The following is a 57,021-nucleotide window of genomic DNA, read 5'->3' as shown; positions in this document are numbered from 1 at the left end:
GCGTCTACCAATTTCGCCACGGTCGCACATCAGAAACCGGATTGTAACCCGAGTCTCCAAAAAGGCCCGGCGCCCCCCGCCTCCCGCCCGGGGGCGACGGCCCCGCCGGCCCGCCAACCATTGTTTTCGCTTGGCGCGCACGTAGCGGCCCCGGCGGGGCGCCCGTTTACCGTTATTGATCATCCTCACCAAAACGTTGGGATAGATTGCCATTGCAATCCCGCAACGCATTCTTACCCGCAATGATAGAAACCCATACGCCAGAAGTCGCCGTCCTGCTCGGGGAGACCGGCCGCGATTACGAAATCGCGGACGAGCTGATGCGTGCCGGCTTCAGCGTCTACGTCTGCACCAGCTCGCAGGAAGTGCATGCGCTGCTGCGAGCGGGCAAGAACCCGGTGGTGCTTGCCGACGCGGCGCGGGCGGCGGCGTTCGACAGCTATTCGCTGACCCGGCTCGTCTACATCCCGCCCGATCCCGGCCAGGCCGCCGACAAGCCCCACGTGGAAGTCCGCGTGCTGGGCGCCGATCCGAGCGCCGAACTGCTGCCCATTCTGCGCGCCATGCGGCGCCATCTCGCCCTGGCCGCGCCGCGCCTGGCCGAACCGCCGCCCGAGACGCCCACGCCGGCGCTGTGGCTCCTGTCCACGCCCCCGCGCCGCCTGACGAGCCCCGAAGGCCGCAGCCTGCCGCTGACCCTGACCGAATGGCAGTTCATCAGCCATCTTTTCGGCGAGCGCAACCGTACCCTGACCTTCGCCCAATGGCAGGCCGTCTCGGCCAAGGACGGCGCCCGCCAGTTGCACAACGTCGCGGTCCTGGTCAGCCGGCTGCGCCGCAAGGCCCAGCGGCACGGCATCACCCTGCCCCTGGAGGCCGTCCGGGGCGTGGGCTACTCCTTCACGCAGCCCTGCGGGGACCTGGCGTCGGGAACCAGGCAGGCCGGCTAGCCGCTATGCGGCCGCTGCCCCCCCCGGAGGGCGCTTGTTGCCTTGGGGCGGCCCCACGGCAAAATGCCCGCCCCGAGGTTACAATCGCGGCCATGAATCCACGCCTCGGGCTGCTGCAGCCCTATCCCTTCGAAAAACTGCGCGCGCTGTATGCCGATGTCGTGCCGCCCGCCAGCCTGCGTCCCGTCAGCCTGTCCATCGGCGAGCCCAAGCACGCCACGCCGGCTTTCATCGAGGACGCCATCCGGCAGAACCTGTCCGGGCTGTCGGGCTACCCCCCCACCAAGGGCTCGCCCGCGCTGCGCGCCGCCATCGCCGGCTGGCTGGAACGGCGCTACGGGCTGCCCGCGATCGATCCCGACACGCAGGTGCTGCCCGTGCTGGGCTCGCGCGAGGCCTTGTTCGCCTTCGCGCAGGTGGTGATCGACGGCGCGCGGCAGCCCCGCGTGCTGTGTCCCAACCCGTTCTACCAGATCTACGAAGGCGCCGCGCTGCTGGCCGGCGCCCGTCCCACCTTCGTCAACGCCGACCCGGCGCGCAACTTCGGCTGCGACTGGGCCTCGGTCTCGCCCGCCGAATGGGGCGAGACCCGGCTGGTCTACGTCTGCTCGCCCGGCAATCCGGCGGGCAACGTCATGGACCTGGACGAATGGAAGTACCTGTTCGAGCAGGCCGACAAGTACGGCTTCATCATCGCCTCGGACGAGTGCTATTCCGAGATCTACCTGGACGAGGCCGAGCCGCCGCTGGGCGCGCTCGAGGCGGCCCACCGCCTGGGCCGCGGCGACTTCCACAATATCGTGGTGTTCTCCAGCCTGTCCAAGCGCTCGAACGTGCCCGGCATGCGCTCCGGCTTCGTGGCGGGCGACGCCAGGCTGCTGGCCAGGTTCCTGCTGTACCGCACCTACCACGGCAGCGCGATGAGCGACGTGGTCTCGGCGGCCAGCATCGCGGCCTGGAACGACGAGGAACACGTGCGCGAGAACCGGCGCATGTACCGCGAGAAATTCGACGCTGTCCTGCCCATCCTGCAGGAGGCGATGGATATCCAGCGCCCGCAGGCCTCGTTCTACCTCTGGCCGCGCACGCCCATCGACGACGCCGAGTTCACCCGCGGCCTGCTGGCGCAAGAAAACGTCACGGCCCTGCCGGGCAGCTACCTCGCGCGCGAGGTCCCCGCCGGCAACCCCGGGGCCAACCGCGTACGCCTGGCGCTGGTGGCGCCGCTGGACGAATGCGTGGAGGCGGCCCACCGCCTGGCCCGCTACGCCCGCTCGCTGCCGACCAGCCGCATCGCATGAACGAATAGAACACCCATACCGCATGTAAACACACCCCACCCAGGGCACAGCGGATCCGGTTCCGCCGGTCCGCCAGTGCCGCCCCCTCGGGGGACGCGCGCAAGCGCGTAGGGGGGGTCCTTCTATTGGATATCCGACCATGAGCCAAGACCTCAAGACCGTCATCGAACAAGCCTGGGAAGACCGCGCCTCGCTGTCGCCCTCTTCTGCCCCCGCCGCCGTCCGCGAAGCCGTCGAGCACGTCCTTGCCGGGCTGGACAAGGGCGAACTGCGCGTGGCCGAGAAGCAGAACGGCGACTGGACCGTCCACCAGTGGATCAAGAAGGCCGTGCTGCTGTCCTTCCGCCTGGAAGACAACGTCGTGATGGGCACCGGCCCGGGCAGCGCCCTGCAGTTCTACGACAAGGTACCCAGCAAGTTCGCCGGCTACAGCGCTGAGGACTTCAAGCAAGGCGGCTTCCGCGTCGTGCCGCCCGCCGCCGCCCGCCGCGGCTCGTTCATCGCCCGCAACGCCGTGCTGATGCCCTCTTACGTGAACATCGGCGCCTACGTCGACGAAGGCACCATGGTCGATACCTGGGCCACCGTGGGCTCGTGCGCGCAGATCGGCAAGAACGTGCACCTGTCGGGCGGCGTGGGCATCGGCGGCGTGCTCGAACCGCTGCAGGCCAACCCCACCATCATCGAAGACAACTGCTTCATCGGCGCCCGTTCGGAAGTCGTCGAAGGCGTGATCATCGAGGAAAACTCGGTCCTGTCCATGGGTGTGTTCATCGGCCAGAGCACCAAGATCTACAACCGCGAAACCGGTGAGATCACCTACGGCCGCGTGCCCTCGGGCTCGGTGGTCGTGCCCGGCAGCCTGCCCTCGGCCGACGGCAAGTACAGCCTGAACTGCGCCGTGATCGTCAAGCGCGTCGATGCGCAAACCCGCGCCAAGACCAGCATCAACGACCTGCTGCGCGCCTGACCCCGGACTTTCCAACGCACTCGCCATGACCACTTCCGTCCTGTCCCTGGTTGAAGAACTGATCCGCCGTCCCTCGGTCACGCCCGAGGACGAAGGCTGCCAGGCCTTGCTGGCCCAACGCCTGGCGGCGCTCGGCTTCGCCTGCGAAACCATCGCGGGCGGCGGGGTGGTCAACCTGTGGGCGCGGCGCGGCGCCGAAGGGCCGCTGGTGGTCTTCGCCGGCCACACCGACGTGGTGCCGCCCGGCCCGCGCGAGCAATGGCATACCGACCCGTTCGTGCCCACGCAGGTCGACGGGAACCTGTACGGCCGCGGCGCGGCCGACATGAAAAGCTCGATCGCCGCCTTCGTGGTCGCGGCCGAGGAATTCATCGCGCACAACCCCGACCATCCCGGCTCGATCGGCCTCCTGATCACCTCCGACGAGGAAGGGCCGGCCACCGACGGTACCGTCAAGGTCTGCGAGCAGCTCGTGGCCCGGGGCGAGCGCCTGGACTACTGCATCGTGGGCGAACCCACGTCGTCCGTGCAACTGGGCGACACCATCAAGAACGGCCGCCGCGGATCGCTGTCCGGGCGGCTCGTGGTCAAGGGCATCCAGGGCCACGTCGCCTATCCGGAAAAAGCGCGCAACCCCATCCACCAGTGCGCGGGCGCGCTGGCCGAGCTGGCCGCCACCGAATGGGACCGGGGCAACGAATACTTCCCGCCCACCACCTTCCAGATTTCCAACTTCCACAGCGGCACGGGCGCCACCAACGTCGTGCCGGGCGAAGCGGTCATCGACTTCAATTTCCGCTTTTCCACCGCCAGCACCGCCGACGACCTGAAAACCCGCGTGCTCGCCGTCCTCGATCGCCACCAGCTCGAATACACGGTGGACTGGACCCTGAGCGGCCTGCCTTTCCTGACGCCGCGCGGAACGCTGTGCAGCGCGCTGGGCGACGCCATCGCCGCCGAGCTCGGCATCGAGGCCGAGCTGTCCACCACCGGCGGCACCTCCGACGGCCGCTTCATCGCCCGGATCTGCCCGCAGGTCGTGGAGTTCGGCCCGGTCAACGCCACCATCCACAAGGTCAACGAACACATCGCCGTGGATAGCCTGGAGCCGCTGAAGAACGTCTACCGCCGGACGCTGGAAGCGCTGCTGAGGTGATGCTTCCTCCTAGGCGCTTACGCGCGCGCCCCCGCGGGCGGCGCCGGCGGACCGGCAAGGCCGGATCCCCCGCGCCCTGAATCAGGATACCGATATGCCCACTGCCGATTTCCATTCCCTGCGCACCGTCCGCGACCTGATCCGCTATGCCGTGAGCCGCTTCAATGCCGCCGGCATCGCGCTGGGCCACGGCACGCTCGACGTCTACGACGAAGCCGTCTACCTGGTCCTGCACACGCTGCATCTGCCCATCGACCGGCTCGAGCCCTTCGTCGATGCCGCCGTGCTCGATGGCGAGCGCGAGGCCGTGCTGGCCATCATCGACCGCCGCATCGACGAGCGCCTGCCCGCTCCCTACCTGACCAACGAAGCGTGGCTGCGCGGCCGCCGTTTCTACGTCGACGAGCGGGTCATCGTGCCGCGCTCCTACATCGCCGAGCTGCTGGACGACGGCCTCGCGCCCTGGATCGACGACCCCTACGCCGTGGAATGGGCGCTGGACATGTGCACCGGTTCCGGCTGCCTGGCGATCGCGGCGGCGGAGACGTTCCCGCACGCGCAGGTGGACGCGGTGGACATCTCGAAGGACGCGCTGGACGTGGCCCGCATCAACGTCGACGACTACGGCCTGCAGGATCGCATCGCGCTGCATCAGTCGAATCTGTTCGAGGCGCTGCCGCCCGCGCAGTACGACCTGATCCTGTGCAACCCGCCCTACGTCAACACCGATTCCATGAATGCGCTGCCGGCGGAGTACCGGCACGAGCCCAGTCTGGCGCTGGCCGGGGGCGCGGACGGGATGGATCTGATCCGTCCGCTGCTGGCCCAGGCGGCTGAATTCCTGCAGCCCGACGGGATCCTGGTGCTGGAGCTGGGCCACGAGAAAGCTTATTTCGAGCAGGCCTTTCCCCATATCGACCCCGTATGGCTGAGCACCTCCGGCGGCGACGACAAAGTGTTGCTGCTCAGGCAGGACCAATTAGTATGAAGGCCTCCCCCTACGCGCTGACGCGCGCCCCCTATGGTGGACCCCCAGCCGCTACGCGGCAGCCCCCCATGGGGGCTGGGACCCGCCTTGGGGCGGCCCGGCACCGGGTCCCCGGGGCGAAACCGGCGGACTGGCGGAGCCAGATCCGCGGTTTCCTGGGGTACAACCCGACGGCTGAAGAACGGCGATTTTGCCGAGCTGCACTGGAGAGCGTGCAAACAAGGCGGTTCCCACGGTGATACGAGCATCAGGCATTACGCTTCGGCGCGGCACCAAGGTGCTGCTGGACGGCGCCGACTTCGTGGTCCATCCCGGCGAGCGCGTCGGCATCGTTGGCCCCAACGGCGCGGGCAAGTCCACGCTGTTCGCGCTGTTGAACGGCCAACTGGAACCTGACGCGGGCAACCTGGACATTCCGGCCAGTTGGCGCATCGCGTCGATCGCGCAGGAAATCCACGACACCGGCCGCGAGGCGCTGGACTTCGTCATCGACGGCGACACGCGCCTGCGCCGCCTGCAGGCCGAGCGCGCCGCGGTCGACGTCGACCGCGAGGGCCTGCGCCTGGCCGAGTTGGAAGCGGAACTGGCCGACGCCGGCGCGTTCTCGGCGCAGTCGCGCGCCGAGCAACTGCTGGTCGGCCTGGGTTTCTCGCAAGAGGAATTCCGCCAGCCGGTGGCGAGCTTCTCGGGCGGCTGGCGCATGCGCCTGAACCTGGCGCGCGCGCTGATGGCGCCGTCCGATCTGCTGCTGCTGGACGAACCCACCAACCACCTGGACCTGGACGCCATGCTGTGGCTGGAGCGCTGGCTGGCGGCCTACCCCGGCACCGTACTGGTGATCTCGCACGACACCGAGTTCCTGGACGCGGTGGCCCGGACCATCCTGCATTTCGACCAGGGCAAGCTGGTGCGCTATAAGGGCGGCTACGAGGACTTCCTGACGCAGCGCGCCGAGCGCCTGCGGCAGAACCAGATCGCCTACGACAAGCAACAGCGCGAAGCTGCCCACCTGCAAAGCTTCATCGACCGCTTCAAGGCCAAGGCCAGCAAGGCCAAGCAGGCCCAGAGCCGGGTCAAGGCGCTGGCGCGGATGCAGGTATTGGCGCCCATGCGCGCGGCGGCGGGCATCGACATCAGCATCCCCTCGCCCGACCACATGCCCGATCCGCTGCTGTCGCTGGACGGCGTGCGCGCCGGCTATCCGGACGCGCCCATCCTGGACGGCGTCAAGCTGTCGGTGCGCGCCGGCGCGCGGGTGGGCATCCTGGGCGCCAACGGCGCGGGCAAGAGTACGCTGGTCAAGACCCTGGCGGGCGAAATCGAGCCGCTGGGCGGCGAGCGCAAGGAAGCCCGCGGGCTGGCCGTCGGCTACTTCGCCCAGCACCAGCTCGACATGCTGGATGCCGAGGCGACGCCGCTGCTGCACCTGGCCCGCCTCGCCCCCGAGGCGCGCGAACAGGACCTGCGCAACTACCTGGGCGGCTTCGGCTTCTCGGGCGACTTCGCGCTGGCCAAGGTGGGCCCCATGTCGGGCGGCGAGAAGGCCCGCCTGGCGCTGGCGCTGGTGGTCTGGAAAAAACCCAACCTGTTGCTGCTGGACGAACCCAGCAACCACCTGGACGTCGACACGCGCGAGGCACTGACCGAGGCGCTGGCCGAGTTCGAAGGCACCATGCTGCTGGTCTCGCACGACCGGCATCTGTTGCGGACCACCGTCGACAGCTTCTGGATCGTCGCCGACGGCGGCGTGCACGAATTCGACGGCGACCTGGAAGACTACCGCGACTGGCTGGCCAACCGCCAGGGCGGCAACGCGTCCGCCTCGTCCGCCACCGCTGCCTCCGCCGAAGGCGGCGTCGACCGCAAGACCCAGCGGCGGTTGGAAGCCGAGAGCCGGCAGCGCCTGTCCACCCTGCGCAAGCCGTTGGAGACCCGGCTCAGGAAGCTGGAAGAGGACATGCAGAAGCTGGAGGCGCGCAAGCGCGAACTGGACCAGCTCATCGCCGATCCCGGCTTGTACGAGGATGCCCGCCGGGACGAATGTCGCCGCGTGCTGGCCGAACACGGCGACCTGCAGAAGCGGCTGGGCGAGATCGAGGAGGCCTGGCTGGGCGTGCAGGAAGAACTCGACGCCATCCAGGCCTGAGGCGTCCGCGCGGACGCCTGAACGGAACGGCCCTAGACGTTCATCACGCTGACGGCGCGCGTGTTCAGGTACGCCTCGACCGCTTCCGGACCGCCTTCGGAGCCGAAGCCCGAATCCTTGATCCCGCCGAACGGCATCTCGGCCGTCGGAACGGCCGGCATGTTGACGAACAGCATGCCGACCTCGACCTTGCGGGCAATCAGGTCGGCGTTCTTCAGCGAGCTCGTGAAAGCGTAGCCGGCCAGGCCGTACGACAGCCGGTTGGCTTCGGCAATCGCCTCGTCCAGCGTGTTGAAGGAGCGGATGGCGGCAACAGGGCCGAAGGGTTCGTCGTTGAAGATGCGGGCATCGAGCGGCACGTCGGCCAGGACGGTCGGCTCCCAGAAATTGCCGACTTCGCCGATGCGCTTGCCGCCGGCCAGCACCTGGGCGCCCCTCTGGACCGCGTCGTCCAGGAAGCCGGACATGGCGACCAGGCGGCGGGGATTGGCCAAGGGACCCATCTGCGTGCCCTCAGCCAGGCCGTCGGCGACGCGCAGGCCCTTCGCCCACTTCGCCAGCTCGGCGGCAAATTCGGCGCGCACGCTTTCATGGACCAGGAAACGCGTCGGCGAGATGCAGACCTGGCCGGCATTGCGGAACTTGGCGCCGCCCGCGGACTTCACCGCCAGGGCGACGTCCGCGTCCTCGCAGACGATGACCGGCGCATGGCCGCCCAGCTCCATGGTCACGCGCTTCATGTGCTGGCCCGCCAGCCCGGCGAGCTGCTTGCCGACCGCGGTCGAACCCGTGAACGTGATCTTGCGGATGGCCGGATGCGGGATCAGGAAACCCGAGATCTCGGCCGGGTCGCCATACACCAGCCCCAGGACGCCAGGCGGCAGGCCGGCATCCTGGAAGGCGCGGATCAAGGCGGCCGGCGCGGCGGGGGTTTCCTCGGGCGCCTTGACCACCACCGAGCAGCCCGCGGCCAGTGCCGGCGCCAGCTTACGCACCACCTGGTTGATCGGGAAGTTCCACGGCGTGAACGCCGCCACCGGCCCGACCGGGTCCTTGAGCACCATCTGGCGCTGCGCCAGGCTGCCGCGCGAGGGCACGATGCGGCCGTACACCCGGAAGCCCTCCTCGGCGAACCACTCGATGATGTCGGCGGCAGCTAGCGTCTCGCCCTTGGCTTCGGCCAGCGGCTTGCCGTTCTCCTGGGTCATCAGCGGCGCGATCTCGCCCGCGCGCTCGCGCATCAGCCCGGCGGCCTTGCGCATGATCTCGCTGCGCTTGGCGGCGGTCATGCCGTTCCAGGTGGCGAAGCCGCGCTGCGCCGCCTCGACGGCCTGCTCCAGGTCGGCCCGGCTGGCGTGGGCCACGCGGCCGATTTCCCTGCCGGTCGCGGGGTTGACCACGGCAAGGGTCTTGCCATCGGCGGCATCCCTCCACTTGCCGTCGATGAAGAGCTGGGTATCCGTATACGTCGTAGCCTGTGCCATCTCGATGGGTTCCTTTTGCGTGTCGCGGCAATACCGCCGTCCTGCGCCGATGGACGCAGGCGTACCTTCAAAGCATAAAGCGCAATGTCCGACGCGCCATAAATATCTTTACATTAAGATTCTTAATGATAAGATAACTGCACGTTCCACCCTTCCACAGGACATGCATCGTGCAAGCCAGGATCACCCGCCTAGAAGGCACCCCTTACCAGCAGCAACGCGCCTTTTCGCCCGCCGTCGTCTCGGAAGGCGGCCGCACCATCTGGCTGGCGGGGCAGACCACCACCGAGGACGCGCAGGGCCGCGACATCTCCGGCCAGTTCGAAGCCCAGGTGCGGGCCTGCTTCTCGCTGATCCAGGGAACCCTGGCCCGCTGCGACGCGGACCTGCGCAACCTGGTCTGGATGACCGTGTTCATCGACGATCCCCGGCACGGCGACCGCTTCGTCGACATCCGCGCCGAGCTGCTCGGCAGCACCGGCTTTCCCGCCAGTACCCTGATCACGGTGTCGCATTTCGCCCGTCCGGGCATCGTGGTCGAAATCCAGGCCATTGCCGTGGTCTGATCCCCCTCCCGCCCCTGCGCCACCCAGGAGACTTCCATGCCACGCCGCGCCTTGCTCGCTTTCTGCATCAGCTCGCTTTGCCTCGCCGCTCACGCGGACACCTATCCCAGCAGGAACGTCACGCTGGTCGTCACCAGCGGCCCCGGCTCCTCGGCCGACATCCTGTCCCGCATCATCGGCGTGGATCTGTCCCGCCGCCTGGGACACACCGTCGTCGTCGACAACCGGCCGGGCGCGGGCGGCAACATCGCCGGCGAACTGGTCGCCAAGGCGCCCGCCGACGGCCATACGCTGCTGCTGGCCTCGATCAGCACGCACGGCATCAACCCCTGGCTGTATGCCCGCATGCCCTTCGATCCCGTCAAGGACTTCAAGCCCATCGGCACGGTGGCCTCCAATCCCAACGTGCTGGTGGTGGCGGCCAGGTCGCCCATACGCTCCATTCCCGATCTTCTCACCGCGGCCCGCAAGACACCGGACCTGGCGTACTCGTCCGGCGGCAGCGGCACCTCGCAGCACCTGGCGGGCGAAATGTTCGCGTCGCGGGCCGGCATCAAGCTGATGCACGTGCCCTACAAGAGCGCGCCACAAAGCATGAACGCGGTGCTGGCGGGCGACGTGGCCATGACCTTTCTGAGCGTTCCCGTCGCCGCCGGCCAGATCCAGGCCGGCCAATTGCGCGCGTTGGGCCTGACCTCGGCCCGGCGGCTGGCCAGCCTGCCTGACGTTCCCTCCATCGCCGAACAAGGCCTGCCGGGCTTCGACGTCTCGGCCTGGTTCGGTCTCGTGGCGCCGGCGGGCACGCCGCAGCCCGTGGTCGACCAGCTCAACCGCGCGTTGCAGGAAACCCTGCGCGAGCCGTCGGTGCGCGAGAAACTCGAGGGCCAGGGCATGGAAATCCTGGGCGGCACGCCCGAGGAGTTCGCGCGCCTGATACGCAGCGAGATCGACCGCTGGGGGCCGGTGGTACGCGCCTCCGGCGCCGCCGTCAACTGAGGCCGCCATGGCGATCGATACCCTGCGCGTGGCCGTGTTCGACGGCGGATGGAACCTGCCCCTGTGGGCCGGCATCGACCAGGGCTTCTTCGCAAGCCATGGGGTGCCCATCGAACTGCGTTATGTCGGCGGTTCGGCCGAACTGGTCGAGCGCCTGCTGCGCGACGAAGTCCAGGTCGCCATCGCCGGCATCGACAATCTCGTGGCCTACCAGGAGGGCCATGCCCGCATCCCCGGCACCCGCCCCGACCTGGTGGCCTTCCTGGGCGGCGACCGGGGCTTTCTGAGCCTGGTCGCCGGGCCCGGCATCCGAAGCTACGACGAGCTGCGCGGCCATACCTTGTCGGTGGACGCCCTTTCCACCGGATTCGCCTTCGTGCTGCGCGAACTGCTGGCCACGCACGGCATCTTGCCCGGCGAGGTCGAGATCGTGCCCGCCGGCGGCACCAGCCAGCGCCACGCGGCATTGCTGGCGGGCCGGCATGCGGCCACGCTGCTGCGCACCCCGTACGAATTGCTGGCGCAGGAAGCCGGCTGCCGTATCCTGCCGGGCGCGCACTGGCTGGACGACTACATGGGATCGGCCGCCTTCTGCCAACGCGCCTGGGCGGCCACGTCGGGCGAAACGCTCCGGGCATTCACGCGCGCCTACCGCGCCTCGCTGGACTGGCTGACCAGGCCGGACGCGGGCCCGCGCGCCGCCGCCCTGCTGCGCAGGCACGCGCCCGGCCTCGATCCGACCCTGAGCGAGCGCGCCCTGGACGTGTTGCTGGCCCCCGCCACCGGCCTCATCCGCGATCTGCGGCCCAGCATGACCGGCATCGCCACCGTGCTGGCGCTGCGCAACCGCCACGCTGGCCAGGCCGCGGCGCTAAGCGACCCCGCCCGCTATGTGGACCTGAGCTACCTGCCGCCGGCGTGAACCGGCCGCGCGGCTCGTGATAGAGTTCGACGCAATCGAAACGGCGTCGAGAATCAGTCCCTTGCCCCCTGCGTCCCCCCCTCCTCCGCGGCGCGACTCCGTCCAGCAACTGCTGGACGACTGGAAGCGCGAACGCCCCGATCTCGATCCCTGGCCACTGGGCATCATCGGCCGCCTGTCGCGCCTGTCCACGCACATGGTGCGGCATGCCGAGGAATGGCTGGCGCCCATGGGGCTGAGCTGGGAGACCTTCAGCCTGATCGTCACCCTGCGCCGCTGCGGCCCGGAATACGCGCTCAAGCCTTCGGACCTGATCAAGGTGTCGCTGCTGACCTCGGGCGCCGTCACCAACCGCATCGACCGCGTACAGGAGCGCGGCCTGGTGGTGCGCGAACCGGACCCCAACGATCGCCGCGGCGTGATCGTGCGGCTCACGCCCGAAGGCAAGGCGCTGGCCGACGAGGCCATCGCCCGCCACTTCGAGGCGATGGCGGAACTGCTGCGGCCCCTGGGCCGCCAGGAGGCGGACAAGCTGGCCGCCATGCTGAGCACGCTGCTGTTCGCCATCGAGGCGGGCGACTAGGGCCTCAAGCCCGCACCTCCGCCGCCTGGGCGGCCAGCAGCAGTTGCGCCGCCACCGAGACCGCGATGATGCCCGGCAGCTTGCCCTCGACCGCCGGCAGCCCGACCGGACACACCAGCGATTCGATGCTTGCCTCGGCCATGCCCCGCGCGCGCAGGCGCCGCTCGAAGGTCACGCGCTTGGTGGCCGAGCCGATCAGCCCGCAATAAGCGGCATCGCCGCGCGCGAGCACCGCGCGCACGATGTCGAAGTCCAGCGCGTGGCTGTGGGTCATGACCAGGTGCATGGCGCCGGGCGCGGCATCGGCGACCTCGGCCGCGAGGTCGTCGGCATGCACGGTTTCGACCTGTCCTGGCAGCGGCAGGGGAAAGACGTTCTCGCGGGTATCCAGCCACCGGATCCGGAACGGCAGCGGCAGCATCACGTGCACCAGCGCCCGCGCCACGTGTCCGGCTCCATATAGCCAGAGCTGGTGCGGCCGTGCCTCCAGCCCTTGCAGCAGCGGCAGGACATCGCCAGCGTCCGCCAGCACCGAGAAGCGCAGGTCGACGCTGCCGCCGCAGCATTGGCCCAGCGAGGGACCGAGCGCGAAGCGGCGCGTGCGCGCGGCCACGGAGCCCTCCTCGGCCTGCCGCAGCAGCGACCGCGCATGCGCGATGGCCTCGTATTCCAGGTGGCCGCCGCCTATGGTGCCGGCGAAGTCTTCGGCGCCGACCAGCAGCGCCGCGTCGGTACCGCGCGGAACGCTGCCGCGCGCCTCCAGCACGCGGACCAGGCACACCGACCGGCCGCGCGCAGCGCGGGCGAAGTCGGCCAGCCCCTGGGGCAGCAGCGCGGCGGGAGTCATTGCTCCACGGCCCGCAGCACGGCCTCGGGCGTGGCGGGCGCCGACAGGGGCACGAGCGGACCACGCCCCTGTTCCCGCCGGGCCGCCGCCACCGCGTCGCGTATGGCGAAGAAGGCGGCGAAGCCCAGCATGAAAGGCGGCTCGCCCACGGCCTTGGAGCCGTAGACATTGTCCTCGCGGTTGGGCTCGGGCCAGAGTTCGACATGGAAGTCGGCGGGCACGTCGCCCGAAGTCGGGATCTTGTAGGTGGAGGGCGCATGCGTGGCCAGCGCGCCGTCCGGCTTCCAGACCAGTTCCTCCGAAGTCAGCCAGCCCACGCCCTGCACGAACCCGCCTTCGATCTGGCCGAGGTCGATCGCCGGGTTGATGGAGCGGCCCACGTCGTGCAGGATATCCACGCGCAGCACGCGCGTCTCGCCGGTCAGGGTGTCGACCGCGACCTCGGTGGCCGCCGCGCCGTAGGCGAAGTAGTAGAACGGACGGCCGCGCATGGTCTTGTGATCGTAGTGGATCTTGGGCGTAGCGTAGTAGCCGTCCGACCACAGCGACACGCGGGCGGCGTAGGCCGCCTTGGCCACGGCCGCGAAATCCAGCTCGGCGCCCGGCACGAGCACCTTGCCGCCGCGTATCGATACCTGGCCCACGTCCAGGCCGCGCGTGCCGGCCACATGGGCGCGCAGGCGGTCGCGCACTTCGCGCGCGGCGAACTCGGCCGCCCTGCCGTTCAGGTCGGTGCCGCTGGAGGCGGCGGTGGCCGAGGCATTGGGCACCCGGCCAGTGTCGGTGGCGGTGATCCGCACCCACGCCAGCGGCACGCCCAGGGTATCGGCCACGACCTGGCACACCTTGGTATGCAGCCCCTGCCCCATCTCGGTCCCGCCGTGGTTCACCGTGACGGAGCCGTCGGTATAGACGTTCACCAGCGCGCCGGCCTGGTTGAACATCGTGGCCGTGAACGAGATGCCGAATTTCACGGGCGTCAGGGCCAGGCCGCGCTTGATCACCGGGCTGGCGGCATTCCAGCGCGCGATGGCCTCGCGCCGCCTGGCGTAGCCGCAATCGGCCGCCAGCCGCTCGATCAGTTCGGGCAGGATGTTGTCGGTGACCCGCATGCCGTAGGGCGTGCGGTCACGCGGCGCATCGCCGTACAGGTTGATCCGGCGCACGGCCAGCGGGTCCAGGCCGAGATGGCGCGCGATGTCGTCCAGGGCGGCCTCGATCATGCCCACGCCCTGCGGGCCGCCGAAGCCGCGGAACGCCGTATGGGACTGGGTATGGGTCTTGCAGCGATAGCTGTGGATGGCGGCGGCCGGCAGGTAGTAGGCGTTGTCGGCATGGAAGATGGCCCGGTCGGCGATCGGCCCCGACAGGTCGGCCGAGAAGCCGCAGGCCGCCGCCTGCGTCAGGTCGATGGCCAGGACGCGCCCCTGGCCGTCGAAGCCCACCGTCCAGCGTCCGAGGAAGGGATGGCGCTTGCCGGTGATCAGGAAGTCATCGTCGCGGTCGAGCCGCATCTTGCACGGCGCGCCGGCGATGCGCGCCGCCACCGCCGCCCACACCGCGATGTGGCCGGCCTGGGTTTCCTTGCCGCCGAATCCGCCTCCCATGCGGCGGCATTCGACCTGCACCGAATGGGCCGGCACGCCCAGTGCGTCGGCCACCCAGTGCTGTACCTCGCCCGGATGCTGGGTCGACGACAGCACCTTCATCGTGCCGTCCTCGCCCGGCATGGCCAGCGCGATCTGCCCTTCCAGGTAGAACTGCTCCTGTCCGCCCACCGCGAACTCGCCGTGCAGCCGGTGCGGCGCGGCGGCCATCGCAGCCTCGACGTCGCCCTCGACCAGGTGCACGGGAGGCAGCACCCAGGACTCGGCTTCCAGCGCCTGGGCTATCGTCAGGATGGCCGGCAGCGGCTCGACCTCCATCCGTACCGCTCGCGCGGCCACGCGCGCCGCCTTGGCGCCCGTGGCGATGACCAGCGCCACCGGCTGGCCCAGGTATTCGATCAGGTCCGCGGGCAGGATGGGTTCGTCGTGTCCCGCGCCCACCACGTTGGCCGCGGGCAGGTCGGCGGCAGTCACGACGCGGCGCACGCCGGGCATCGCCAGGGCGGCCGAGGCGTCTACGTTCATCAGCCGCCCGTGCGCGACCTTGGACAGCACGGGGGCGACGAACAGGGTGCCGCGCGGCTCGGGCACGTCATCCACGTACAGCGCGCGGCCGCTGACGTGCAGGTGCGCCGCCTCGTGCGGCGCGGCGACGCCGCAGGCCTGCGGCTCGGCCTCGATGTTCAGGATGCCGGGATGATCGGGTGCGTTCATGGTTGTATCGCCGCAAGTTCGCCCAGGCGCGTGGCCGGCGCCTGCCGCGCCAGTTGCAGGCAGGACCGCAGCAGCAGGTTGGCGGCGGCCTGGCGCCGGTAGGCCGCGCTGGCGCGCAGGTCGTCCAGGGGATCGAATTCATCGTGCATGGCCTGCCAGGCCGCCCGCATGCCGGCGCTGTCCCGCAGGGTCGCGGCGGGCACGTCCACCCGCAGGCCCAGCAGCGCCTGCTCGGTCCGCACGGCACGGCTGGATACCGCGGCCATGCCGCCCACGCCCACGCCGGCGGCGACGATGCGGCCCCGTTCCACGCGCAGCGCCGTGGCCACGGCCACGGCGCTGATGTCCTGCTCCACCCGCTTGGACAGCTTCCATGCATGGACCGAGACGTCGGCGCCGAGCAGGGGCACGCGCACGGCACGGATGAACTCCCCCGGACGCAGGTCGTTCTTCTGGTAGCCGTGATAGAAATCGGTCAGCGGCAGGATCCGCTCCTGGCCCTGCCGGTGCAGCACGACCGAGCCGCCCAGCGCGATCAGCAGCGGCGCGGTGTCGCCGATGGGCGAGCCGTTCGCGACGTTGCCGACCAGCGTGGCGCTGTTGCGTACCGGCACCGACGCGAAGCGGTCGAAGTAATCGATACAGGCGGCAAAGTGCGGCGCCAGCGCCCGCCAGGCGTCCTCGACGGTGACGGCCGCGCCGATCTCCAGGCACGGGAGCTCGCGCCCCCAGCGCGACGATGCCAGCGCATCCCGGCCGATGCGATCGATCGCGGCCAGCCCGGACACGCCGCCTATCCACAACACGTCGCCCAAGGCGCGATGATGCTTGGTGACCCACAGACCGACGTCGGTCGCGCCGGCCACGATGCGGCTGTCCGGATGGGTCGCGCGCAGCGCCGCCAGTTGCGCCAGCGTGCGCGGCGCCAGGAAGCGCCCGCGCGCATGGCCGTCGAACCCTCCGGCTGCTTCCCCCGGCGTCCAGGCCTGCGGTCCGGGCGCCACCCGGACCAGCCGCTCGCGCATCGCGTCGGCCGTCTCGCCCTGCCAGTCCGGCCCGCACATCGCCTGTGCCGCATCCAGGATGGGCCGGTACCCCGTGCACCGGCACAGGTTGCCCGACAGGGCCCGCACCGCGTCCTCGCGGCCGACTGCCGCATCGTCCGCCAAGCGCCGGCCCTCGTACATCGCATACAGCGACATCACGATGCCCGGGGTGCAGAAGCCGCATTGCGAACCATGGTGCGTCACCATGGCCGTCTGCACGGGATGCAGCGCATCCGGTTCGCCGATGTCGCCGGCGGTCGCCAGCAGCTTGCCGTCCAGCGCCGCCACCGGCTGGATGCAGGCGTTGATGGCGCGCACGCGAGGGTTGCCGGCGCCGTCCAGATCGGTCACCGCCACGGTGCAGGCGCCGCAGTCGCCCTCGGCGCAGCCTTCCTTGGCGGCATGGCAGCCCGCCTCCTCCCTCAGCCACTCCAGCACCGTGAAGGCGGGAGGCAGGCCTTCCAGTTCGACCAGCTTGCGGCCATGCCAGAAACGCACGGGGCGCACCCGCAGCTCGGGCGGCGTATCGGGGGAGGAAGGATCGGAAGCCATGTCGCTCTGCCAGGAGTACGCCCGCCGCGCCCGTCATGGGACGCCGGGACCATATCCGAAACATACGCGCCCTGGCCGGGGTTGTCATCTTCGGTGGAAGATGAGCATTATTCATTATTGTGAATGAACTCCCGGAGCCGCCATGCCCGCCTCCCCGCCCGCCGCAGCCTCCGGCGGCACCGGCCTGTCCCGCCTCAGCCTGACCGACATCCAGGCCTTCGTCACGCTGCTGGATACGCTGCACGTCTCGCGCGCCGCGATACGGCTGGGCATGGGCCAGCCCCAGCTGTCGGGCCGCCTGGCCCGGCTGCGCCGCCTGACCGGCGACCTGCTGTTCGTGCGCGGACCGGGCGGCGTCGTGCCCACCGCCACCGCCCTGTCGCTGGAAGCGCCCGCGCGGGAAATGCTGGCGCAGGCCGAGCACTTCCTGGCGCCGCCCGACGAGTTCGACCCGCGCAAGGCGCACGGCACCCTGCACCTGGCCGCGCCGGACTATCTCGATCCCATGCTGTTGCCGCGGCTGGCGGGCCGGCTGCGCGCGGCCGCGCCCGCCCTGGCGCTGAGCGTGCATCCGCTGACGGACGACCTGGACTACGCGCAGAAACTGGGCGACGGCCGCCTGGACCTGGTGATCGCCAACTGGCCCGACCCGCCGGCGCAGTTGCACCGGTTGCCGCTGATGGAGGACGAACTGGTGGTGATGATGGGCAGCCACCATCCCCTGGCGCGCCGCAGCCTGACCGCGCAGGCCTACCTGCAGGCGCGCCACGCGGCGCCGACCGCGATGCGGCCAGGCCTGCGCAGCACGGTCGACGCCATGCTCGCGCGGCAGGGGCACGCGCGCCACATCGCGCTCGAGTGCCCCGTGTTCAGCCTGATTCCCTATGTGCTGACGCAGACCGACCTGCTGCTGACCACCGGCAGGCGCTTCACCGACTTCTTCGCCAGCTCGCTGCCGGTCACGGTGATGCCGCTGCCCATCCCGTTGCCGTCATTGCAGTACTACCTGCTGTGGCACCCGCGCGCCCGTCGCGACGGGCCCGTGCGCTGGCTGCGCGAGCAGATCGCCGCCAGCGTGCGCGCCCCGGCCGTCAGCTCCCCCGATACGTACTCCAGCTCCAGGGGCTGACCAGCAGCGGCACGTGGTAGTGCTGGCCGGGCTGGGCGATGCCGAAGTCGAGCGCGACGCGGTCGACGAAGCGGGGTTCGGGCAACGCCAGGCCTCGCGCGGCGAAATAATCGCCGGCCTCGAACACCAGGCGATAGGCGGCGGCGACGAGCTCGTCGCCTTCGAGCAGGGCGCCGTCGACGCGCCCGTCGGCATTGGTGGACAGTTGCCGGAGCAGGACCGCCTGGCCGTCATCCATGCGGAAGAGTTCTATCCTCATGCCCGCGGCCGGGCAGCCATGGGCGGTATCGAGAACGTGGGTGGTCAGCTTTCCCATGGGGATCCTTTGGTGGAACGCGATGGCGCGGCAAGCGCCATCCGGCGCGCCGACAAAAGTGTATATAGTTTCGCTAGCGGCCACATCCCCGCGCACGGCCCCGCCGCCCGGCATGGGAGAATGTCCATGCGTGTCCGTTCCGTTTCCACTCCTGATTCGTTGCCCGCGCCATGACAGCATACCCCCGCGACATGATCGGCTACGGCCGCCATCTTCCCGACGCACGCTGGCCCCATCGCGCCCGCGTCGCCGTGCAGTTCGTCCTGAACTACGAGGAAGGCGCCGAGAACCACGTCCTGCACGGCGACCCCGCCTCCGAGCAGTTCCTGTCCGAGATCGTGGGTGCGGCCGCCTACCCGGCCCGGCACATGAGCATGGACTCCATCTACGAATACGGCTCGCGCGCGGGGGTCTGGCGCATCCTGAACGAGTTCGAGCGGCGGCGCCTGCCGCTCACGGTATTCGGCTGCGCCATGGCGCTCGAGCGCAACCTGGAGGCCACGGCGGCGTTCCTGGAACATGGCCACGAAATCGCCTGCCACGGCTGGCGCTGGATCCACTACCAGAACGTGGACGAAGCCACCGAGCGCGAGCACATGCACCGCGGCACGGAGATCCTGCGCAGGCTGACCGACGGCGCCTGGCCCCTGGGGTGGTACACGGGGCGCGACAGTCCCAACACGCGCCGCCTGCTGGTCGAGCAAGGCGACTACCTGTACGACAGCGACTACTACGGCGACGACCTGCCCTTCTGGACCGAAGTCGAAACCTCGTCCGGCGCGCGCAAGCCCCACCTGATCGTCCCCTACACGCTGGACGCCAACGACATGCGCTTCGCGACGCCGCAGGGGTTCAACACCGCCGGCCATTTCTTCGACTACCTGCGCGATACCTTCGACGTGCTGTACACGGAAGGCGCCGACAAGCCGCGCATGATGTCGGTGGGCATGCATTGCCGGCTGCTGGGCCGGCCCGGCCGCTTCACCGCCCTGCAGCGCTTCCTGGATCACGTCGAGAAGCACCAGGACGTCTGGGTGTGCCGCCGCGTCGACATCGCCCGCCACTGGAAGCAAGAACATCCGTACACGCCGGCTGCCGGCTCCGCCTCCTGATCCCGCCATGACCTCCTCGCTCACGCTCGACGTCCTGAATACTGCCGACCCCGTCCGCTTCGTCCAGTTCCTGGACGGGCTGTACGAGCACAGCCCCTGGGTGCTGGAGCGGGCCGCCGCGCGGCGGCCGTTCGCCTCGGCCGCCGCGCTCAAGTACGCGCTGGCGCAGACCGTGCGGCAGGCCAGCCGGGACGAACAGCTGGCGCTGATCCGTGCCCATCCCGAGCTGGCCGGCCGCGCCGCCGTGGCGGGCCAGCTGACCGAGGATTCGGCCGGCGAACAGGCGCGCGCCGGACTCACCCAGTGTTCGCCCGAGGAGTTCGAACTGCTGCAGCAATTGAACGCGGCCTACAACAGCCGCTTCGGATTCCCGTTCATCATCGCCGTGCGGGGGCCCACCGGCGCCGGCCTGAGCCGCTACGACATCATCGCCGCCCTGGAGCGCCGGCTGCGCCACGCGCCCGACCAGGAGTTCGCCGAAGCCCTGCGGCAAATCGACCGGATCGCCGAGATCCGTCTGGCGGACCGGCTCTCGCTCGCCCGGCCCTATGGCGATGCCGTCATGGACTGGGCCGAGACGCTGGCCAGCTACTCCGATTCCCCCGACCATCTGACCTGCACCTACCTGTCCGCCGCCCACCGCGCGGTGGCGGCCCGCCTCCAGAGCTGGATGCTAGAAGCCGGGTTCGACTCCGTCTACCAGGACGCGGCCGGCAACGTCGTGGGCCGCTACCGTGCCGCTCCCACCGTGGCCGAGCCGCAGCTGGTGGCCACCGGCAGCCATTACGACACGGTCCGCAACGGCGGAAAATACGACGGCCGCCTGGGAGTCCTGCTGCCCATCGCCGTCGTGGCCGACCTGAAACGGCGCAACCGCCGCCTGCCCTTCGACCTGGACGTGGTGGCCTTCGCCGAGGAGGAAGGCGTGCGCTACGGCAGCACCTTCCTGGGTTCGTCGGCCTACATCGGCCGCTTCGACCCCAGCGTGCTGGATGCGCTGGACGCCTCCGACATCAGCATGCGCGAGGCCATGCAGCTCGCGGGCCTCGATCCGGAACAACTGGGCAAGGCGGCGGCCGAGGCGGCGCGCCTGCGGCACTACTTCGAGATCCACATCGAACAGGGGCCGGTGCTGCTGGAACGCAACCTGCCGGTGGGCGTGGTCACCTCCATCGCCGGCAGCGTGCGGCGGCTCATGACCCTGGGCGGCGTCGCCAGCCACGCCGGCACCACACCCATGGACATGCGCCGCGACGCCGCCTGCGCCGCGGCCGAGATCGTGCTGGCGGTGGAACGGCGCTGCGCGCAGGTGCCGTCGCTGGTCGGCACGGTGGGGATATTGAACGTGCCCCACGGCTCGATAAACGTCATTCCCGGCGCCTGCACCCTGTCGCTGGACCTGCGCGCCGCCGACAACGCCGTGCGCGACGCGGCGCTGGCCGACATCGAGCGGGAGATATCGGCCATCTGCTCGCGGCGCGGCATCACGGTCACGACCGAGGAACTGATGCGCGCCGCCGCCGCGCCCTGCGCCCGGGAGCAGATGGCCATGTGGTCGCGCGCCATCGCCGAACGCGGCCTGCCCGCCTTCGAACTGCCGTCGGGCGCCGGCCACGATGCGATGAAGCTGGCCGAGGCCACGTCCATCACCATGCTGTTCACCCGCTGCGGCAACGGCGGCATCAGCCACAACCCGCTGGAGACCATGACGGCCGACGATGCCCAGCTGGCCGGCGAACTGATGCTGGACTTTCTGGAACAGATGGCGGCGGCCCTCAGCCGCTGACCAGGCGCGCCAACACCGGCGCACCGTCGACGAACACCATCAGCTCGCCCGGTTCGAAGCGGCGCCAGACTTCGTTCGTGGTCAGGGGCTCGGTCACGATGACCGCGACCCGGTCGTCAGGCGTGGCCACCTGGGCGAAATCCACGCTGACCTCGTCGTCCGACAGGCTGGCGGTGGCGAAGGGGTGCTGGCGCACCAGGTAGTGCAGGCGCGTGGAGCAATGGACGTACAGCGCCTCGCCGTCCGACAGCATGAAATTGAAGGTGCCGTGCTGGGCGACCCCGGCGCTCAGCTCGCCCAGCGCATCGGACAGGGCCTCGACGCCCGGGTGGCAGGCGAAGCGCGCCCGCAGGGATTGCAGCATCCAGCAGAAGGCCCGCTCGCTGTCCGTGTCGCCCACCGGCCGGTAGGGGCCGTCCAGCGTGGGAAGATAGTTCACCAGGTCGCCGTTGTGCGCGAACACCCAGTAGCGCCCCCACAGTTCGCGTACGAACGGATGGCAGTTCTCCAGCGCGACGCGCCCCACCGTCGCCTTGCGGATGTGCGCGATCACGTTCCGCGACTTGATCGGATAGTGCCGGATCAGGTCCGCCACCGGAGACAGCAGGGCCGGTTCGTGGTCCACGAAGTGGCGCACTCCCGCTCCCTCGAAGAAGGCGATGCCCCAGCCGTCGACGTGCTCGCCGGTGCGGCCGGCCCGTGTGGCGAAGCCGGTGAAGCTGAACACGATGTCGGTCGGCGTGTTGCCGTTCATGCCTAGCAATTGGCACATGGGGAACCTTCGCGGTGCAGGAAAGCAGGCATGGATCCTGCTTTTGATACGGGTGGAAACCGATGCGCCCCAATCTGGGGAAACGCCGCACCAATGCGGGTTTACCTCGCATTGTTGAGGCGCAAAACCGGGATGTATTCTCCCCACAAAACCCAGGACGGCACAACCGTCCCCCACTCACCTGAGGAAACCCCCAGCATGAAGACGACACTTCGCACTCCGGGTCGCCGTGCCGTGCTCGCCGGCCTGGCGCTGTCCCTGGCCACGGCATGGGCCGCTCCCGCCGCCCACGCCCAGGATACCAAGATACGCTTCCAGCTCGACTGGCGGTTCGAGGGGCCGAGTGCGATTTTCCTGGTCGCGGCCAAGAAGGGGTATTTCAAGCAGGAGAAGCTGGACGTGACCATCGACGCCGGCAGCGGCTCGGGCGCGGCGGTGAACCGGGTGGCCTCGGGTTCGTACGAAATGGGTTTCGCCGACCTGGCAGCGCTGATGGAATTCCAGGGTAACAATCCCGGCGCTCCCAACCAGCCCACCGGCGTCATGATGATCTACAACAACACGCCGGCGGCGGTGTTCTCGCTCAAGAAAAGCGGCATCAAGACACCCAAGGACCTCGAAGGCAGGAAGCTCGGCTCTCCCTCGTTCGACGGCGGCCGCCGCTCCTTCCCCATCTTCGCCCAGGCCAACAAGATCGACGACGCCAAGGTCACCTGGGTCAGCATGGACCCCGCCCTGCGCGAGACCATGCTGGCGCGCGGCGACGTCGACGCCATCACCGGCTTCTACTTCACCTCGCTGCTGAACCTGAACGCGCGCGGCGTCAAGGACCAGGACATCGCCATCATGTCCTATCCCGAATACGGCGTGAAGCTGTACGGCAACGCCATCATCGCCGACCGCAACTTCGCCAGGAACCACCCCGAGGCCGTCAAGGGCTTCCTGCGCGCGGTGGCCAAGGCCACGCGCGACGTGCTGGCCGACCCCGCCGCCTCGATCGCCACCGTCAAGGAACGCGACGGCATCATCGATGCACCGCTGGAGCTCAAGCGCCTGCGGCTGGCGATCCAGACCGCCATCGACACGCCCGACGCGCGCGCCGACGGATTCGGCGATATCGACCCCGCCCGCATGGCGCTGATGGCCGCCCAGGTCACCCGCACCTACGGCACCAAGACCTCGGTCAATCCCGAGGCGGCGTTCGACCGTTCGTTCCTGCCGGAGAAATCGTTGACGGCTTCCGTGCTTCGCGGCAAGTGACATGGCGGCCTTCGTCGATTTCCAGCGGGTCTCGCTGGCCTACACCGCCGCGCTGGAGCGGGCGGGCGAATACGCGGTCGAGGACATCAGCCTCTCGATGGACAAGGGCGAGTTCGTCGCCATCGTCGGCCCTTCGGGTTGCGGCAAGTCCACCTTCATGAAGCTGACGACCGGCCTGAAATCGCCCACCCGCGGCACCGTGACCGTGGGCGGCGCCAAGGTCACCGGGCCCCTCAAGATCGTGGGCATGGCGTTCCAGGCCCCCAACCTGCTGCCCTGGCGCACCACGCTCGACAACATCCTGCTGCCGCTGGAGATCGTCGAGCCCTATCGTTCCAGCTTCCGGGCCCGCCGCGCCGAATACACCGAACGCGCGCGGGCGCTGCTGGCGACCGTCGGGCTGGACGGCTACGAGCACAAGTTTCCCTGGGAGCTGTCAGGCGGCATGCAGCAGCGCGCGTCGCTGTGCCGGGCGCTCATCCACGAACCCGAGATGCTCATGCTGGACGAGCCCTTCGGCGCGCTGGACGCGTTCACGCGCGAGGAGTTGTGGTGCGTGCTGCGCGATCTCTGGAGCGCCCGCCGCTTCAACGTGGTGCTGGTCACCCACGACCTGCGCGAAGCCGTGTTCCTGGCCGACACGGTGTACGTGATGAGCAAGCGCCCCGGCCGCATCCTGTCCCGCCGGGACATCGAGCTGCCGCGCCCCCGGGAACTCGAGACCACCTATTCCGACGACTTCAACGCCCTGGTGCTCGAACTGCGCACCCAGATCGGACATTGAGCCTCCACCCGCCGACTCGCCCGATGAACAACAAATTCGCCGAACGTCTTGCCCCGATCGCCTTGCTGGTCGCCGTCATCATCCTCTGGGAAATCATCTGCCGGGTCTTCGAGGTCTCGGAATTCATCTTTCCCAGCCCCTCCCAGATCCTGCAGGCCACCATCGACTACGCGCCCGTGATCGCGATGCATGCCTGGCGCACCTTCTGGGTCACGATGGCGGGCTTCGGCATCTCCATCGCGGTGGGCGTGGTCCTGGGCTTCGTCATCGGCAGCTCGCGGCTCGCCTACACGGCCGTCTATCCCCTGATGACGGCCTTCAACGCGTTGCCCAAGGCGGCGTTCGTGCCCGTGCTGGTGGTGTGGTTCGGCATCGGTATCGGCCCCGCCGTGCTGACGGCCTTCCTGATCTCGTTCTTTCCCATCATGGTCAACATCGCCACCGGGCTCGCCACGCTCGAACCCGAACTCGAGGACGTGCTGCGGGTGCTGGGCGCCAAGCGCATGGACGTGCTGCTCAAGGTCGGACTTCCCCGGTCGCTGCCGTATTTCTATGCGTCGCTGAAGGTCGCGATCACGCTGGCCTTCGTCGGCTCGACGGTGTCCGAGATGGCCGCCTCGAACGAGGGGATCGGCTACCTGCTGGTATCGGCCGGCTCGGCCATGAAAATGCCGCTGGCCTTCTCCGGCCTGATGGTGATAGGCGTGATGGCCATGGCCATGTACGAGCTGTTCGCGCTGGTGGAAAAACGCACCACGGCCTGGGCCCACCGGGGCAACCAGGGCACTTGAGGCCATGCCGGCGGCCCCGTCTCCGAATTGAGACGTGCTGTAAGTATCGCTACATAATCCGGCCGATGCGGAGGGCGCGCGCACGGACGTGCATACTATGAGGGTTCGCTCCCTTCGACCTCGAACCAGGTGCACCTCCCGAGTCCCGCGTCCGGCAAGGACATTCCGGCCGCGCGCGCGAGCGGGTCCACCCGCCCGCCGCACGCCATCCAGCCCCACGGCTTCCTGCTCGTGCTCGACCGTGCCCGCGGCACGATCCTGCAGGCCAGCGCATCCGTACGGCAACACCTGAACGCACCGCCCGCCGAGCTGCTGGGCCAGAGGCTGGCCTACCTGGTGCACCCCGCCGACGGCCGCTTCCACGAACGGCTGCGCGCGGCGACCCAGGCCGAGCGCATTCCCCACCATCTGGGCACCGTGGCCTTCGTCGCCGTGGGCGGCCGCTTCGACCTAATGGTCCACCGGCACGGCGAGTCCATCGTGGCCGCGTTCGAACCCGCGGCGCCGCAGGTCCGGCCGTCCGACCTGGGGGGGTTCGTCGACCAGGCGCAGCGCTGCCAGACCGCCGACGAGCTATGCGAGCTGGCGGTCGAACGGATCCGCAGGATGACCGGCTTCGGGCGCGTGGTTTCCCTGGAACTCGACCCCGACGGCCACGGCCGTGTCAATGCCGAACGCCGCGGCCGCGGCTATGCCTCGCTGCTGGGCCGGCATTTTCCGGCCGTGGGGCAGCCGCCCCTGGCTCGCCCCGACGCCCGGGCTCAGGGCCTGAACTACATTCCCGACACCGATAGCGAGCCTTCGCTCCTGGAGCCGGCCCGCCACCCCCGCACGGGCGCGTGCACGGACCTGAGCCTGGCGAGCCTGCGCGCGGCACCACCCACACTGCTGCATTGCCTGGAAGACGTAGGAGCCCGCGCGGCGATGTCGCTGCCGCTGATGTCGCAGGGCCGGCTCTGGGGCATGATCGCGTGCCACCATGCCCAGCCCCGGACCATGCCGCAGGCCGTACGCTCCCAATGCGACCTGCTCGCGCAGGTCGTCGCGCTGCAGATCGAGGCTCGCCAGGCCCAGGCCGAGGCGGACCGGCGGCACGAATTGCAGCGCCTGACGGGCATGCTGCTGGCCGCGATGTCGCGGCACGACAGCGTGCCCGCCGGGCTGGCCAGCGTACCGGAGGCCCTGCTCGAGTTCGCGGACGCCACCGGCGCGGCCATCGTGCATGGCAACGAATGCCAGACCTTCGGCCAGGCTCCCAGCCGCCGGGTCGTGCAGGCCCTGTCGGCCCGGCTTGCGCGCACGGGCGGCACGGGGCTCTTCCATACAGCCAGCCTGCCCGGCGAGGCCCCCGAGTTCGCTTCGCTGCGGGACGTGGCCTGCGGCGTGCTGGCGCTGCCGATCTCGGAACTGCATGCCAACTACGTGCTCTGGTTCCGGCCGGAATGGACGCGCGGCCGCGCCCGTCCCTGGCAGGCGTGCGAGCTGGAAAGCGCGGCGGAACTGCGCACCGCCATCACCGGCATCGTGCTGCGCAAGGCCGAGGAGCTGGCAGGCCTGGCCGACGAACTCGGCCGCATCAACCAGGAACTCGAGGCCTTCTCGTACAGCGTGTCGCACGACCTGCGCGCGCCGTTGCGCCATATCGCGGGCTACGCCGACCTGCTGCGCGAATACGAGGGGCCTCGCCTGTCTGACCGGGGCGCGCGCTACCTCGACAACATCGGCGATTCGGCCCGCTTCGCCGGCAGGCTGGTCGACGCGCTGCTGACCTTCTCGCAGATGGGCCGCTCGGCCCTGCGGCCCTCGCAAATCGATCTGTCGCAGGCGCTCGAGCAGATACGCCGGGAACTCGCCCCCGACCTGGACGGCCGACAGGTGGACTGGATCATGGGCGAGCTGCCGTCCGTCCACGCAGACGCCGCCTACATGCACCTGGCGCTGCGCAATCTGTTGTCCAACGCCATCAAGTACACGCGCGGCCGCGATCCCGCGGTCATCGAGATCGGCGCCTGGCCTCGGCATGGGGGCCACGTCATCTACGTGCGCGACAATGGTGTGGGTTTCGACATGAAATATGTCGGCAAACTATTCGGCGTATTCCAGCGGCTGCATCGCATGGAAGAATTCGAGGGCACCGGCATAGGCCTGGCCAACGTCCGCCGCATCGTCGAACGCCACGGCGGCCGCGTGTGGGCCGAAGGCACTCCCGGCCAGGGGGCGACCTTCTACGTGTTCCTGCCCGGCGCCCAACCCCCTGCCGCAACCGCGGCCGACATGAAGGAGTGAGATCCCCGTCATGCTCAAGCCCATTCTGTTGGTCGAAGACAGTCCCCAGGACCTCGAATTGACCCTGATCGCGCTCGAGAGAAGCCAGCTCGCCAACGACGTGGTGGTGGCGCGCGATGGCGAGGAGGCGGCCGATTACCTGTGCCGCCGCGGGCACCATCAGGACAGGCCGGTCGGCAACCCCGCGGTCATCCTGCTGGATCTGAAGCTGCCCAAGATGGATGGACTGGAACTGCTCCAGTTCATACGCGGGGATCGCGGGCTACAGAACGTTCCCGTGGTCATGCTGACCTCGTCCAGCGAGGAAAGCGACCTCGTTCGCGCCTATGACCTGGGCGTCAACGCCTACGTGGTCAAACCGGTGAATTTTCCGGATTTCGTGCGCGCGATCGGGGAACTGGGCGTATTCTGGGCAGTGTTGAACGAGCCCCCTCCAGGCTCTCTGCGACGCACCGCCGCCCGCAGCAACCGCGATTCCCGGAGCCAGCCAACGTGAACCCGTCTCCCATGCGCGTCCTGCTTGCCGAGGACGATCCTCACGACGCGGAACTGACACTGGAACGCCTGTCGAGCTCGGGGCTCGATGTGGAGAGCGTCATCGTCAACAACGAAGCCGACTTCACCCGGGCCCTGGACGCCGGCAACTTCGATCTCGTGCTGTCCGACTTCCACATGCCGGGCTTTCCCGGCAGCGAGGCGCTGCGGATCGCGCGCAGCCACCCCACGGCCCTGCCCTTTATCTTCGTCTCGGGTGTCCTGGGAGAGGAACACGCGGTCGACATGCTCAAAGAAGGCGCGACCGACTACGTGCTCAAGCAACGCCTGGAGCGCCTGCCCATCGTCGTGAGGCGGGCGCTGGATGAAGCCCGGGAGCGGCGGTCCCGGCACGATGCCGAGCGCCGGCTGCGCGAGAGCGAAACCTATTTCGGCCAGTTGATAGATGCGCTGCGGGACTACTCGGTGGCCACGCTGTCGCTGGAAGGTACGATAGAGAGCTGGAACCGCGCGTCGGAATGGCTGTTCGGCTATCCGGCCGAAGAGGTGATCGGGCGCCCGGGCGACATGTTCAATCTCCCGCCCGAGCCAGGCCAGCCCGAGCCCGTGCCGCTACGCCAGCAGCTCGCCGACATCGGCACCGGCAACAGCCTGGCCGAGGAACGATGGCTGATGCGCAAGAACGGCGCCACGTTCTATGCCTCGGTCGTGACGACCGCCATTTTCGGCAATGGCGGCGCCGTGCGCGGCTTCTCGCGCATCGTGCGCGACATGACCGACAGCCGGGTCGCGGCCGATCTGCTGCAGGTGGCCAAGGAACAGGCCGAGGCCGCCAACCGCGCCAAGGACCGCTTCCTGGCCGTGCTGTCGCACGAGCTGCGCACGCCGCTGGGCCCGATCTACGCGGCGGCGCAGGCGCTGGACCTGCGCCAGGACCTGTCCCCCGAATGCCGCCGCAGCGTCGAACTCATCAAGCGCAACGTCGAGGTCGAGGCACGCCTGATCGACGACCTGCTCGACATCTCCAAGATCGTCAACGACAAGCTCAGCCTGCGCCTCGAACCCACCGACCTGGTCGGCATCCTGAACGGGATCGCCGAGATCTTCCGCGAGGAAGCGGCCGCGCGGCACATCGAGCTGCACTACACGCCGCTGCCCTATCCGGTCATCGTGCAGGCCGACCCGGCCCGCTTGCAGCAGATCGTCTGGAACCTGCTGAAGAACGCCATCAAGTTCACGCCGCGCGGCGGCGAAATACGCGTGACCGTGTATCAGCCGATACCCGGCAAGATCGCCGTCGACGTCTCGGACACCGGCATCGGGATTCCCCCGCAGGCGCTCAAGCGCATCTTCGACGCCTTCGACCAGGGCGAGGAAGATGCCGCCCAGTCGCGCGGCGGCCTGGGGCTGGGGCTGGCCATCGCCAGTTCCCTGGCGCAGCGCCATGGCGGCACCCTGAGCGTGCGCAGCGACGGCCAGGGCAAGGGCACGACCTTCACGCTGACGCTGGACGATCCGGCCAGCGGGGCTCCGGACGCCCCGGTCGAGCAAGCGCAGCCAGTCTCCGCGCCGCTGGTCCGCCCCGCCAGCATCCTGCTGGTGGAGGACAACGTCGATACCGCCGAAGCCATGCAGTTCCTGCTGAGCGAATACGGCTACGAGGTCGAGGTCGCGGAAAACGTGGCGGCAGCCTGCCGCTGCGTCGACGCCAAGCGCTACGACGTCCTGGTCAGCGACATGGGACTGCCCGACGGCGATGGCATCGACGTGCTGCGGCACTATGCCCCCCAGCCCGACCAGATCGCGGTCGCGCTCACGGGCTACGGCATGGAGTCCGACGTGCGCCGCTGCCTGGATGCCGGGTTCGCCTTTCACCTGACCAAGCCGCTGGATATCGATCAGTTGATCCGCGTCCTGCAACGCGAACCTCAGGGTTGATGCGCCGGCCCCTCCGGTTTTTAAGAATAGGCTAAAATCGGGCGCAAATTATTTACTAATTTGCATAAATCGCCCGGCCTCCCATGGACCGCTTCAAGCAGATCGAATCCTTCGTCTCGGCCGTCGTGCGCGGAAGCCTGTCGGCCGCGGCACGCAGCGAAGGAGTCGCTCCCGCCGTCATCGGCAGGCGCATCGACGCGCTGGAAGCCAGGCTGGGCGTCAAGCTGCTGATCCGTACCACGCGCAAGATCTCGCTCAGCGCCGAGGGCACGGAATTCTTCGAGGAATGCCAGCAGATCCTGCAGTCGCTCGAGAACGCCGAAAACAGCGTGGCGGCGGGCGGCGAACATCCCAAGGGGCACTTCCGCGTCACGGCCCCGGGCGGATTCGGCCGGCGCCACGTGGCGCCCCTGCTGCCCCGGCTGCTGGACGCCTATCCCGGCATCACGGTGACGCTGGACCTGAGCGACCGGCTGGTGGACCTGGTCAACGAAGGCTATGACTGCGCCATCCGGATCGGCGATCTGGCCGACTCCAGCATGGTCAGCGTGCGCCTGGCCGACAACCGCCGGATGGTGGTCGCCTCGCCCGCCTACCTGCGCCGGCACGGCACGCCCGAACACCCCGCCGACCTGGCGCGCCACAACTGCCTGTCCTTCGGCACCGGCGTCAACCAGGCACGCGGCTGGCTCTTCACCATCGATGGCAAGACGACGCCGCAGCGCATATCGGGTACGCTGGAATGCACCGACGGCGCCGTGCTCCATGCCTGGACTCTGGACGGGCGGGGACTGGCATGGCGATCGCTGTGGGAAATCGAGGACGACCTGAAGGAAGGCCGCCTGGTGACGGTGCTGGACCAGTTCGCCGCGCCCCCCAACGCCATCTATGCCGTGTATCCTCAGCGCAAGCACCTGCCGCTGCGCGTCCGGGTATTCATCGACATGCTGCGGCAGAGCTACGCCAAGCGCCTGCCTTAGGGCAGACGCCGCCCAGGCCGCTGCGGCCGGCCCAGAACAAAGACCAGCCATGACCAAACGCATTCCGCTTACCCTCGACTCCATACGCTGCTCGACCTGCGGGCTGGGGCAGTTCTGCCTGCCCGTCGGCATGGCCGCCGAGGATGCCGGGCGAATGGACGAACTGGTGCAGCAGCGCGTGCGGCTCGCCCGGGGCGAATCCCTCTTTCGCTTCGAGGACGGCCTGGACGCCGTCTATGGCATCCGCTTCGGCACCCTGAAGACCTATCTGGAACTGGCGGACGGCCGCCAGCAGATCACCGGCTTTCACCTGCCCGGCGAAATCGTCGGGCTGGACGGACTGGGCCGCAACAGCCATGCTTCGACCGCCATCGCGCTGGAAGACAGCGAGGTCTGCGTGATCCCGGTGCGCGACCTGTCCTCGCTGGCCAACCACCTGCCCTCGCTGCAACGCCAGCTCATGCGGCTGATGAGTCGCGAGATCGAACAAGACCAGCAGATGCTGCTGTCCCTGGGTACCATGCGCGCCGAGGAACGGCTGGCCGTCTTCCTGGTCAGCCTGTCGGAGCGCCTGGCCGCGCGCGGCTATTCCTCGTCCGCGTTCGTGCTGCGTATGAGCCGCGAGGAAATCGGCAACTTCCTGGGACTGACCCTCGAGACCGTCAGCCGTCTGTTCTCGCGTTTCGCCAAGTCCGGCGTGCTGCGCATCCAGCAGAAGCAGGTCGAGATCGTGGACATGGCGGCGCTGCGGCGCCTGGCCGGCCCCCATTGCTAGCAGGATACCGATGACCACCTCTCCCCAGGCGGGCGCCAACGCCCCCATGTTCGCCCAGGCCCGCGCGCTGGACCCGCAACGGCATGCCCACCTGCGGCTCGACCGCCAGGCCGGCTACGCCTTCTCGCGCGGCCAGACCGCCGTGCCGCTGGTGGCGACGGAGTTCGCGATGGCGGCGCGGGACCTGCCCATCGTGTTCGCCGGCGAAGAACAGATGCCCATGGCGGTACTGGGCCTGCGCAGCGCGCAGAACCTCCTGGTGGATGCCGCCGGGCGGTGGCGGCCCAACCGCTACATTCCCGCCCATTTGCGGCGCTATCCGTTCATCCTGCAGGAAGACCCGGCCAGCCAGCGCTACGCGCTGTGCGTGGACGAGGATGCCGCCCACCTGCGCAGTGCCGCCGACGACGCCCAGCCCCTGTTCGAGGATGGCCAACCCTCTCCTGTCGTCGGGGAAATGCTGCAATTCCTGGGGGAACTCCAGGCCGGGCTCGCGATGACCCGCGACTACGTCGCGGCCCTGCGGGCCGAGAACCTGCTGATCCCGCGCCAGGTGGCCGTGGACCTGCAAGGCGGCGAGCGCGTCACGCTGGACGGCTTCCTGGTGGTGGACGAGACCCGCTTCGACCAGTTGCCCGACGCCACGGTCACCGCGTGGATGCGCAAGGGCTGGCTGGCCATGACCTACTTCCATCTGCAATCGCGGCTGAACTGGGGCCACCTGGTCGCGCTGGCGCAATAGCCGCGCGGCCGTTCATGCCGCCTCGGGACACGCCGGCGGCGTCGGGCCGGCCCCCACCTTGCGCAGGCTGGCGCCTATGTGCAGGTCGGCGATCTGCCGGCGCAGCCAGGTATTGGCGCTGTCGTGGTGGTAGCGCGCATGCCAGAACTGGCGGATGTGGGTATGCGGGGTCTGGAAGGGCAGCCGCGACCAGGTCGCTCCGGCGGCATCGTCGGTAATGGCCTGGGCGATGACCTCGGGCACCGTGACGATCAGGTCCGTCTGCGCCAGGATCTTGGGCAGCACCAGGTAGTTGGGCACGCGCAGCGCCACTTCGCGCCGGTGCCCCTGCTTGCCCAGCTCCTTCTCTATCTGCAGGTCGGTCTTGTTGGCCGTGACCACCAGGTGCCGCGCCGCGAGGTACTCGTCCAGCGTGATCGCCTCGCCCGCCTTGAGGAAACCGCTGCCCATCACGCAGACGTGCTGGTCGACGAACAGGCCCTGCTGGTAGAAACCGCTTTGCAGCTCCTGCAGGTTGCCGACGGCGAGATCGGCGTCGCCGCTTTCCAGGGCCGCCCGGTAGTGTTCCCTGCTCAGGCTGCTGACCTCCAGGCTGATGCCCGGCGCGGACGACTTGAAGCGCGCCACGAGCTGCGGCAACACCAGGAACTGGGAAAAATCGGACATCAGGAGCGTGAAGCTGCGCTGGCTGGAGCCCGGATCGAATCCGCTGGCCTGCTCGAAGCCATTGCGCACCAGTTCCAACGCCCGCAGCACGCTGCCCGCCAGCTCGGACGCGTACGAAGTGGGCTCCATGCCGCCCTGCGTGCGAACGAACAGCGGGTCGTTGCATTGGTTGCGCAAGCGCAGCAGGGCATTGCTCATGGACGGCTGGGACAGTCCGACGCGTTCCCCCGCGCGAGTCACGTTGCGCTCGAGATAGAGCGCCTCGAATACCAGCAGGAGATTCAGGTCGAGCTTGTTGATGTCCATGGCAGCATGACTATATCCGCCGGGTCCCGAATAGACAATGCACGGCCAGGCGGCCCTACTGGCCGAACTCCAGCGCCACCTTGGAGCGCTTGGCGATGGCGTCCCAGCGCGCCAGTTCGGACTGGTTCACCCGCGCGAATTCCACCGAATCCAGCGGCCGCGGCTCGAACGCGGCCGCTTCCAGCCTGGCCGTCATGTCGGGTTGGCGCAGCCCTTCGGCGATGTCCCGCCCCAATTGCTCGACGATGGCCGCCGGCATCTTCGCCGGGCCATAGATGCCCAGCCAGCTGGTGACGACGAAGTCCTGCACGCCCGCCTCGGCCATGGTGGGCACGTCGGGCAACTGCTTGATGCGATACGAACTGGTCACCGCCAGCGCGCGCAGCTTGCCGCTCTTGAGCAGGGGCATCACCGGCGGCAGGTTGGAGAAGCAGAAATCGAGATTGCCGTTCACCGTATCGACCAGCGCTTCGTTGCTGCCCTTGTAGGGGACGTGCATGAGGTCGATTCCCGCGGTCGAGGCGAACAGTTCGCTGGTCAGGTGCACCGAGGTGCCCAGTCCGTTCGAACCGTAGCTGAGCGGCTTGGACGAACGCTTGGCATACGCGATCAGCTCGCGCACCGAGGTGGCGGGATGTTGCTGCGGCACGACCAGGATGTTGACGAATTCCGCGACCTGGGCAATGGGCACGAAGGACCGCACCACGTCCAGGGGCAGGTTGCGCACCGTGACGGGCGGAATCACGTTGCCGCCCAGGCCGCCGGTGATGAGCGTGTAGCCGTCGGGTGGCAGGCCGGCGACGTACTGCTGGCCGATGATGCCGCTGGCCCCGGCGCGGTTCTCGATGACCACGGGCTGGCCGTACTTGCGGGTCAGCACCTCGCCCACCAGGCGGGCGGCGACGTCGGTCACGCCCCCCGGCGGATACTGCACCACGATGCGCACGGGACGGGAAGGATATTTGTCCTGGGCGTGCAGCGCCCGCGCCCACGGCAGGGCCACCACGCCGCCCGCCGCCTTCAATGCTGTTCGACGATCCATAGTGCCTCGATACGATACGAAGAGAACGACGCGGCGCGGGATGGATTTTCCGCCGCTATTTATACTACAAATAAATACTACTTATTGACGCCCCGGACAGGAATTCATGCAAACCCTAGGACGGCTAGCGGATGAACTGCCGCACGTAGTCCTCGCCCAGTCCGACTTCCCGATAGTGGCGCCTGCACATCTCGATCTTGCTGAACACATCCTCGTAGCCGATTTGCATGCCGCGCTCGTCCAGGTAGACCATGGCGCCGCTGACGTTGAAGAAGGTGATCATTTCGTCGTCCTTGCCATCCGCGTCCACCGTCAAGGTATGGATCTCGCCCGGCGGCTCGAACACGAAGCGGCCGGCCGAGGCCACCCAATCGTGTTCCAGGTAGCGCCAGGATCCCTTGATGACGTAGCCGAACACCGGCGCGGGATGGATGTGCCGGCTCAGGACGCCCGAGCGCCGCACCCGCAGCAGGTTGCACCAGCCGCCCCCCAGGGTGTTGAAGAACAGCGGACGGAACCAGACGTTGGGCGCCTGCGGCACCCATACGCGCTCGTCGTCGGGGATGGCGTCGATCGCGATCTCGGGCAGGATGCCGGGCAACTGGGCCAGGGGTTGGGCAAACACGGTTCCGGTCATGCGGGGTCTCCTTGCCGGCCGCCGCCGGCATCGTCGGGGCGCGCCGGCGCGCGCAGGAAGTCGAAGTCGCAGCCGTGCTCGGCCTGCATCACGTGCCGCTGGTACAGCCATCGGTAGCCGCGCTGCGCGGCCGGCCGCGCGGACGTCCATGCGGCGCGGCGGCGTTCCAGCTCGGCCTCGTCCACCAGCAGGTCGATCGCGCGGCGCGCAACCGACAGGCGGATCAGGTCGCCGTTCCTGACCAGGGCCAGCGGACCGCCTGCCGCGGCTTCCGGCGAAACGTGCAGCACCACCGTGCCGTACGCGGTACCGCTCATCCGCGCGTCCGAGATGCGCACCATGTCGCGCACGCCCTGTCGCGCCAGCTTGGCCGGGATGGGGATGTAGCCCGCTTCGGGCATGGCCGCCGCCAGCGGTCCGGCGTTGCGCAGCACCAGCACGTCGTCGGGCCGCACGTCCAGGTCCTCGGCATCGAGCCGCTCGGCCATGTCTTCCAGCGTATCGAACACCACCGCCCTGCCGGTGTGCTCGAACAGCGCCTCGTCCGCCGCGGCGCGCTTGATCAGCGCGCCATTGGGCGCGAGCGAGCCGGACAGGGCCAGCAGCCCGCCCTCGGGCTTGAGCGGTTCGGCGCGCGGCCGGATCACCGCGCGGTCCACCCAGGCGTCGCCCTGCTCGTCCAGCAGTTCGCCTACCGTGCGGCCGGTCACGGTCAGGCAGTCCAGGTGCAGCAGGTCGCGCAACTCGCGCAGGATGGCCTGCACGCCGCCGGCCGCGTACAGGTCTTCCATGTAGTGCGAGCCCGTGGGCTTGAGGTCGACCAGTACCGGCGTCTCTTCCGACAACCGGTTCAGCCGCGCGGCGTCCACCGGCAGCCCGAGCCTCCCGGCGATCGCCGTCAGGTGCAGGACCGCATTGGTCGAACCGCTGATCGCCAGCAGCACGCGCAGCGCGTTGTCCACCGACTTGCCGGTCACGATGGCATCGGGCCTCAGGCCTTCCCGCGCCAGGCGGACCGCCTGCGCGCCCGTGGCCTCGGCGGCCCGCAAGCGGTCGGCGTGGACCGCCGGGATCGCCGCCGTATGCGGCAGCATCATGCCCAGCGCCTCGGCCACGCAGGCCATGGTGCTGGCCGTACCCATGACCGCGCAAGTCCCTGCCGTGGTCGCCAGATTGCCTTCGATCGCGCCGATCTCGTGCGCGTCGATGGCACCCGCGCGATAGCGGCCCCAGTGGCGCCGGCAGTCGGTACAGGCGCCCAGGCGCTCGCCCCGGTGGCGCCCGGTCATCATGGGCCCCCCCACCAGTTGGATGGCGGGACATCCGGCCGACAGCGCCCCCATCAGCTGCGCGGGTACCGTCTTGTCGCAGCCCCCCACCAGCACCACCGCATCCATGGGCTGGGCGCGGATCATCTCCTCGACGTCCATCGACATCAGGTTGCGGAACATCATGCTGGTCGGATGCAGGAACGGCTCGCCCAGCGAGATGCTGGGGAATTCCATGGGCAGCCCGCCCGCCGCCAGCACGCCCCGCCTGACCGCCTGGACCAGCTCGGGAAAATGCCGGTGGCAGTTGTTGAAATCGCCGCCCGGATGCGCGATGCCGATGACGGGCCGTGCCAGCGCCTCGCGCGTGTGCCCCATGGACAGGGCGAACGAGCGACGCAGGAAGCGCGCGAATTCGGTGTCGCCGTAGTGGGTCAGGCCCCGGTCCAGGCCCCTGGGCGGATCGTCATGCATGGGCCGCTCCCATGCCATCGCGCACGGCCGGGTTCACCATGGCGCGCGGCTGTCGTCCCGCCAGGGCATCGAGCAGGTTGGCCACCGCCAGTTCCATCATCGCGCGCCGCGTCTCCACCGTGGCGCTGCCCGCATGCGCCTGCAGCACCACATTGGGCATCGCGCACAGCGGACTGGCCGGGTCCAGCGGTTCGCGCTCCATCACGTCCAGTCCCGCGCCCGCGATGCGGCCTTCCTGCAGCGCGCGGATCAGCGCGGCCTCGTCCACCACCGGTCCACGCGACGTATTGACCAGATAGGCCGAACGCTTCATCGCCGCGAATTCGCGCATGCCTACCGAGCCGCGCGTCTCGGCGGACAGGGGGACATGCACGCTCAGGAAATCGGCCTCGGCCAGCAGTTCATCGCGCGAACGGTAGGCCGCCAGCCCCAGTTCCTCGGATGGCGTGTCGCGGTTGCGATTGTGATAGACCACCCGCATGTCGAAGGCCTGCGCGCGCCGCGCCACCATGCGGCCGATGCGCCCCATGCCCAGCAGCCCCAACGTCTTGCCCGCCAGGTCAGCGGTCAGCGGCGCGGGTCCCTTCAGCCAATCGCCCCGGCGCACGTAGGCATCCCCCTGCACCATATCCCGCGCCAGGCAGATCACGAACCCCATGGTGAGATCGGCTACCGCGCGATCGAGCACGCCTGGCGTATTGCAGACCAGCACGCCGCCGCGCGTGGCGCGTGGCACGTCGATGTTGTCGTAGCCCACGGCGAAGTTGGACACCACCGATACGGCCGGCAACGCGTCCAGCGCATCGGCGTCCATCGGGGTGCGTACCGTGCACAGCACACCGCGCGCCGCCTCGCGGTCGGCGGCGGACACGGCCTGGTCCAGGCGCTGGCCGATGGGGACGTCGACGATCCGGCAGGCCGCCTCGATGGCCGAACGCAGGTCGGGCGGCACGGGTGCGCTGACGATGACAGTAGGTAGGGATTGCGGCATGGCACTTCTCCGGATCAGACGGACGAACGAATGCCGTGCTCGCGCGCGCACGCGCGGACACGAGTGAAAATGGAACGGCAGGGATGGAACGAGCGGGCGTAGCCGGCCCGGGTCAACGCGCGGGCTTTTCCTGGATGGCGCTGCGCAGGCGCGTTTCGGTGTTCTCGACGTGGACCCGCGCGCATTGCCGCGCCGCTTCCGGATCGCCCTTCTCGATGGCGGCCAGCAACCGGGCATGCTCTTTCTGCGCCAGGGCGCCGCGCCCCGATACCTTGGCCGACCGGCTGCGCGAGACCTCCAGGTTCTTGCGCAGCAGGACCGCCAGGAAATCGAAGAACATGATGTAGTTGCGATTGCGGGTCGCACGCGCCACCGCCCGGTGAAAACGCAGGTCCGCGTCCACCCCGCGCGCGATCTCGCCGCTGTCGATGGCCTTGCCCATCTCCGACAGCGCGGCACGCATCTCGGCCAGGTCCTCGGACGTGCGGCGCTCGGCGGCCAGCGCCGCCGCTTCGATCTCGAACCCCCGGCGCAACTCGACGATGCCCAGGGTCTGCTCGACGTCCTCCTCGCTGGCCGCATGCATGCGCAGCACCGACAGGGGCGTATTCGCGATCACCGCCAGGCCACGGCCTTGCTTGCTGCTGACGATGCCTTCGGCCTTCAGGCGCGAGACGGCCTCTCGCAGCACGGTGCGGGATACGCCCAGCCGGTCGGCGATCACCTGCTCGGGCGGCAGGACTTCGCCAAGCTGGTATTGCCCGCCGGTGATCTCGTCCATCAGCATCCGTGTGATGCGCTCGGTCAGGTTGGGTTCGGCGCGCGCGGGCTCTGGCGTGTCTTTGAGCAGGGCCATGGGAGTCTCCTTTGTACGATAATAGCATTAGACTCCCTCCTCCCATTCGAAGCAGAACCCCTGGCGGCGCAATGCCGGGCCAACGCCGCCATAGGCATCGGCGGCGTAGCGGCTGGATACCGCATCCGACCAGCTCTGCGCGCCTTCGCGCCCCAGGCCGCGCGAATAGGCGTCCATATCTGCGTCCAAGGCATCGATGGCCCCCGCCACCCGGTCGCGGTCATAGGCTTCCGCATGCCAGCTCGCTTCCAGCGCCATGCGGGGCTTGCGGACCTCGGACGCCGTGTTCAGGTATCCCAGGCACACCCCGGCCAGCGGCGCGACCAGGCGCGGCAGGCGCAGCAGTTCGATGACTTCGAGCATGCCGCGGCGCACGCCGCCGATCGGGCAGACCCCCAGCCCGGCGGCGCGCGCGGCCGCCATCATCGTGCCCATCAGGATGCCCGTGTCCAGCGCGCCGATCAGCACGCTGTTGACGTTGTCCAGGACGGCCTGGCGGCGGCCATGGCGGCCGGCCGCCAGCTCGGTCTTGTAGAAATCCATCAGCAGCACGACGAACACCGGCGCGCGCGCTATCCAGGCCTGGTTGCCGCTGCAGCGCGCCAGCGCTGCCTTGGTCCGCGGGTCCCGCACCGCGACCCAGGACACGTTCTGCGCATTGTTCCAGGTGGGTGCCCGGCGGGTGGCCTCGAACACGGCGGCCAACGTGTCGTCGCCCACCGGGCGGTCGGAAAAATCGCGCTCGCTCCGGTGCGCGCAAAGATGTTCCAGCACGGGATTCATGGTGTTCTCCATGGATATGATTATAGTATAATCATATTTAATCTCGCCACCGATGTTTTTCTTCAGGAGCCGTTCCGCCATGCCGCATGCCGATTTCATCCACATTCCCGTGCCCCAGGGCAAGTCCCCCATCAGCCGCGCGGTTGGCGTTCCGCCCGGCGCCATCACCTACTACCTCAGCGGGCAGATGCCCACCGTGGTGGATCCCGCCGCTCCCGCCGACAGCCGCCAGGCCTATGGCGATACGCGCACGCAGACGCGCACCACGCTCGAACGGCTCGACGGCATCCTGCGCGACCTGGGCATGTCCATGCGCAACGTGGTCCACGTCCGCGCCTGCCTGGTCGCCGATCCCGACAAGGGCAACCGGATGGACTTCGAGGGTTTCAACGCCGGCTATGCCGACTTCTTCGCCAGCCAGCCGGACGGGCATCCGGCGCGCATGGTGTACCAGGTGGCTGGACTGGTGAATCCCGGATGGCTGCTGGAAATCGAGGCCATGGTCGCCCGCTGAGCGCGTGGCCGGCCGGTAGGCCGGCCATCGCGGGCCGCTCAGGCCAGGGTGTAGGCCGTCTTCACGGTGGTGTAGAACTCGGCCGCATAGGTCCCCTGCTCGCGCGGTCCATAGCTCGATCCCTTGCGGCCGCCGAACGGCGCATGCGGATCCACCCCGGCCGTCGGGCAGTTCACCATCACCATGCCGGCCTGGGCATGCCGCTTGAAGTGCGTGGCATGCTTGAGCGAGGTCGTGCAGATCCCTGCCGACAGGCCGAACTCGGTATCGTTGGCCAGGGCCAGCGCCTCGTCATAGTCCGCCACGGGAATCACCGCCGCGACCGGTCCGAAGATTTCCTCGCGGCAGATGCGCATGTCGTTGGAACAATCGGTGAACAGCGCCGGCTCCAGGTAGTAGCCCTCCCTGGCGCGCGCCACCCGCCGGCCGCCCTGGGCCAGCGTGGCGCCTTCGTCGCGGCCGATGCGCAGGTATTCCTCGTCCTGCTGCAACTGGCGCGCATCCACCACCGGCCCGATGTCGGTGCCGGGCGCCAGCGCGTCGTCCACGCGCAGCGCGGCCATGCGCTCCTTCATCGCCCGCACGAAGCGCTCGTGAATGCCGCGCTGGACGATCAGCCGGCTCGACGCGGTGCAGCGCTGTCCGGTCGAGAAAAAAGACCCCTGGACGGCGCACTCGACGGCCTGGCCCAGATCGGCATCGTCCAGCACGACCAGCGGATTCTTGCCGCCCATTTCCATCTGCACCTTGGCCAGCCGCCGCGTGGCGGCCTGCGCCACCTGCCTGCCGGTCGCCACCGACCCGGTGAAGCTCAGCGCGTCGATGCGCGCGTCGTCCAGCATGGCCTGTCCGACCACGGCGCCGCGTCCCATGACGAGATTGAAGACCCCCTCGGGCAGGCCGGCGCGGCTGATGATCTCCGCCAGCGCCCACGCGCTGCCGGGCACCAGGTCAGCCGGCTTGAAGACCACCGTGTTGCCGTACGCCAGTGCCGGGGCGATCTTCCAGGCGGGGATGGCCAGCGGAAAATTCCATGGCGTGATCAGCCCCACGACGCCCACGGGTTCGCGCGTGACCTCCACGTCCACGCCGGTCCTGGCCTGGGGCAGCCGGTCGCCCCGCACCCGCAGCGCCTCGCCGGCGAAGAAGCGGAAGATGGCGGCCGCGCGCACCGTCTCGCCCACGGCCTCGGGCAGGGTCTTGCCCTCCTCGCGGGCCAGCAGCCGCCCCAGTTCGTCCTTGCGCCGCAGGAGCTCGATGCCGATCGCATCCAGGCATTCGGCGCGCTGCGTGGCGCTGGCCAGGCCCCATCGGTGGGCCGCGTCGCGCGCCGCGGCGATCGCCAGGTCCACCTGCGCCGGGGTGGCGTGCGCGTATTCGCCGACCAGGTCGGCCACGTCGGAAGGATTGATGTCGCGCGTGGCGCCCTCGCCTTCCAGCCATTGTCCCGCTATGTAGTTCGCATGCATGTCTTCGATTCTTCCGTGGCTGGCGCCGCTCAGGGCAGCATGACCTCGATCAGTCGCGGTCCGCGTTCGGCCATGGCGCGCCGGAACGAGCGCCGCAATTCGCTTACCGTCGTGGCGCGTTCGGCATGGACGCCGAAACCCGCGGCCATGCCCAGCCAGTCCAGGTCGGGGCGCGAGAGCTGCAGCAGGTCCCTCACCGGCGGCGAAGCGAGTTCATAGCCGTTGCGGCGCATCTCGTCGATCAGGATGTTGTAGCGGCGGTTGGACGCGATGAGGATGGTCACGTCGGCGTTCTCGCGCGCCATCGACCACAGGGCCTGTACCGTGTAAAGCGCGCTGCCGTCCGATTGCAGGCCCACGACCTTGCGGTCCGGCGCGGCGATGGCGGCGCCGAACGCGGCCGGTATGCCCTGGCCGATCGCGCCGCCGGTCAGCACGATGCTGGCATGGCGCGCGGTCCGCGCGGCAATGGCGTTGAAGGGGAAGGCCAGGGTCTTGCCCTCGGCCGAGATGATGGCCTGTTCCGGCAGCCAGGCGGCCACCACCCGCGCGGCGCTTTCGGGCGTCAGGTCCTCGCCCAGGTCCTGGTCGCTCACGCGCTCGGCCGGCGCCAGGCCGCGCCGGGCCAGCTTCAGGTCGTCGGCCAGGGCCGCCAGCGTGGCGGAGCCGCCCCGCCCTTCCTGGCACAGCTCGACCATGCGCGCCGGATCGCCCAGGTAGCTGGGATAGCCCTCCACGCCGAAGAAGGCCACCGGCCGCCTGGCGCCGACCAGCGCCACGAGCTCGAAGCCCAGCAGATAGGCGTGGGCCTGCTCGGCAGCGGGATTGAAGCGGCGGATGGCCGGCAGGCCGCCGCCGTGTTCGCTGCGCGCGGGAAAAGTCTCGCCCACGACCTCGACGTTGGCCAGGCCCTGGAACCGCAATGCTTCCATCAGCGCCGGCTCGTGCAGGGCGTCGCCGCCCAGCAGCAACAGGGTCTTCCTGCCCGCGGCGACATGTGCCGCCACCTGTTCGACCAGGCTGGCTTCCAGCACCGCCGGAGAGTCCGGCACGCGGGCGGCGAACACGGGCTCGTCCATCGCCGCCGCCTGCAGGTCCATGGGCAGGATCAGGGTATGGATGCCTCCTTGCGGCGCCATCGCATTGGCCAGGGACTGGCGTACCGACATCACCAGCGACGCGGGCGAATCGGCCCGGTAGACGCCGGCCGATACCGGCCGCGCCAGCGACTCGATATCGCTGGCCAGCGGCGGATCGGCCTCGACGTGCCAAGACATGTGCTCGCCGATCACGTTGTAGACCGACGAGCCGGCTCGCCGGGCGTTGTGCAGGTTGGCGATGGCGTTGGCGAACCCGGGTCCCAGGTGGGTCAGCGTCATCGCCGGCGTGCCGCGCATGCGGTAATAGCCGTCGGCGGCGCCGGAACATACGCCTTCGAAGGCGCACAGGATGGGCCGCACCTGCGGCACGGCATCCATCGCGCCGACGAAGGGCAGTTCGGTTGTGCCGGGATTGGCGAAACAGACCTCGATGCCGGAGGCGGCGGCGCTGCGCAGCAGCCATTCGGCACCGGTCTGCCGGGTGGGAACGTTCATGCCACCAGCTCCTGCCGGGTCGCCTCGACCAGCGCGGCGTCGATGATGTCCATGCCCCGTTCGAACAGGGGCATGGGCGTGTTGAGCGGGAACAGGAAACGGATCACGTTGCCGTAGCTGCCGCATACCAGCAGGATCAACCCGCGCGCCAGCGCGTGCTCGCGCACGGCCTGGGCCAGCGCGGCCGAGGGCCGCCCCTGTTCGTCCAGCAGTTCCATGGCCAGCATGGGACCGAGGCCGCGTACCTGGCCGATGCAGCCATGCCGGGCCCGCGCCGCCTCCAGGCGCCCACGCATCACGCGGGCCAGCTCGTTGCCGGACTCGAGCAGGTTTTCCTGCTCGAACACATCCAGGACGGCATGCGCGGCGGCGATCGCCAGCGGCGCGCCCGCGTAGGTGCTGCCCAGGCCGCCGGGCGCCACGGCATCCATGACCTCGGCACGCCCGACCACGGCCGACAGCGGCATGCCGCCGGCCAGGCTCTTGGCCACCGTCGTCAGGTCCGCCGCCACGCCGAAGTGTTCCATCGCGAACATCTTCCCGGTACGCCCCATGCCGCACTGGATCTCGTCGGCGATAAGCAGCATGCCGTGCCGGTCGCACAGCGCGCGCAGTCCGCGCATCAACGCCTGGGGCGCCGGATGGAAGCCGCCCTCCCCCTGCACGGGCTCGATCACGATGGCGGCCACGCGGGCGGCTTCGACGTCGTAGCGCAGCAGGTCCTCGAGCGCGGCCAGGGACCGGGCCACCGCCTCGGACGTGTCGGCGGACGGAAACGGCACGCGATAGACGTCTCCCGGGAATGGACCGAAACCCGTCTTGTAGGGCGCGACCTTCCCGGTCAGCGCCAGCCCCATCATCGTGCGTCCATGGAAGGCGCCGGTGAAGCCGATGACGGCGGTCCTGCCCGTGGCCGCGCGCGCGATCTTGACCGCGTTCTCCACGGCTTCCGCCCCGGTGGTGAAGAACACCGTCTTCTTGTCGAAATCGCCCGGCACCAGCGCGTTCAGGCGCTCGGCCAGCCTCACGTAGGATGCGTAGGGCACGACCTGATAGCAGGTGTGCGTGAAACGCCGCGCCTGCTCGACGATGGCGGCCTCCACCCGGGGATGCCTGTGGCCGACGTTCAGCACGCCGATGCCGCCGGCGAAGTCGATGTAGCGGCGCCCCGTCTCGTCGGTCAGTTCGCTGCCCGCCGCCTGCGCGGCGTAGATTTCCGTCACCAGGCCCACGCCTCGCGGGCAGGCCGCATTCTTCCTGTCGGTCCAGCTCGCGGTCACGACCCTTCTCCCTGTTGGTTGGCGTCGGCCAGGCCGACGATGTCCTGCGCGAACACGGTCTGTTCGGCATCGCCGACCAGTTCCGGCTCGGACGGATGCTCCACGTAGCGGCAGATCAGCCAGACGCCGTCCTGCGGGTTCTCGACCAGCTCCACGACCGCCCCTTCGTTGGTACGCAGCCGGGCTCCCGGCTTGATGTGGATCAGATTCAGCGCATTGTGTCCGCTCATGCTTCACCCTTCGGCGCGGATGTTGGCCAGCCGCGCCACCTCTTTCCACCGCGCCAGCTCGGCGCGGTTGAAGGCGGCATAGGCGGCCGCATCCTTGGTCGAGACCTGGAATCCCACGGTCTCGAAACGCTGCACGTTCTCGGGCTGCTGCGCGCCGCGCACGATGACCTCGCCCAGCTTCCTGACGACGTCGGCCGGCGTGCCGGCGGCCGCGTAGGCGCCCAGCCAGCTGGTCACGACGAAGTCCGGCATGCCCGACTCCACCATGGTCGGCACGTCGGGCAGTTCCTTGGTGCGGTTGGCGCTGGTCACCGCGATGGCGCGCAGCGTGCCTGCCTTGACCAGCGCGTTGACCGCGGGCGCGTTGGCGAATGCCATGTGGACGTCGCCGTTGCGCAGGCCCGAGATGACCTCGCCGCTGGACCGGTAGGGAATGTGGATCACCTTCGTGCCGGCCTGGAGGTTGAACAGCTCCGAGGTGAAGTGGGCCGAGGTGCCTACGCCGTTCGTGGCGTAGTTCAGCTTGCCGGGATTGGCCTTGGCGTACGCGATCAGTTCGCTCACGTTGCGCGCTTTCACGTCGCGCCCCACCAGCAGCACATTGACGAACTCCGCCACCTGCGCCACCGGCGTGAAGCTCGCCTGCGGGTCCACCGGCAGGTTGGGATTCAGGATGACCGGCAGGATCAGGCCCCCCAGCCCGCCCGACAGCAGCACGTGGCCGTCGTGCGGCTGTTGCAGCACGTATTGCTGGGCGATGGTGCCCGTGCCGCCGCCCTTGTTCTCGACGATGGCGGGCTTGCCGAATTCCTTGCTCAGGATTTCCGCCATCAGCCGGCCGGCGATGTCGGTCACGCCCCCCGGCGGATAAGCGACCACGACCTTCATCATGCGCGACGGAAAGCCGTCCTGGGCCCACGCGGGACAGCCGCCCAGCGCCGCGGCGCCGGCCAGCATCTTCAGCACATCTCGACGATCCATGTTTCGTTACCCCCAGTCAGAAGAAGACGGTCAGCGCCTTGCCCAGCAGCACGGTCTGGTCCAGCAGGATCTCGCGCCGCAGGACCTTCCAGCCCGAGTCGGTGCGGCGCAGCGTGTCGTTGCGCTTGCCGACGAACCAGGCGACCTCGGTATCCAGGCGGTTCTGGTAGACGATGAAGCGCGACCGGGTCCGGACTTCCTCCTCCAGCCCGGCGCCGGAGGTCTCCAGGATGCGCACGTTGGTCAGGAGGTGCGAGGTGCGCGAGGCCGGCTCCTCGGCCCAGTGCATGCCAGTGTTGATCTGCTCCACGCGCTGGCGCAGCGTCTGGATGCCTTCGTCGAACCACGCCGCTTCCACGCCCTCGCGGGTGCGTTCGCGCTCGCGGTTGTCACGCCTGACGTTGCGCGCGATGGGCATCCAATAGCGGATGTCCTCGTGCAGCAACGTCAGCCATTCGTCGAAGCGGCGCTCGTCCAGCAGGTCGGCCTCGCGGTAGAAGAACTGCTCGATCTCGCGCAACAGGAAGGCATGGTCGGTATTCAGGTGAGTGTCGGTCATGGCGCGCTCCGCTTATTCGTCGTAGGTGGGCATGAGTTCGTCCCACGAGCGCCCTTCCATGAACTGCGCCCATCTCGCGTAATAGTTCCGGTTGTTCTCTTCGGTGAACTCGCCCGTCGTCACCGCGCCGCGCAGGCCGGGCACGGGCTTGGCGTGTCCGATGCCCATCTGGTAGTTGTAGTGCAGCGTGCGGGCGATGGTCCCGGTGCTCGACTCGGTGGCGTAGCACCAGTTCTCCATGTCGTCGGACTCGGTCATGCCGCCCGGCCCCGAATAGCGCAGGTAGTAGGCGCGCGCCGCGTCCTTCACCTCCTGCGGGGCGTCCTTGTCCACGAGATAGATGCGCCACATCTCGGTCTCGGTCGCGCTGACCGGGTGGAATACCGCGATGGTGCGCGGCTGGCGGCCGTGCACCGCCATGTTGGGAAATATGGTGCCCACGCTGTGCAGCACGCGCATGGTGCCGGCCAGGTTCTTCTCGCGCTCCTCGTATACCTTGCGGTAGTACTGCTCCACCTCGGGATAGTTCGCGAAGATCGGCGTGTACGGGTTCTCTTCGTAGTACGGCGCGCGGCCGACCAGCCCGTGCCCCAGGTCCTTGAAGGAGATCGACACGCGATGGGGCGTGGGATCGCGCCGGCCCTTGCCGCCCGGTCCGATGCCCACGACGTCCACCGAGCGGTGGCTGATGTCGTGGTAGAGATCGGCGTTGAAGTTCTCGGCCGCGGTCTTCCAGTTGCAGGGAATGCGCCACTTCTGCACGCCGCCTATCATCTCCGATCCGCCGGGACTGCCATCACGATGGTCCAGGGCGAAATCCAGGTACAGCTTCATGTCGCCCAGGTACTCTTCGAACGACGGCGCGTTCTCGTCCCAGGTGGCCCAGATCGTGCCCTTGTAGTTGACCAGCTTGGCCACCGACTTCAGGCCCCAGTTCTTCTTGTCCAGCTCGCCGTAGTAATGGGTCTTGAAGCCCGGCACGCCCACCAGCTCGCCAGCCCGCTCCACCAGCTTGCCGTCGGTGGAATAGCTCCAGCCGTGGTAGGGACAGGTGAAGGTGCGATTGTTGCCCTGGTCGTAGCGGCACAGCCGCATGCCGCGATGCAGGCAGCTGTTGAGCAGGACCTGGAGCTGCCCCTGCCGGTCCCGGGTCAGGATGACCGAATCATTGCCCATCCGGCTGACGAAGTAATCGTCGGGATTGGGCACCATGCTCTCGTGCCCGACGAACAGCCAGGCCCGGGAGAAGATGCGCTCCAGTTCTTCTTGGAAGATGTCTTGGTTGACGTAGACTTCGCGGCTGACCGTGCCCTGCTCGGCATCGACCAGTTGCTGCGGGGACCACTTCCGACTCATGTATCGTTCTCCGGAATGCGTGAACGGCGGCTGGAATGCGGGCGCGGCCGGATGGCGCGCCGGCGTCCTGCCGGACATGTGTCAAAGGTAGAGGCGAGGCCTTCGGGTGTCTACGCAGCCCCAGCCATACCGGGTATGGCTGACGTGAATATCGGCCCCGCGCCCGCGTGGCGGGGCGTCCTCAGCGCAGGACCATTTGCGCGCCGTAGCGGGACAGCAGGCCCCGCGCGGCCCGGACTTCCCACAGCCCGTCGCCGCCCTGCACGCGCGCCATCATGCGGGCCATCAGGGCCAAGTGCCCGGCGTCGGGGACGGGACAGGCGTAGCGCACCAGGTTGGTCAGCGCACGCAGCGCCAGCAGCGGAGAATCCAGCGCGCAGGCGGTTTCCAGCGCCCGCTCCAACCATGGCCGGAACACGCTGGCCGGCTGTCCCTGGCGGAACAACTGCTTGCCCTTGATGCGCTCGAACTCGGACTGGAGGTAGCGGGCCTGGGTCTGCGTGACTTCGCGCAGCCCATGCGTGGTGGCGTCCAGCCCGGCGCCGACGTCCTCCACCAGGTCGCATGCATCGGTCCACCGCGCGACCAGCAGGGGCGCGATCCCCTTCATGATGGCGGGAATCCGCTGCACGCACGAGGCCATCTCCGCCAGCGCCGTGGCGTCTCCGCGCACGGCCTTGACCCAGGCCTCGCTGGTCTCGGCGCAGACGGCCCACAGCGGCGTTCCCATCTCGCGCGCGATCTGCAAGGCTTCGGACGACAGGGTGGCGACCTCGTCGACCTCGCGGTTCAGCCGGTGCAGCTCGGTGGCCGACACCAGCGCGTACAGCAGCGAATAGCGGTGGCCGATGCGCCGCGCATGCGCCACCGATTCACGAGAGGCCTGCAAGGCGTCCTCGACCCTGCCGGTATGCCAGCAGGCGATGGACAGGACGGCCAGGTTGGTGACGCGGGCGTCCTCGCCCAGGGCCAGGTTGGCATGCTGGGGCTGGTAGGCCTTGGCGCCGTGTTCGAGATCCGCCACCGCCTCGGCAAAGCGCCCCAGGAAGAAATGGCTGTAGCCCCGCGCATAGTAGGCGTGGGACAGCAGGTTGGGATCCCCGGCGGTGCCCGCCATCCGCAGCAGCGTTTCCGCCAGCGTCAGCGTCATCGAGAAATTGGCCCATGAGCTGGCGCTGGTCCACAGCCCCCAATAGATCGGGAACAGCCGGGGGTCGTCGCCCAGCGGCTGCGCCAGGGTCAGCGCCGAGCGGAAGGTCTCCACCGCCTGCTCGGAACCGAAACCGTAGAGCGCGCACAATTGGATGCCGAACTCCATCCGGATGCGCAACTCCTCCATGATGGCGTCGATGCCCTCGCCCTGCCGCTCGAACCATTCCAGCGCGCTGCGATAGTAGCTGACCGCCTCGCGATATGCGCATTGCGCGGCCGCCTTGCGCGCGGCCTCCAGCAGGTACTTGACGGCGGGCGCGCGGCTGCCGGCGCCGGAGTAATGCCAGGCCAGCACCTCCGGGTTGCCCTCGGCCAGGCTGGATTCGAGCCGCCGGGCCAGGCGCGCGTGCGCCTGGCCCCGCGCCACGCGCGTCTGCGACTGGTAGGCCGCCTCGCGCAGCAGGGTATGGCGGAAGGCGTAGGCCTTTTCGTCGCAGCGCACGATGATGTTCTGGCGCAGCATGATGGCCAGCGCCTCGGCCAGCTCGGCGCGAGGCTCGCCCGTGGCGTCGGCCAGCAGGTCCAGCGTGAACTCGCCGCCCACTACCGAGGCGAATTGCGCGACGGGGCGCGCGCGGCCCACGCTGTCGATGCGAGCCATCAGCAAGTCCTGCAGCGAAGCGGGCAGCGACCACGGCGCGGACGGATCCCGCCGGTCCGCCAGCACGTCGCGGGTCAGTTCCTCGGCATACAGCGGAATCCCTTCCGAACGCTTGATGATGTCGCGCAACAGCTCCGCGTCGATGTCCTCGCCATCGGCCACCGCGTGCACCAGGTCCACCACGGCGAAATCGTCCATGGGCCCCAGGTCCAGATGATCGACCGCGACCGTGTGCTTCCACGGCGGCACGAACTCGGGCCGGGCGGTAATGAGCAGCATCCGGTCGGGCAAAGGATGCTCCACGAGCAGGGCCAGGACGTCGCGCGTGGAAGGATCGGCCCAATGCACGTCGTCGAAGCAGATGACACCGCCTTCGGGCACCATGACCCGCAGCAATTCGTGGCACAAGGCGCCGATCTCGTCCACCGCGCCGGGCATGCCCGGGCCGGGTGTACCCGCCTGTGCCCCGACCATCATGCGCTGGCCGATCGTCTCGAGTATGCGCTGCGCGCTTTCGGGCAGGGATGACGGTTCGGCGGCAAGGCGCTCGCAGGCGCGCATCCATCGCACGAAGGGGTGATAGGGCATCTGCCTGAGCTCGGACGAGCATTGCAGGACGACGCGCTCGACCTGCAGGGTGTCGCAGAAATGCTCCACGAGAAAGGACTTCCCGAGCCCCGCCTCGCCGCGCACCAGGCCGACGTAGCACCCTCCCCGGTGGTAGGCGTCGACGAGCCGCGCCATTTCCTCGTCCCGCCCGCAGAACGCGCGCGCAGCGTCCTGCCGTTCCGGGGAATGCTTGCCGCTGACCAGGAAAACCTGCACCTCGACACCGCGGGACCAGTCGGTCAGCTGTCCCGCCGGCTCGATACCGTACTCGTCGCCCAGCAGGTGCAGGGTGACGTCGCTGACGGCCACGCCGGCCCCGCCGGCCATGGCGCCAAGCTGGAGCGCCAGGCGCGACACCATCCCGCCCGCGTCGGGAACGTCGTTCTCGGCGGAACTGATGGCGATGCCGGTATGCACGCCCAAGGCGACGCGCACCGGCAGGCTGCTTTCCTCGTCGCCCCAATGCCGCGACCAGATGCTGTTGTGGCACACCAGCGCCGCCGTCACGGCGCGCCGCGCGGAATCCTCTTGCGCGAAGGGATAACCGAAATAGGCCAGCAGCCCGCTGGGCATGCGCACGACGTGGGCACCCGCGGCCCGCAGCGTCGGTTCGCAGCAGGCCATCAGCTGATGCTGGACCTCGGCGATGTCCTCGGGTTCGCCGGTCACCTCGAATTCGCAGGAAAGCACGGTCAGCTGGCGGCGCTCGCCCATCGGCGCCTGCCGGCGCGCTCCGGCCTCGCGGCCCGCGCCAGGCGCCTCGAGCAGCGCCGCCACCGAGGCATCCGGCGTGGTTCCCAGCTCCATGTCGAGCAGATGGCGATAACGCTGGAACTCGCGCCTTGCCCGATCCAGCTGGCCGGCCTTCACCAGCAGACGCAGCATCTGATGCCAGGCCGTGTCGTCCAGCGGCGCGACGGTCACCCATTGCTCGGCGCATTCGATACCGGCCTGCAGGTTCCCTTCCCGCTCGTGGCTCTCGACCAGCATCCCCAGTGCCTGGAGATAGCGCTGATGATATTGCTCCCGGCGCATCTGCACCCAATTACCGAAGTCGGGCGCATCGTCCAGCTCCAGCCCCTGCAGGAATTCGCCGCGATACAGCGCCACCGCATGCGCGATGCGCTCGGAGTCGATCACCGCACCCATGGCCAGCGCGCGCTGCTCCCCATCCAGCACGGAAGTGAAGGCTCCGACATCGGTCCACAAGCCGGCCTCGGCGCGCAGCCTGAGCACGTCGCGGCTGCTTTCGATCGCATCGGGCTTGAGGGCGTCCTTCAGCAGGAACAGCATGCGCCGCAGGTTTTCCCGGCCGGCCTGCACGCTGGCGTCGGGCCACAGCATGAAGGCCAGCGCCTCGCGCGTATGGAAGCCGCCCTCGAGTGCCAGGTACGCCAGCAACGCTCTTGCCTTGTTGTAACGAATGGAAAGCGGTCCATCCGCGCTTTCCATGGCCAGGGGCCCCAACAGGTACAAAGAGAGCGAAGATCGCATAGCCTCGTGGATTCCGCGCAATAGATGTCTGAAGAGAACCGTGCCGGGAGCGAGCCCGCCAGGCTTACCGCCGCGGCCGAGTCCCAAGCTTACGGTTCATGCGTGACGGCTGTTTCAAGCCGCGCGCCGAAGCCTTTTCGTGGCCCCTTATTTTGCGTTTGGGTGACTTAAATACATCATTTATAGACCGCTTGCTAGAGGTTGTCGTTCCGCGAATCTTTTCCAATTGAAAAGAATGTCACAATCATGCGAACTTGGCATGTGCAACATGTTTCAGTCGGTTTTACGCTGACAAAAAGACAAGACATGAATCGCCGCAGCGAAGGCAGGCCCGCGCTCGGCGGGCCGGGCAGCTCAGTGCACGCGCCGCGCCTTGGCGGCGATCAGCGCGGCGAAGAAGGCCGCGAGTACGAACGCAAGAAATGCGCCCAGGTAGGGCCCCTGCCGCAGGCCCGCATCCAGCATCACGCCAAAGGCAAGCGGTGCCAACGCCGAACCCGTGTCCATGCCGGAGTACACCAATCCGTAGACCGAGCCCGTGGCGCCGCGCGGCGTGACCCGGCGTACCAGCATGTCGCGGGACGGCCCCGCGACGCCCGCGCACAACCCCGCCAGGGCGACGCAGGGTACCGCCGCCGCCACCGGCAGCCAGCCGGTGGCCAGCAGGGCCAACAGCGCGCCGGCCGCCACGAAGGACATGCCGACGATGCGCTCGCTGTAGGGACCGCTGGAGACCAGGAATCCGCCCAGCACCATTCCGCAGGCGCCGGCCACCATGTAGCCGGACAGCGCGGTACTGGCGGTCACGCTGGAGATGCCGTAGATGGAACCCAGGATGGGAATGGTGTAGTTCTGGACCGCCGAGATCGCGACGGACGAAAACATGAAGAACAGGAAGGCCCCCCAGACCACGGGGTTGATCAGCAGCGCGCCCAGCGACGTACCCGCCGGGGCCGCGTCCAGGCGGCGCCCGCGGGCGGGGCGGCGTGCCGCCTCCACCGCCAGCAGGCGCCGGCCCACCACCGTCATGGCCAGGATGACTGCCACCAGCAGGCCCGCGCCGAAGGCGGCGACCCGCCAGTTGAACAGGTGGGTGAGCGTCGTGATGAATATGGGCGTGGTGGCCCAGCCCAGATTCCCGGTGATGCCGTGCGCGCTGAAGGCGTGTCCCAGGCGGGGACTGCTGACGCGGCGGTTCAGGATGGAAAAATCAACCGGGTGGAACACCGAATTGCCGATGCCGGCCACCACGGCCGCGGCCATCAGCCAGCCATAGTTGCTGGCCAGCCCGAGCAGCAGGCCCGCCACGACGAAGCAGGCGAGCCCGAACCACAGGACCGGACGCGCGCCCGCACGGTCCACCACGAAGCCGGAACTGGCCTGGCCCACGCCCGAGATCGCATAGAACACCGCGACCAGGACCCCCAGTTCGGCAAATCCCAGTCCGAACTCCGCCGCCAGCGGCGCGAACAACGAAGGAATCACCAGTTGGAAGAAATGGGAGCTCGCATGGGCGATTCCCACCAGTCCGATGACTTTCCAGTCGAGCCTGCGCCGGGCGAACCTCATCCCGGGGGCGGCCAATGCTTGCTGCACGTCGTCTCCTGCTTTATTGCTCTGCGGACTGCGCCGCGAATCCCGCCGTGCCGGCCCTAGGCAGATCGCCGGATGACCGGCCAGGCCCGCTGCAGGTAATACATCATCGACCACACGGTCAGCACGGCGGCGATCTCGATCAGCCTCGACCCCCACCAAAGCGTGTCGATGCCGGCCACGCGTCCGCCGTACAGCAGGCACGGGATCGCGGTCATCTGCGCCGCGGTCTTGAACTTGCCCAGCCAGTGCACGGCGACGCTGGTGCTGGCGCCGATCTTGGCCATCCATTCGCGCAGGGCCGAAATGGTGATCTCGCGGCCGATGATGACCAGTGCGATCATGGCGTCGACCCGCCCCAGGTTCAGCAGCACGAGCAGCGCCGCGCTGACCATGAGCTTGTCGGCCACGGGGTCCAGGAAGGCGCCGAACGAGGATGTCTGGTTCAGCCGCCGCGCCAGCCAGCCATCGAGCCAGTCCGTCAGCGCGGCCAAGATGAACATGCCCGTGGCCACCGCATCGCGCACGGCCGTGGGCAGCACATGCTCCGGTACGTAGTACACGCTGACGACCAGCGGGATCATGGCGATCCGCACCCAGGTCAGGATAATCGGCAGGTTCAGAGGCATGGTCGAATGCTAACAGGCTACGGGGAAAAGTTCTCGGCAGGGGTCAGTGCAGTTGGCGATGGATGCGCTCGGCCAGTTCCAGGGAGATGCCCTCGACGGACGCCAGGTCCTCCACGCTGGCCGAGATCACCCCGCGCAGGCCGCCGAAGCGCGCCAGCAGGCGCTGCCGGCGCTTGGCGCCGACACCCTCGATTTCCTCCAGCCGCGACACGTTGCGGGCCTTGGCCCGCCTCGCCCGCATGCCGGTGATGGCGAACCGGTGCGCCTCGTCGCGGATCTGCGCGACCAGCATCAGCGCGGCCGACTCGCCCCCCAACGCCAGCGGCTCGCGGCCGTCGGCGAAAACCAGCGTCTCCAAGCCCACCTTGCGCCCTTCCCCCTTGGCGACGCCGACCAGCAGCCCGATGTCCAGCCCCAGTTCGGCGAACACCTGGCGGGCGATCTCGACCTGCCCCTTGCCGCCGTCGATCAGCACGACGTCGGGCATGATCCCTCCCCCATCGGCGATTTTCTCGTAGCGGCGCGTCAGCACCTGCCGCATGGCCGCATAGTCGTCGCCGCCGGTGATGTCGTCGATATTGTAGCGACGATACTCCTTGGGCTGCATGGCATGGTGGTGGTAGACCACGCACGAGGCCTGCGTCGCCTCGCCGGCGGTGTGGCTGATGTCGAAGCACTCCATGCGCAGGGTTTCCAGCGCGGCCTCGTCGGCGTCTATGCCCAACACCTGGGCCAGGGCCGCGGTGCGCGCCTGCTGCGACCCGGCCTCGGCCAGCACTCGCGCCAGCGCCAGTTCGGCGTTCTTCCTGGCCTGCTCGAGCCAGCTCTTGCGCACGCCCTGCGGTTGCTTGACGAGATTGACCTTCGATCCGGCCTGCTCCGCCAGCATCGCGACCAAGTCGGCGTCGGGCAAGGGGTGCGACACGACGATGGTGCCGGGCAAGGCACGGTCAATGTAGTGCTGGGACATGAAGGCCTCCAGCACCTCGGCGGGCGAATCGCCATCGGTATGCGAAGGGAAGAAGGCCTTGTCGCCCAGGTGGCGCCCGCCCCGCACCATCGCCAGGTTCACGCAGGCCTTGCCCCCCTGCATGTCGACCGCGATCACGTCGGTATCGCCGCTGCCCCCCTCCATGGTCTGCTGGTGCAGCACGCGCGACAGGGCCGACAACTGGTCGCGCAGGGCGGCGGCTTCCTCGAAGCGCATCTCCTGCGAGGCGGCGAACATCCGCGTCTCGATGTCCGTGAGCACGGCCTGGGTCTGGCCGCGCAGGAACTGCGTGGCCCGGTCCACGTCCAGGGCGTAGTCCTCTTGCGAGACCAGGCCCACGCAGGGCCCGGAACAGCGGTGGATCTGGTACAGCAGGCACGGCCGCGACCGGTTGGCGAAGACCGTGTCCTCGCAGGTGCGCAGGCGAAAGACCTTCTGCAGGATCTGTATGCTTTCGCGTACCGCCCACACGTTGGGGAAAGGGCCGAAGTACTGGTTGGCGCGGTCGGTGGTCCCGCGATAGTACGCGATGCGGGGGAACGCATGGCCGCTGACCTTCAGGTAGGGATAGGACTTGTCGTCGCGGAACAGGATGTTGTAGCGCGGCGCCAGCGACTTGATCAGGTTGTTTTCCAGCAGCAGCGCCTCGGCCTCGGAGCGCGTCACGGTGACCTCGACCCGCGCCACGCGGGCCAGCATATGCGCGATGCGCGGGCTGCCCACCTGCTTCTGGAAATACGAGGAAACGCGCTTCTTCAGGTCCCGCGCCTTGCCGACGTACATCACCTCGCCTTCCGCGTTGATGTGCCGGTACACGCCCGGCAGGTGCGGAAGCTGCGCCAGGAAGGATTTGATGTCGAAGGCCTGCCCGGGCTCTTCCGCGGCGGCCGGAGCGGGCGACGCCGGGGGCGCCACGGGCGCGTCCGGCTGCGCCGTCGTCTCCGGGGCCTGGTTCTCGTCCTTCTTGCGGCCGGCCATGTCGCCCTCCTCAGGCGCCGGCCCGCGCCAGGGCCTGGACCGCCTTGCGGGCCTTGCGATAGGCCGGATCGGCCGTCAGCGCCTGCCAGTCCTGCGCGGCGAACCTCGGCTTGAGCGACCGGATGCGCGCCACCGAGGCCGGATCCTGGACCCAGTCGAGCCGGCCCAGCAGGTCGTCCGCCATGTCGGGCCGGTTGCAGACCAGCACCATGTCGCAGCCCGCGCGCAACGCGGCCATCGCCCGGCCATGGATGTCGCCCGCCACCGAGGCGCCTTCCATGGTGAGATCGTCGGAGAACACCACGCCGCCATACTGGAGGCGCTTGCGCAACACGGTCGTCACCCACTTGCGCGAGAACCCGGCGGGCGACTTGTCGACCCGCGGATAGATGACGTGGGCCGGCATCACGGCGCCCAGGATGGCATCGCCCAGCCAGCGATAGGGCTGCGCGTCCTCGCCCAGCACCTCGTCCAGCGACCGGTCGTCCACCGGGATCTCGTAGTGGGAATCGGCGGCGGCAAAGCCGTGGCCGGGGAAATGCTTGCCGCAGGCGGACATGCCGGCCAGCGCCAGCCCCTGGATCAAGGCCCGGGCCAGCATGGCCACCACGCGCGGATCGCGATGGAAGGACCGGTCGCGGATGACGCGGCTTTCGCCGAAATCCAGGTCCAGCACCGGCGTGAAACTCAGGTCCACGCCGCAGGCACGCAGCTCGGCGGCCAGCACCCGGCCGGTATCGGTCGCCATGCGCATGGCTTCGAGCGGGTCGCTTTCCCACAGGCGGCCCAGGGCCCGCATGGGCGGCAGCGCCGTGAAGCCATCGCTGCGGAAACGCTGGACCCGTCCGCCCTCGTGGTCGACCGCGATCAACAGCGGCTCGCCGCGGGCGGCGTGGATGTCGGCGGTCAACCTGGTCAGTTGCGCCCGGTCGCGGAAATTGCGGGCGAACAGGATCACTCCGCCCACCAGCGGGTGGCGCAGCCGCTCGGCCTCGGCCGCGGTCAGTTCGAAACCCGCCACGTCCACCATCACGGGGCCGGGTGCAGGCAAGGAAGAAAGAGATGCAGTCATGATCGGATCCGTCACGGGCGCCGCGTCTCCACGATGACGTAGGCGGCGACCATGTCGTGTTCGTCGGTCAGCGATACGTGGGCGGCGCCGAAGCGCGCCTCGTACCAGGTCTTGAGCGGCTCGGCCAGGACCACGACGGGCCGCCCGCCCGGCGCGTTGAGCGTTTGCATGCGGCGCCAGGTCATGGGCATGCGCATGCCCAGTCCCACGGCCTTGGAAAAGGCCTCCTTGGCGGCGAAGCGCGTGGCCAGGAAACGCACGCCGCGCTGCGGGTCGCGGCTGCGGCGCGCGGTGAATTTCGCGAATTCCTCGGCGCCCAGGATCTTCTGCGCGAAGCGGTCGCCCCGGCGCGCCAGGGCCTGCTCGATGCGTTCGACCCGCAGCAGGTCAATGCCGATGCCGGCCAGGGCGGGAAGCGCACCGTCGCGCAGCGGCTCGGGCATCAATGCGCCGGCCTCGGCAAGGCACCGCTGCGCGCGGTGATCATCAGGGCCTTCATCTCGCGCACCGCCGTCTCCAGGCCGCAGAACACGGACTGGGCGATGATGGCGTGGCCGATGTTGAGCTCGGCGATGCCGTCCAGGGCCGCGACCGGCTGCACGTTCTCGTAGTGCAATCCATGGCCGGCGTTGACGCGCAAGCCCTGCCGCAACCCGACCGCCACGGCGTCCCGGATGCGCGCCAGTTCCCGCTGCGCCGCATCCGCCACGGCCTCGGCATACGCGCCGGTATGCAGTTCGATCACGGTCGCGCCCGTGCGGGCGGCGGCCTCGATCTGGTCCGCCTGCGGATCGATGAACAGCGACACCCGCACGCCGGCATCGTGCAACCGCGACACGGC

The 57,021-nt window shown here is 68.9% G+C and carries 50 protein-coding genes and 1 tRNA gene (2 of these 51 only partly in view); 23 read left to right on the top strand and 28 right to left on the bottom strand.

The window, feature by feature from the left end:
* Positions 1–26, bottom strand: a tRNA-Leu gene (locus tag N5K27_RS06420) (it extends 61 nt beyond the left edge of the window).
* A gap of 216 nt (positions 27–242) precedes the next feature.
* On the opposite strand from N5K27_RS06420, the gene N5K27_RS06415 reads away from it, so the two are divergent.
* The 6 genes from N5K27_RS06415 to N5K27_RS06390 all read left to right on the top strand — a co-directional run bounded on the left by N5K27_RS06415 (position 243) and on the right by N5K27_RS06390 (position 7,511).
* Positions 243–950 (top strand): hypothetical protein, encoded by a 708-nt coding sequence (locus N5K27_RS06415; protein WP_087840611.1) that lies wholly within the window; start codon positions 243–245, stop codon positions 948–950.
* Positions 951–1,042: 92 nt separating this feature from the next.
* The gene (gene dapC, locus N5K27_RS06410; protein WP_279815278.1) at positions 1,043–2,251 is read left to right on the top strand and encodes a succinyldiaminopimelate transaminase; all 1,209 of its coding nucleotides are present in this window, start codon (positions 1,043–1,045) and stop codon (positions 2,249–2,251) included.
* Between the two features lie 139 nt (positions 2,252–2,390).
* On the top strand, positions 2,391–3,221 hold the full coding sequence (gene dapD, locus N5K27_RS06405) for a 2,3,4,5-tetrahydropyridine-2,6-dicarboxylate N-succinyltransferase (protein WP_132978725.1): 831 nt from the start codon (positions 2,391–2,393) through the stop codon (positions 3,219–3,221).
* Between the two features lie 25 nt (positions 3,222–3,246).
* Positions 3,247–4,377: a succinyl-diaminopimelate desuccinylase gene (gene dapE / locus N5K27_RS06400; RefSeq protein ID WP_087840608.1), complete on the top strand. Its 1,131-nt coding sequence runs from the start codon at positions 3,247–3,249 to the stop codon at positions 4,375–4,377.
* 94 nt (positions 4,378–4,471) lie between these two features.
* The gene (gene prmB / locus N5K27_RS06395) at positions 4,472–5,365 is read left to right on the top strand and encodes a 50S ribosomal protein L3 N(5)-glutamine methyltransferase (RefSeq protein ID WP_087840607.1); all 894 of its coding nucleotides are present in this window, start codon (positions 4,472–4,474) and stop codon (positions 5,363–5,365) included.
* Between the two features lie 235 nt (positions 5,366–5,600).
* A complete protein-coding gene (locus N5K27_RS06390; RefSeq protein WP_279815274.1) occupies positions 5,601–7,511 on the top strand; it encodes an ATP-binding cassette domain-containing protein in 1,911 nt (636 codons plus the stop codon).
* Positions 7,512–7,543: 32 nt separating this feature from the next.
* Here N5K27_RS06390 and N5K27_RS06385 read toward each other — a convergent pair whose 3' ends face one another.
* Positions 7,544–8,995, bottom strand: a complete 1,452-nt coding sequence (locus N5K27_RS06385; RefSeq protein ID WP_087840605.1) for an NAD-dependent succinate-semialdehyde dehydrogenase — start codon at positions 8,993–8,995, stop codon at positions 7,544–7,546.
* A 170-nt stretch (positions 8,996–9,165) separates the two neighbouring features.
* On the opposite strand from N5K27_RS06385, the gene N5K27_RS06380 reads away from it, so the two are divergent.
* From N5K27_RS06380 to N5K27_RS06365, 4 genes are all read left to right on the top strand, one after another.
* The gene (locus N5K27_RS06380; protein ID WP_238160008.1) at positions 9,166–9,561 is read left to right on the top strand and encodes a Rid family hydrolase; all 396 of its coding nucleotides are present in this window, start codon (positions 9,166–9,168) and stop codon (positions 9,559–9,561) included.
* A 36-nt stretch (positions 9,562–9,597) separates the two neighbouring features.
* Positions 9,598–10,557, top strand: coding sequence for a tripartite tricarboxylate transporter substrate binding protein (locus N5K27_RS06375; protein ID WP_132980467.1), 960 nt, complete (start codon positions 9,598–9,600; stop codon positions 10,555–10,557).
* A 7-nt stretch (positions 10,558–10,564) separates the two neighbouring features.
* Complete coding sequence (locus N5K27_RS06370; protein ID WP_087840603.1) at positions 10,565–11,479, top strand: ABC transporter substrate-binding protein; 915 nt, start codon at positions 10,565–10,567, stop codon at positions 11,477–11,479.
* A 61-nt stretch (positions 11,480–11,540) separates the two neighbouring features.
* Positions 11,541–12,062, top strand: a complete 522-nt coding sequence (locus N5K27_RS06365) for a MarR family transcriptional regulator (RefSeq protein ID WP_279815268.1) — start codon at positions 11,541–11,543, stop codon at positions 12,060–12,062.
* 4 nt (positions 12,063–12,066) lie between these two features.
* On the opposite strand, the gene xdhC is transcribed toward N5K27_RS06365, so the two are convergent.
* Genes xdhC through xdhA form a run of 3 tightly spaced genes read right to left on the bottom strand, consistent with a single transcriptional unit; the run spans position 12,067 to position 16,828 of the window.
* On the bottom strand, positions 12,067–12,909 hold the full coding sequence (gene xdhC, locus N5K27_RS06360) for a xanthine dehydrogenase accessory protein XdhC (RefSeq protein ID WP_279815266.1): 843 nt from the start codon (positions 12,907–12,909) through the stop codon (positions 12,067–12,069).
* Entirely contained in the window at positions 12,906–15,230 is a 2,325-nt protein-coding gene (gene xdhB, locus N5K27_RS06355; RefSeq protein ID WP_087840600.1) for a xanthine dehydrogenase molybdopterin binding subunit, read from the bottom strand. The genes xdhC and xdhB overlap by 4 nt, the downstream gene beginning before the upstream one ends.
* Entirely contained in the window at positions 15,227–16,828 is a 1,602-nt protein-coding gene (gene xdhA / locus N5K27_RS06350) for a xanthine dehydrogenase small subunit (RefSeq protein ID WP_132980466.1), read from the bottom strand. Before xdhA ends, xdhB begins: the two co-directional genes overlap by 4 nt.
* A 142-nt stretch (positions 16,829–16,970) precedes the next feature.
* On the opposite strand from xdhA, the gene N5K27_RS06345 reads away from it, so the two are divergent.
* The gene (locus tag N5K27_RS06345) at positions 16,971–17,957 is read left to right on the top strand and encodes a LysR family transcriptional regulator (RefSeq protein ID WP_087840598.1); all 987 of its coding nucleotides are present in this window, start codon (positions 16,971–16,973) and stop codon (positions 17,955–17,957) included.
* Here the strand turns inward: N5K27_RS06345 and uraH are convergent.
* Positions 17,920–18,273 (bottom strand): hydroxyisourate hydrolase, encoded by a 354-nt coding sequence (gene uraH / locus N5K27_RS06340; RefSeq protein ID WP_087840597.1) that lies wholly within the window; start codon positions 18,271–18,273, stop codon positions 17,920–17,922. The two genes, N5K27_RS06345 and uraH, sit on opposite strands and share 38 nt — an antisense overlap.
* A 170-nt stretch (positions 18,274–18,443) precedes the next feature.
* Between uraH and puuE the strand changes: the two genes are divergently transcribed.
* Together puuE and uraD are read left to right on the top strand one after the other, a co-directional pair.
* Complete coding sequence (gene puuE / locus N5K27_RS06335; RefSeq protein WP_279815264.1) at positions 18,444–19,385, top strand: allantoinase PuuE; 942 nt, start codon at positions 18,444–18,446, stop codon at positions 19,383–19,385.
* A 7-nt stretch (positions 19,386–19,392) separates the two neighbouring features.
* Positions 19,393–21,171 (top strand): 2-oxo-4-hydroxy-4-carboxy-5-ureidoimidazoline decarboxylase, encoded by a 1,779-nt coding sequence (gene uraD, locus N5K27_RS06330; protein WP_279815263.1) that lies wholly within the window; start codon positions 19,393–19,395, stop codon positions 21,169–21,171.
* On the opposite strand, the gene N5K27_RS06325 is transcribed toward uraD, so the two are convergent.
* On the bottom strand, positions 21,161–21,943 hold the full coding sequence (locus N5K27_RS06325) for a class II glutamine amidotransferase (protein WP_279815261.1): 783 nt from the start codon (positions 21,941–21,943) through the stop codon (positions 21,161–21,163). The two genes, uraD and N5K27_RS06325, sit on opposite strands and share 11 nt — an antisense overlap.
* Positions 21,944–22,141: 198 nt before the next feature.
* Between N5K27_RS06325 and N5K27_RS06320 the strand changes: the two genes are divergently transcribed.
* From N5K27_RS06320 to N5K27_RS06280, 9 genes are all read left to right on the top strand, one after another.
* Entirely contained in the window at positions 22,142–23,203 is a 1,062-nt protein-coding gene (locus tag N5K27_RS06320; protein ID WP_087840593.1) for an ABC transporter substrate-binding protein, read from the top strand.
* Position 23,204: 1 nt separating this feature from the next.
* Positions 23,205–23,987 (top strand): ABC transporter ATP-binding protein, encoded by a 783-nt coding sequence (locus tag N5K27_RS06315; RefSeq protein ID WP_087840592.1) that lies wholly within the window; start codon positions 23,205–23,207, stop codon positions 23,985–23,987.
* A 23-nt stretch (positions 23,988–24,010) separates the two neighbouring features.
* On the top strand, positions 24,011–24,778 hold the full coding sequence (locus N5K27_RS06310; protein ID WP_087840590.1) for an ABC transporter permease: 768 nt from the start codon (positions 24,011–24,013) through the stop codon (positions 24,776–24,778).
* A gap of 129 nt (positions 24,779–24,907) precedes the next feature.
* On the top strand, positions 24,908–27,064 hold the full coding sequence (locus tag N5K27_RS06305) for an ATP-binding protein (RefSeq protein WP_279815257.1): 2,157 nt from the start codon (positions 24,908–24,910) through the stop codon (positions 27,062–27,064).
* Between the two features lie 10 nt (positions 27,065–27,074).
* Positions 27,075–27,560 (top strand): response regulator, encoded by a 486-nt coding sequence (locus N5K27_RS06300; RefSeq protein WP_087840589.1) that lies wholly within the window; start codon positions 27,075–27,077, stop codon positions 27,558–27,560.
* Positions 27,557–29,497 (top strand): response regulator, encoded by a 1,941-nt coding sequence (locus N5K27_RS06295; protein ID WP_279815254.1) that lies wholly within the window; start codon positions 27,557–27,559, stop codon positions 29,495–29,497. Before N5K27_RS06300 ends, N5K27_RS06295 begins: the two co-directional genes overlap by 4 nt.
* 83 nt (positions 29,498–29,580) lie before the next feature.
* Positions 29,581–30,477, top strand: a complete 897-nt coding sequence (locus N5K27_RS06290) for a LysR family transcriptional regulator (RefSeq protein ID WP_087840585.1) — start codon at positions 29,581–29,583, stop codon at positions 30,475–30,477.
* 49 nt (positions 30,478–30,526) lie between these two features.
* Positions 30,527–31,252, top strand: coding sequence for a fumarate/nitrate reduction transcriptional regulator Fnr (gene fnr, locus N5K27_RS06285; protein ID WP_087840583.1), 726 nt, complete (start codon positions 30,527–30,529; stop codon positions 31,250–31,252).
* Between the two features lie 10 nt (positions 31,253–31,262).
* Positions 31,263–31,994 carry a SapC family protein gene (locus N5K27_RS06280; RefSeq protein ID WP_087840582.1) on the top strand — a complete coding sequence of 244 codons (732 nt, stop codon included), beginning with the start codon at positions 31,263–31,265 and terminating at the stop codon, positions 31,992–31,994.
* Between the two features lie 12 nt (positions 31,995–32,006).
* On the opposite strand, the gene N5K27_RS06275 is transcribed toward N5K27_RS06280, so the two are convergent.
* The 7 genes from N5K27_RS06275 to N5K27_RS06245 form a co-directional block, all read right to left on the bottom strand.
* Positions 32,007–32,966, bottom strand: coding sequence for a LysR family transcriptional regulator (locus tag N5K27_RS06275; RefSeq protein WP_087840581.1), 960 nt, complete (start codon positions 32,964–32,966; stop codon positions 32,007–32,009).
* Positions 32,967–33,021: 55 nt separating this feature from the next.
* Entirely contained in the window at positions 33,022–34,008 is a 987-nt protein-coding gene (locus N5K27_RS06270; protein WP_087840580.1) for a tripartite tricarboxylate transporter substrate binding protein, read from the bottom strand.
* Positions 34,009–34,132: 124 nt separating this feature from the next.
* Positions 34,133–34,645, bottom strand: coding sequence for a 2,4'-dihydroxyacetophenone dioxygenase family protein (locus tag N5K27_RS06265; protein ID WP_087840578.1), 513 nt, complete (start codon positions 34,643–34,645; stop codon positions 34,133–34,135).
* The gene (locus tag N5K27_RS06260) at positions 34,642–36,387 is read right to left on the bottom strand and encodes an IlvD/Edd family dehydratase (RefSeq protein ID WP_132980463.1); all 1,746 of its coding nucleotides are present in this window, start codon (positions 36,385–36,387) and stop codon (positions 34,642–34,644) included. The genes N5K27_RS06265 and N5K27_RS06260 overlap by 4 nt, the downstream gene beginning before the upstream one ends.
* Positions 36,380–37,378 (bottom strand): D-glycerate dehydrogenase, encoded by a 999-nt coding sequence (locus N5K27_RS06255; RefSeq protein ID WP_132980462.1) that lies wholly within the window; start codon positions 37,376–37,378, stop codon positions 36,380–36,382. The genes N5K27_RS06260 and N5K27_RS06255 overlap by 8 nt, the downstream gene beginning before the upstream one ends.
* Before the next feature lie 112 nt (positions 37,379–37,490).
* A complete protein-coding gene (locus N5K27_RS06250) occupies positions 37,491–38,234 on the bottom strand; it encodes a FadR/GntR family transcriptional regulator (protein WP_087840575.1) in 744 nt (247 codons plus the stop codon).
* Between the two features lie 27 nt (positions 38,235–38,261).
* On the bottom strand, positions 38,262–39,017 hold the full coding sequence (locus N5K27_RS06245; protein ID WP_165963298.1) for a nitroreductase family protein: 756 nt from the start codon (positions 39,015–39,017) through the stop codon (positions 38,262–38,264).
* 79 nt (positions 39,018–39,096) lie between these two features.
* Here N5K27_RS06245 and N5K27_RS06240 point away from each other — a divergent pair, with 79 nt between their 5' ends.
* A complete protein-coding gene (locus N5K27_RS06240; protein ID WP_165963297.1) occupies positions 39,097–39,531 on the top strand; it encodes a RidA family protein in 435 nt (144 codons plus the stop codon).
* Between the two features lie 38 nt (positions 39,532–39,569).
* On the opposite strand, the gene N5K27_RS06235 is transcribed toward N5K27_RS06240, so the two are convergent.
* The 14 genes from N5K27_RS06235 to pdxJ form a co-directional block, all read right to left on the bottom strand.
* Positions 39,570–41,000 carry an aldehyde dehydrogenase family protein gene (locus N5K27_RS06235; protein ID WP_132980460.1) on the bottom strand — a complete coding sequence of 477 codons (1,431 nt, stop codon included), beginning with the start codon at positions 40,998–41,000 and terminating at the stop codon, positions 39,570–39,572.
* 29 nt (positions 41,001–41,029) lie between these two features.
* On the bottom strand, positions 41,030–42,595 hold the full coding sequence (locus N5K27_RS06230; protein ID WP_087840569.1) for an acetolactate synthase large subunit: 1,566 nt from the start codon (positions 42,593–42,595) through the stop codon (positions 41,030–41,032).
* Positions 42,592–43,875 (bottom strand): 4-aminobutyrate--2-oxoglutarate transaminase, encoded by a 1,284-nt coding sequence (gene gabT / locus N5K27_RS06225; protein WP_087840567.1) that lies wholly within the window; start codon positions 43,873–43,875, stop codon positions 42,592–42,594. The genes N5K27_RS06230 and gabT overlap by 4 nt, the downstream gene beginning before the upstream one ends.
* Entirely contained in the window at positions 43,872–44,105 is a 234-nt protein-coding gene (locus N5K27_RS06220) for a hypothetical protein (RefSeq protein WP_087840565.1), read from the bottom strand. Before N5K27_RS06220 ends, gabT begins: the two co-directional genes overlap by 4 nt.
* A 3-nt stretch (positions 44,106–44,108) precedes the next feature.
* Positions 44,109–45,086 (bottom strand): tripartite tricarboxylate transporter substrate binding protein, encoded by a 978-nt coding sequence (locus N5K27_RS06215; protein WP_087840563.1) that lies wholly within the window; start codon positions 45,084–45,086, stop codon positions 44,109–44,111.
* A gap of 16 nt (positions 45,087–45,102) precedes the next feature.
* Positions 45,103–45,645 (bottom strand): 3-phenylpropionate/cinnamic acid dioxygenase subunit beta, encoded by a 543-nt coding sequence (locus N5K27_RS06210; RefSeq protein ID WP_087840561.1) that lies wholly within the window; start codon positions 45,643–45,645, stop codon positions 45,103–45,105.
* A 12-nt stretch (positions 45,646–45,657) separates the two neighbouring features.
* Positions 45,658–47,001: an aromatic ring-hydroxylating dioxygenase subunit alpha gene (locus tag N5K27_RS06205; RefSeq protein ID WP_087840656.1), complete on the bottom strand. Its 1,344-nt coding sequence runs from the start codon at positions 46,999–47,001 to the stop codon at positions 45,658–45,660.
* A 181-nt stretch (positions 47,002–47,182) separates the two neighbouring features.
* Complete coding sequence (locus N5K27_RS06200) at positions 47,183–50,824, bottom strand: AAA family ATPase (protein ID WP_165963295.1); 3,642 nt, start codon at positions 50,822–50,824, stop codon at positions 47,183–47,185.
* Positions 50,825–51,271: 447 nt separating this feature from the next.
* On the bottom strand, positions 51,272–52,486 hold the full coding sequence (locus N5K27_RS06195; protein WP_087840558.1) for an MFS transporter: 1,215 nt from the start codon (positions 52,484–52,486) through the stop codon (positions 51,272–51,274).
* 83 nt (positions 52,487–52,569) lie between these two features.
* On the bottom strand, positions 52,570–53,139 hold the full coding sequence (gene pgsA, locus N5K27_RS06190) for a CDP-diacylglycerol--glycerol-3-phosphate 3-phosphatidyltransferase (RefSeq protein ID WP_279815243.1): 570 nt from the start codon (positions 53,137–53,139) through the stop codon (positions 52,570–52,572).
* Between the two features lie 43 nt (positions 53,140–53,182).
* Entirely contained in the window at positions 53,183–55,108 is a 1,926-nt protein-coding gene (uvrC, locus tag N5K27_RS06185; protein ID WP_087840556.1) for an excinuclease ABC subunit UvrC, read from the bottom strand.
* Positions 55,109–55,118: 10 nt separating this feature from the next.
* On the bottom strand, positions 55,119–56,180 hold the full coding sequence (gene nagZ, locus N5K27_RS06180; protein WP_087840655.1) for a beta-N-acetylhexosaminidase: 1,062 nt from the start codon (positions 56,178–56,180) through the stop codon (positions 55,119–55,121).
* Positions 56,181–56,191: 11 nt separating this feature from the next.
* The gene (gene acpS, locus N5K27_RS06175) at positions 56,192–56,623 is read right to left on the bottom strand and encodes a holo-ACP synthase (protein ID WP_087840555.1); all 432 of its coding nucleotides are present in this window, start codon (positions 56,621–56,623) and stop codon (positions 56,192–56,194) included.
* On the bottom strand, positions 56,623–57,021 hold the 3' portion of the coding sequence (gene pdxJ, locus N5K27_RS06170; RefSeq protein ID WP_087840554.1) for a pyridoxine 5'-phosphate synthase. Its footprint extends 348 nt past the window's final position; 399 of the gene's 747 nt are visible here — the last part of the coding sequence; its start codon lies beyond the right edge, outside the window; the stop codon is at positions 56,623–56,625. Before pdxJ ends, acpS begins: the two co-directional genes overlap by 1 nt.

Source organism: Pigmentiphaga sp. GD03639, from assembly GCF_029845405.1.
Classification (GTDB): domain Bacteria; phylum Pseudomonadota; class Gammaproteobacteria; order Burkholderiales; family Burkholderiaceae_B; genus Pigmentiphaga; species Pigmentiphaga daeguensis.
Note: the sequence above shows the minus strand (reverse complement) of the source record. Positions and strands in the feature narration are given on the sequence as shown.

Bases quoted from the DNA above. Each gene is read 5' to 3' on its own strand.
- N5K27_RS06310 (WP_087840590.1), top strand. From the start codon at position 24,011: ATGAACAACAAATTCGCCGAACGTCTTGCCCCGATCGCCTTGCTGGTC.
- dapD (WP_132978725.1), top strand. From the start codon at position 2,391: ATGAGCCAAGACCTCAAGACCGTCATCGAACAAGCCTGGGAAGACCGC.
- N5K27_RS06260 (WP_132980463.1), bottom strand. From the start codon at position 36,387: ATGCATGACGATCCGCCCAGGGGCCTGGACCGGGGCCTGACCCACTAC.
- xdhA (WP_132980466.1), bottom strand. From the start codon at position 16,828: ATGGCTTCCGATCCTTCCTCCCCCGATACGCCGCCCGAGCTGCGGGTG.
- N5K27_RS06325 (WP_279815261.1), bottom strand. From the start codon at position 21,943: ATGTGCCAATTGCTAGGCATGAACGGCAACACGCCGACCGACATCGTG.
- N5K27_RS06210 (WP_087840561.1), bottom strand. From the start codon at position 45,645: ATGACCGACACTCACCTGAATACCGACCATGCCTTCCTGTTGCGCGAG.
- acpS (WP_087840555.1), bottom strand. From the start codon at position 56,623: ATGCCCGAGCCGCTGCGCGACGGTGCGCTTCCCGCCCTGGCCGGCATC.
- N5K27_RS06315 (WP_087840592.1), top strand. From the start codon at position 23,205: ATGGCGGCCTTCGTCGATTTCCAGCGGGTCTCGCTGGCCTACACCGCC.
- uraH (WP_087840597.1), bottom strand. From the start codon at position 18,273: ATGGGAAAGCTGACCACCCACGTTCTCGATACCGCCCATGGCTGCCCG.
- puuE (WP_279815264.1), top strand. From the start codon at position 18,444: ATGACAGCATACCCCCGCGACATGATCGGCTACGGCCGCCATCTTCCC.
- dapE (WP_087840608.1), top strand. From the start codon at position 3,247: ATGACCACTTCCGTCCTGTCCCTGGTTGAAGAACTGATCCGCCGTCCC.
- N5K27_RS06415 (WP_087840611.1), top strand. From the start codon at position 243: ATGATAGAAACCCATACGCCAGAAGTCGCCGTCCTGCTCGGGGAGACC.
- xdhB (WP_087840600.1), bottom strand. From the start codon at position 15,230: ATGAACGCACCCGATCATCCCGGCATCCTGAACATCGAGGCCGAGCCG.
- dapC (WP_279815278.1), top strand. From the start codon at position 1,043: ATGAATCCACGCCTCGGGCTGCTGCAGCCCTATCCCTTCGAAAAACTG.
- N5K27_RS06280 (WP_087840582.1), top strand. From the start codon at position 31,263: ATGACCACCTCTCCCCAGGCGGGCGCCAACGCCCCCATGTTCGCCCAG.
- N5K27_RS06375 (WP_132980467.1), top strand. From the start codon at position 9,598: ATGCCACGCCGCGCCTTGCTCGCTTTCTGCATCAGCTCGCTTTGCCTC.
- N5K27_RS06255 (WP_132980462.1), bottom strand. From the start codon at position 37,378: ATGCCGCAATCCCTACCTACTGTCATCGTCAGCGCACCCGTGCCGCCC.
- prmB (WP_087840607.1), top strand. From the start codon at position 4,472: ATGCCCACTGCCGATTTCCATTCCCTGCGCACCGTCCGCGACCTGATC.
- N5K27_RS06300 (WP_087840589.1), top strand. From the start codon at position 27,075: ATGCTCAAGCCCATTCTGTTGGTCGAAGACAGTCCCCAGGACCTCGAA.
- N5K27_RS06230 (WP_087840569.1), bottom strand. From the start codon at position 42,595: ATGAACGTTCCCACCCGGCAGACCGGTGCCGAATGGCTGCTGCGCAGC.
- N5K27_RS06220 (WP_087840565.1), bottom strand. From the start codon at position 44,105: ATGAGCGGACACAATGCGCTGAATCTGATCCACATCAAGCCGGGAGCC.
- uraD (WP_279815263.1), top strand. From the start codon at position 19,393: ATGACCTCCTCGCTCACGCTCGACGTCCTGAATACTGCCGACCCCGTC.
- N5K27_RS06205 (WP_087840656.1), bottom strand. From the start codon at position 47,001: ATGAGTCGGAAGTGGTCCCCGCAGCAACTGGTCGATGCCGAGCAGGGC.
- N5K27_RS06265 (WP_087840578.1), bottom strand. From the start codon at position 34,645: ATGACCGGAACCGTGTTTGCCCAACCCCTGGCCCAGTTGCCCGGCATC.
- fnr (WP_087840583.1), top strand. From the start codon at position 30,527: ATGACCAAACGCATTCCGCTTACCCTCGACTCCATACGCTGCTCGACC.
- N5K27_RS06370 (WP_087840603.1), top strand. From the start codon at position 10,565: ATGGCGATCGATACCCTGCGCGTGGCCGTGTTCGACGGCGGATGGAAC.
- xdhC (WP_279815266.1), bottom strand. From the start codon at position 12,909: ATGACTCCCGCCGCGCTGCTGCCCCAGGGGCTGGCCGACTTCGCCCGC.
- N5K27_RS06195 (WP_087840558.1), bottom strand. From the start codon at position 52,486: ATGAGGTTCGCCCGGCGCAGGCTCGACTGGAAAGTCATCGGACTGGTG.
- N5K27_RS06270 (WP_087840580.1), bottom strand. From the start codon at position 34,008: ATGGATCGTCGAACAGCATTGAAGGCGGCGGGCGGCGTGGTGGCCCTG.
- N5K27_RS06345 (WP_087840598.1), top strand. From the start codon at position 16,971: ATGCCCGCCTCCCCGCCCGCCGCAGCCTCCGGCGGCACCGGCCTGTCC.
- uvrC (WP_087840556.1), bottom strand. From the start codon at position 55,108: ATGGCCGGCCGCAAGAAGGACGAGAACCAGGCCCCGGAGACGACGGCG.
- N5K27_RS06320 (WP_087840593.1), top strand. From the start codon at position 22,142: ATGAAGACGACACTTCGCACTCCGGGTCGCCGTGCCGTGCTCGCCGGC.
- pgsA (WP_279815243.1), bottom strand. From the start codon at position 53,139: ATGCCTCTGAACCTGCCGATTATCCTGACCTGGGTGCGGATCGCCATG.
- N5K27_RS06235 (WP_132980460.1), bottom strand. From the start codon at position 41,000: ATGCATGCGAACTACATAGCGGGACAATGGCTGGAAGGCGAGGGCGCC.
- N5K27_RS06275 (WP_087840581.1), bottom strand. From the start codon at position 32,966: ATGGACATCAACAAGCTCGACCTGAATCTCCTGCTGGTATTCGAGGCG.
- N5K27_RS06245 (WP_165963298.1), bottom strand. From the start codon at position 39,017: ATGAATCCCGTGCTGGAACATCTTTGCGCGCACCGGAGCGAGCGCGAT.
- nagZ (WP_087840655.1), bottom strand. From the start codon at position 56,180: ATGACTGCATCTCTTTCTTCCTTGCCTGCACCCGGCCCCGTGATGGTG.
- N5K27_RS06385 (WP_087840605.1), bottom strand. From the start codon at position 8,995: ATGGCACAGGCTACGACGTATACGGATACCCAGCTCTTCATCGACGGC.
- N5K27_RS06215 (WP_087840563.1), bottom strand. From the start codon at position 45,086: ATGGATCGTCGAGATGTGCTGAAGATGCTGGCCGGCGCCGCGGCGCTG.
- N5K27_RS06240 (WP_165963297.1), top strand. From the start codon at position 39,097: ATGCCGCATGCCGATTTCATCCACATTCCCGTGCCCCAGGGCAAGTCC.
- N5K27_RS06290 (WP_087840585.1), top strand. From the start codon at position 29,581: ATGGACCGCTTCAAGCAGATCGAATCCTTCGTCTCGGCCGTCGTGCGC.
- N5K27_RS06250 (WP_087840575.1), bottom strand. From the start codon at position 38,234: ATGGCCCTGCTCAAAGACACGCCAGAGCCCGCGCGCGCCGAACCCAAC.